The sequence below is a fragment of the Streptomyces sp. NPDC097981 genome, assembly GCF_040302565.1.
In the GTDB taxonomy this organism is placed as follows: Bacteria; Actinomycetota; Actinomycetes; order Streptomycetales; family Streptomycetaceae; genus Streptomyces.
Genome location: NZ_JBEORW010000001.1, coordinates 1 through 57,671 on the forward strand (window position 1 = coordinate 1; position 57,671 = coordinate 57,671).

The following is a 57,671-nucleotide window of genomic DNA, read 5'->3' on the forward strand; positions in this document are numbered from 1 at the left end:
CACGGACCCGGAGGCCGTGACGGCCCTGACGGACCACGCGGCGCTGATCGCGGACGAGGTCCTGGCCACCGACTACGCCTCCGGCGAGGCCGACGCCACGTACGGCGACCCCTTCACCGACGAGTCCCTGTCCCTGGAGTTCCGCCTCCGCAAGGCATAGCACCGCAACGGCCGAAACGGGCCGGCCCGGGTTCCTGAAGGAACCCGGGCCGGCCCGAACCGTTACTGCCCGGCGCCGCCGCTGTGGCAGACGGCGAGCGCCACGTGGATGTGCTGCGAGGAGAAGGAGACGAGCCGGGGGATGCGTCGGCCGGGCGGCTCCGGTGGTGTTCCGAACCCGTCCGGGAGCTGTCCCACCGTCCAGCGGCCGTCCACCGTCGACCTGGTCAGGGACCATTGCTCGGGGCGGAAGGAGATCCCGGTGCCCGGAGACAGTGCCTTGTACACCGCTTCGCGTGCGCTGTGGAGCTCCAGGACCGACGGGTCGCAGGGCCGGACGGGCTCCTCGATGTCGATCCCGCAGTGAGTGGCCACGTCCGCGGGTACGGCGATCGCCACCGCCCAGTGCGCCGAGTGGGAAATGCTGCCCACGACGCCCGGTGGCCAGACCGGGACTCCGCGAGGGGTCCTGGCGACCGGGTACCCGCCCAGTCCCAGTACGGCCAGCGCGTCTCGTGCCGCGGCGCGGCCGGCGAGGTATTCGCGACGGCGACGCGGTGAGACGCGGAACCCGCGTTCGAGGTCCGGCACGTACTCCGGCGGTCCGGTGCGGGCAGTCTTGTGGACGCCCACACCGGACCCCGGCAGACCGGCCTCCCGAGCCAGCATCAGCAGCCGGGAGTGCAGGTCGCGTACGGTCATCACGCCGACGGGATGAGCCGGCCTGCGATGACGCGTACCAAGGCGTCCACGTTCTGCTCCAGATAGAAGTGGCCGCCGGGGAAGCGGTGGAACTCGGTGTGCTGTGTCGAGTTCAGCCGCCATTGGTCGAGCTGGGAGCCGCTGAAGATGTCCTCGGTGCCGGAGCACACGACGATGCCGGCCTCCGTGACGGTCCGCCGCTGCTTGGAGAGGAACGACTCGGACACTGCGAAGTCGGCCCGCAGGAGGTCGGCGGTCCGGCTGCGCAGCTGAGGGTGTTCGAGGATCTGCGGGGAGAGCCCCCCGCCGGACTTCTCGGTGATCTCGAAGATCTCCTCGTCGGTCGTCAGCAGCGGTGATCCCTGGAAGGGAAGCGCGGCTCCCTGCGGCCCCGAGTTCGCCGAGGCGAACAGGGTCGAGCAGCGGCTGCGTCCCGTCGTCTCCTCCAGCCTGGCGGCCAGGGCCAGCCCGACGTAGGCGCCCAGGCTGTGACCGAAGATCGCGAACTCGCCCTCGACGGACGTGACCGAGTCCAGCAGCGAGTCCACGGCCTCGTCCGCGGAGGTGGCCGCGGTCTCCCGCCACCTGCGGCCACGTCCCGGCAGGTCGACCGCGATAGGCTCGATCTCCGGTGGGAGCGCCTTGACCAGAGGATCGAAGGACCTGGCCGAACCACCCGCATGGTGGAGCAGGATGAGTGGATAGGCCGTCACGAGCGCGTCAGCCCTGGTGGGGAACGAACTGGAAGCCGCGCTGGCTCTCCTTGGCCCTGCGGTTGTGTCCGTACTCGTCCTCACCGGCGACCAGCACGGCGCCGTAGTTGTCGAGGACGATGCCGCCACCGTACTCGCTCACTTCGTCGGTGCCGGGGTAGATCTGCACCTGGGTGGGGACGAAGCGCGCCGCGTAGCCCATCCGGTAGTCCTTCTTGGTCCCGGTGTGCGGGAGCGATGCGTGCATCAGCGTCGACCAGAAGATGACGCACTCACCCGGCTTCATCACGAGGGGGAACGCCTTGGACTCGTCCGGCTTCCAGTCGGGGTCCTTCTGGAGCTGCCGGTAGTCGTAGCCGAAGAAGCCGCGCTTGATGCCGTCCTTCTCCGACGCGTTGAACGCCTCGGCGTCGTAGTCCATGCCCTTCGACTCATCGTAGTTCATGTACGTGTGAGTGCCGGGCATCAGCTGCAGGCAGCCGTTCTCCTTGGTGGAGTGCGTGAAGGCGGTCCACACGGTGATGGTTCCGCCGAAGGCCGGCTCCCCGTCCTGCGACGGCCACACGATCTGAGGGGAACCGCTGGCGTGCGCGAAGTTCGCCGCCTGGTGCCAGTCGGTGCCCTCGTCACCCTGGAACTTCGGGAAGAACTCGCTGCGCCAGCACAGTACGTTCGGGCCCAGGATCGACGCGACGCGGTCGACGATCTCCTGCTTCATGATGTGCTCGGACAGCAGATCGATGTCCAGGTGACGGTCGTAGTTGGAGATGCTGCTCGCCTTGCCGGCACCCTCGGGGTAGATCGCGTGGGAGCGGTCACGCAGCTCTCGCTGAATGGTCTTCCAGCGCTCCTCCATCTCCTCCACCTCGTAGATCTTGATGGGGCCGAGGAAGCCGTCCCGCTCGAACTGTGCGAGTTCGGCCTCGGTCAGGGAGAAAGACGTCTGGTCGGGCGTGGTCATCGTGGTCATCCGATCTTTACGGAGGCGTCAGCGGTACGGACTACGGAGGCGGCCACCTCGCCGAGGCTGCGCTCGAAGAGGATCTGCATGTCGGCTTCGACGTGGAAGCGCTCCTTGATGCGATCGTTCAGCTCAAGGGCGAGAGCGGAGTGCCCGCCCAGGTCGAGGAAGTTGTCCTCCGAGGCCGTCGGCTCCTCGAGCAGCTCGGTGGACCATTCCAGGATCAGCCCGAGAGCTTCGTCCAGGGCCGTCCCGCCGTTTGTCGTCTCACTCATCTGTTCCATCCGTTTCGTTCCAGGACCGGGCGACAGCAGCCCGGTCCACTTTCCCGTTGACAGTGCTGGGCAGGCTCGCCAGGCGCAGGTATCGAGCCGGGTGCATGTACGTCGGCAGGAGTCCCTTGACGTGCCCGCGGAGTTCGGCCGTCGTCAGGGGAGCCGATTCGTCCCGCGGCACGTAGGCGCAGACCAGACGCTCGTCGCCGGCCTTGAACTGCCGTACCTGGACCACTGCGTCGAGCACGTTCTCGTGCCGGCGTACGGCGGCTTCGATGTCGCTCAGTTCGATGCGGTAGCCGCGGAGCTTGACCTGGAGGTCCGCGCGGCCCTCGTAGAGGAGGTTCCCGTCGGGAAGCCGGCTCACGAGGTCACCGGAACGGTAGTACCGCGTCGCGACGCCGGTGTCCGGGTCCGCGGCCATGGGGTACTTCGCACTGGTGAGGTCCGGGCGGTTGAGGTATCCCTCCGTCACCTGGGGTCCGGCCAGCCACAGTTCGCCCGTGGTGTTGTCGGGGACGTCGTTGCCCTCGTCATCGACCACGCGCATCGTGAACCCGGGCAACGCGGTGCCGATCACCGAGACGTCCGTGTCCAGGTCGCCCTCGCCGACCTCGTGGAAGGTCGTGAAGACGGTGGTCTCCGTGATCCCGTAACCGTTCACCAGGCGGGGGCTGCTCAGTCCGTGGTGCTTGGCCCACGGAACCAGCGCGGCCGGGGCCAGCTTCTCCCCGCCGAATATGACGTACCGCAGATCAGGAAGGTCCCGGCCGGAACGCAGGGCCACGTCGGCGAGCGTCGCGAAGGCGGTGGGCGTCTGGTTCAGGACGGTGATGGCCTGGTCGGCCACCACGCCCAGGTACTTCTCCGGGGATCGCGCCGCCCAGTGCGGCAGGACGACCAGCTCGGCGCCCGTGGTGAACGCTCCCCAGATCTCCCAGACCGAGAAGTCGAAGGCGATCGAGTGGAAGAGCAGCCACCGGTCCTGTGGGTTGAAGTCGAAGACCGCCGGCGCGGCTTCGAACAGGGCCACCGCGTGACCGTGACGCACCGGCACGCCCTTGGGCTTTCCGGTGGTGCCGGACGTGTAGATGACGTACGCGGTGTCCTGAGCAGTCGGTCCGCGACCCGCCGGCCGTTTCGCGGGGTGCCGGACCAGCTCGGCGATCTCCTCCGTCGTGACGACCGCGGAGAGCGTGCCGTCGGGGATGCCGTCCCCGGGCTCGCCGACGAGTACGGTCGCACCGCTGTCGGCGAGGATGAAGCTCTTCCTGGCCGGAGGATGCCGGACGTCCAACGGAACGTACGCGGCGCCGGCCTTCATGATGCCGAGCATCGAGGCCACCGCCTCGGCTCCCGGGGTCATCCGGAGGGCGACGCGGTCGCCGTGGCGGACGCCGTTTTCCTGGAGCAGCCACGCGATGGTGTCCGACCACTCGTGTAACTGGCGGTAAGAGAAACGCTGCTCCTCGGAAGACAGGGCAGTGCGTTCCGGATCGATGGCGATCGACCTTCGAAATAAGTCTATGAGACCGCCGTCGGCTAAGCCGAAAAATTCCAAGCCTGACAAAAAGGTACCCCCAACATTGCGCTGCAAGTGCCGTCCAACAGGTGAGATGGGTTGGTGTCCAGCACTTGTCACGAATCGGGACATTGGCATAGTTGATCAAGCTCTGGCAAGGGGGTTGTGATCTATGCCACGGAGGGTGGACGCGGTGTCGGCGTGTGAGGTTGGCTCGCGTCGCACCATCCGCAAAACTGCAGTTCAAGAAGGGTGTTGGCCAAAAATGCACAGACCGGAGGCTGCTCAGGACGGTACGCGCCGGAAGGCGTATACCGCTCTGCTTGTCACCGTCCTCTTACCCGTCGGCCTGGTTGTGGGGGTGGCGGTCTGGGTTAGGAATAAGCCATTCCGGGGCGGAATCGCATCATCCGATGCGCCATTTCTGGACACCGCAGGGCACTTCTTCCTGGGTGTTGCGGTGGTTCTCTCGGTGTCTCACATGATGGGATGGCTGGCGAGTAAGCTGGGCCAGCCGAGAGTCACGGGCGAGATAGCGGCCGGCATTCTCCTCGGCCCGTCTTTCCTTGTGAAGGTGGCCCCTGACGTGGCCGGGTGGGTGTTTCCCGCCACCGTTCTCCCGCTCTTCTCGGGGCTCGCTCAGCTCGGCCTCGTACTGTTCATGTTCGGCGTGGGGCAAGAGCTCGCGTCCATGCAGCTCCGTGGGGCGGCCCGCCGGGCAGTGATGATCAGCCAGGCGTCGTTGCTCGTGCCGTTCGCAGTCGGCACGCTGGCCGCGCTGCCCCTGATGGACCAGTACATGGCCGACGGCGTACGCCCCCTGGCCTTCGTCCTGTTCATCGGCTGCGCCCTCAGCATCACGGCCTTCCCGGTTCTCGCGCGCATCCTCCACGATCTGCGCCTGTCACGGACGCGGCCCGGCCAGCTCAGCCTGTTCGCCGCAGCCGTGGGCGACGGCGGCAGCTGGCTGGCCCTGTCGGTGATCCTGGCCCTGGCGCACGGAAACGCCCCGACGGCGGTGCTCGGCAGCGCGCTCGCGGCTCTGGCCGTCGCCGCCGTGTTCCTCGGCCCGCTGCGCCGGCTCATGGCCAGGTGGCCCGACCGCGGCAGCGCGCCCGGCAACGCGCCGACCATCACCTTGTTCCTCGTGGTGTTCATCGGCGTTTCCGCCACGCTCACCGCCTCACTGGGCATTCACCAGCTCATCGGAGCCCTGCTGGTCGGACTCGTCTGGCCGCGCCACCACAAGCGGGCCATGGCCGCGGCCGCCCCGCTGGCCGCCACGGCCAAGACCGTCCTGCTCCCGTTCTTCTTCCTGGGGTTCGGCCTCACCGTCGACCTGAGCTCCCTTCACCTCGACGGCAGCGCCGGTGTCGCCCTGCTCTGCCTGCTGGCCGCCGCCACGGCCGGAAAGGTCTTCGGACCGAGCCTGTGCGCGTGGCTCACGGGGCTGCCGCGGGGAGAGGCGCTCACCCTTGGAGTCCTGCTCAACGCGCGAGGCCTGACGGAACTGGTGGTGCTCCAGATCGGGTACGAAGCGCACATCATCAACGAGAAGATGCTCGGCCTGCTGACCGTCGTGGCGCTGGTCACCACCCTCATGACCACACCCATGCTGCAATTCACCGGGATCCGGCCCGATGCGCAGCTTCCCCCGCTTCCCGTGAAGGAGCCCGTCCCACCGGCATCGGCTGCGCCCGCGGAGAGCGTCGGCGCCGTCTCCTGACGCCACGCCAGGCCGTCTCAGAGCACGGCGCGTTGGAAGGTGCCCGGGGTCACACCGTACGTGCGCTTGAACCAGCGGTTGAAGTGTGCCTGGTCGGAGAACCCGGCGGATGCGGCCGCATCCGCCGACGGCACGCCGCACGTCAGCAGGCCCCGGGCCCGGCGGAGCCGCAGCATGCGCTGGTAGTCACTGGGGGGCATCCCGTACTCCTGACGGAAGGCGCGGTACAGGGCGAAGCGACTGCAACCCGCCGCCCTGGCCAGGTCGTCCGCCGATATCGGCTCGAGCGGTGCCTCGTTCAGCAGGGCGCGCGCCCGGCGGGCGGCCTGACGCTGCGCCTGACCGGTCAGCGTCCTGCGGCGGGGAGCCCGGGTCGCACCACGTTCCGCCATGGCCAGGACGGCCGCGGTCAGCAGTTCCCCCCTCGTCAGCTGACTTGCGCGGCCGACGAGGGCGGCGTGCAGGCGCGCCAGGGCCCCGGTGAGGACGGGATCGGTCAACACCGGCTTCATGAAGAGGGGCATCCCGCCGGTGCGCCCGTCGGAGGCGTCGGCGAGGATCTCGCTGACGACCGACGGACCGATGTGCACGATGCGGTACTGGTAGCCCAACTCGACCGCGGCGCGGCCGTCGTGGACCTCGTCCGGGTTGAACGCCATCACCATGCCGGCACCGCTCGTGTGGTCCGCCCCGCGGCAGCGAAAGCTCTGCGCACCGGCGTCCGTGACGCCGAAGGAATACGCGTCGTGACTGTGCAGGGAGTAGACGTGGTCAAAGAAGTGCGCCTGCATGGCCTCCAGCGGGCGACTGCCGTCCCGCCAGTACTCGACCCAGCCGTTCTCCGTTCCCATACGCCCATTGTGACCTGCGCACGAGCGTTCAAGTCAGGTGGGGCGGCTCCCTGAGAGAGTCCGGGGCGTGGAGACAAAGAAGAGCTTCAATAGCCCATATCTGCAACTGTTGGTGACCATGGTGCTCTGGGGGAGTGCCTTCTCGAGCTCCAAGGCGGTCGTGGAGCACGTTCCGCACTCCGTGGGCGCGTTTCTTCGCTTCGGCGGTGGTGCCATCGCCCTCCTGCTGGCCATGTGGATGTTCGCCGACCGCAAGAAGCCCGTCCCGGGCCGCGCCAAGTGGCGCGCGGCGGCTGCGGGCGTGGTGGGCGTCTTCGCCTACAACGGCTTCTTCTTCTGGGGCCTTTCCCTCGCCCCGTCGCTCGACGCCGGCATCCTCATTCCCGTCATGAGCCCGGTGCTGACCAGCGCGTTCCTGCTCGTGACCGGCAAGGAGCGAGCCGCGTGGGCGCGGGTGGCGGGCCTGGCCCTGGGGCTCACCGGAGCGGTGATCTTCTTCGTGGGCGCCGGCGGCGGCACCCACGGTGGTTCGTCCCGGCTCTGGGGCGATGCCCTGTTCCTCGTCAGCGCCGTCTGCTGGGCGGGATACACCCTGGTCGGATCCCGGGTCCTCACCGGTGTCGAACCGCTGCGCGCCACCACGTACGCGACCTGCGCGGGCGCCGTGCTGCTGGCCGTGTTCGCCGCCCCCGACCTCGCGGAGGTCCAGTGGAGCGAACTCCCCTCCGGCGTCTGGCTGAACACCGTGTACCTCGCCGTCGGCGCGGCGGCCGTCGCCAACCTGCTCTACTACCGGGGCGTGGGCTCCGTCGGGCCCGCGAACGCCTCCCTGATGATGTTCACCGTGCCCGTCGTGAACACCCTGTGCGCCACGCTGCTGCTCGGTGAGTCCTTCGGATGGGTGCAGGGCATGGGCGCACTGGTCCTCCTCAGCGGCGCCGCACTCGCCGTCACCCAGGGGAAGCTGCCCGGGCGCAGGGCCGCCGTAGCCGCTCCGCCGGCCCCCGCGGCCGAGGACGCCGACCACGCGAGCGAGCAGCCCAGGCACTTGGTCAAGGAGCGCTGACCCGGCCTTTCTGGGCCAGCCCCGGCGTGACCAAGGCCGAAGGCCCGGAGCAGTGCTCACGCACGGCCTCCACTACGGCGGCGGGGTCTTCGAGGGAGAGCGCGTCCACGACGGCCACGTCTTCAAGCTGACCGAGCGCTCGCAGCGGCTGCACGACTCGGCACGCGAACTGGGCTTCGGCCTTCCCTTATCCGTCGCAGAGCTGGACCGGGCGACGCGCGAACTCGTCGCCCGCGAGGGCATCGGCGACGGCTACGTCCGGCCGGTGGCATGGCGGGGCAGCGAGCGATCAGCGTGGCCGGTGCAGGCACCTCCGTCCACGTCGCGATCGTCGCGTGGGAGTGGCCGCACGTCTTCTCCGCCGACGCCGCGACGAGCGGCATCCGCCTGGGCGACCGTGATCGACCTGGCGCGCGAGCTCGGGATCCGCGTCGTCGAACGCGATGTCCGGCCCGAGGAGCTCGGCGGGTTCGACGAGTGCTTCCTCACGGGCACCGCGTACGAGGTGCAGCCCGTCCGGTCGATCGACGCGCACGCGTACGAGGCGGGCAGGACGACGACCGCGCTGCGGGAGGCGTACGCCGGGCCGGTCCGCTCGGCGCACCGGGCCGCCGCCGTGCGCTGAGCGCTGCCGGGGCCGCCCCCGCGTCGGGTGCCGCGCTCGCGCAGCGCGCGCGTACGACAGCACCTGATGCCGAGGCCCCCGGGGGAGCCGGAGGGGGCGTCAGAAGCCGTGGCGGAAGCCGCCGTCGACGGGGAGCATCACGCCCGTCAGGTACGAGGCCGCCGGCGAGAGGAGGAAGGCCGCGGCCCTGCCGAACTCCTCGGCGTTGCCGTAGCGCCCCAGCGGGATCTGGGCTTCGTTCGCCGCCCGCGCGGCGGCCGCGTCGCCGGTCAGCGCGTCCAGCTCCCGCACCCGGTCCGTGTCGATCCGCGCCGGCAGCAGCCCGACCACCCGGACACCGCGCGGACCCACCTCCACCGACAGGGACTTCGCGAAGCCCGCCAGCCCCGGGCGCAGGCTGTTGGATATGGTCAGCCCCGGGATCGGCTCGTACACCGAGGCCGACAGCACGAAGCCGATGACGCCGCCCTCCCCCAACTCGGCCGCAGCGGTCCTGGCGAGCCGCACGGCGCCGAGGAAGACCGACTCGATGGCCGCCGACCAGTCCTCGTCGGTGTTCTGCGCCGTCGTGCCCGCGGCCGGGCCGCCGACGCTGATGAGCATCCCGTCGAAGCGGCCGAAGTGCTCGCGGGCAGCGCAGACCAGCTTCCCGGCCACCGCCGGGTCGGAATTGTCGGCACCCAGAGCCACCGCGTTCGGGCCCAGGGAGGCCGCCGCCCGCGCGGCGCGCGCCGCGTCCCGTCCGGTGACGATCACCTTCGCGCCCTCGTCCACCAGCTCGCGCGCGGTGGCGTGCCCGAGCCCCCGCGTGGCTCCGGTGACGACGTAGACACGGTCCCTCAGTCCAAGATCCATAAGGACACGTTACGCCGGTCGAGGAGACGGGACGGCCCGCGCACTGCCCGCCGAATACATCGAGACCCGACGGGGGTATGACTACAGCCACCACAGCCACCACGACCTGACCGGATCCCCACCCGACCCGAAGGGGCGTGCGCACATGACGGACCACACGACCGGCCACACCGCGGACCGCGTGGAGCTCGCCCCCGCAGAGGTCCCCTCCGACGGCCGTTTCGCCAATCCCGACCTGCTGCCCGTACCGGTCGAGGCCAGGCGCTGGACGACGTACAACTTCACCGCCCTGTGGGTCGGCATGGCGCACAACATCCCCTCCTGGCTGCTCGCCTCCGGGCTGGTGGCCCTGGGGATGGACTGGAAACAGGCGGTGTTCACCATCGCCCTCGCCAACATCATCGTCCTGGTGCCGATGCTGCTCACCGGGCACGCCGGCCCCAAGTACGGGATCCCGTTCCCGGTGCTGGCCCGGGCCTCGTTCGGGGTTCGCGGGGCCAATCTGGCCGCGCTGATCCGGGCGGCCGTGGCCTGCTGCTGGTTCGGGATCCAGACCTGGATCGGCGGGTCCGGGATCTACGTCCTGCTCGGCGAGATCTTCGGCGGCTGGGCGGACGCGGAGAAGATCGCCGGCCAGCCCTGGCCGCTGTGGCTGTGCTTCATCCTCTTCTGGGCCCTCGAACTCGCCATCATCTACCGGGGCATGGAGGCCCTGCGGCGCTTCGAGAACTGGGCCGCGCCCTTCGTCATCGTCGGCGCCCTGGTGCTGCTGGTGTGGATCGGGGTGAAGGCGGGCGGCTTCGGCGAACTGCTCGACCAGCCGTCCAAGCTCGGCTGGGGCTCCGACTTCTGGCCGGTCTTCTTCCCGTCGCTCATGGGCATGATCGCCTTCTGGTCCACCCTCTCGCTCAACATCCCCGACTTCACCCGCTTCGGCGCCGGCCAGCGCTCCCAGATCCTCGGACAGACGCTGGGGCTGCCGACGACGATGACCCTCTTCGCCCTGCTGTCCGTGCTCGTCACCTCCGGCTCCGAAGCGGTGTACGGCACCCCGATCTGGGACCCGGTGGAGCTGGTCGCCAAGGCCGACAGCACCTTCGGACTGCTCTACGCCCTGGTCACGGTCCTCGTCGCGACGATCTCGGTCAACATCGCGGCCAACGTCGTCTCCCCGGCGTACGACCTGGCCAACCTGGCTCCCCGCCGGATCAACTTCCGCAGGGGTGCGCTGATCACGGGCGTGGTCGGCGTACTGATCATGCCGTGGAAGCTGACCTCGACCCCCGAGCTGTACATCTTCACCTGGCTCGGCCTGGTCGGCGGCCTGCTCGGCACGGTCGCCGGCATCCTCATCGCGGACTACTGGATCGTGCGGCGCACCCGGCTCTCGCTCCCCGAGCTGTACCGGGAGGGCGGGCCGTACTGGTACACCGGCGGCTGGAACATCCGCGCGGTGGCGGCCTTCCTGGTCGGCGGGGTGCTGGCCATCGGCGGATCGCACTCGGCCCCCGGCCAGGGCCCCTTCCCCGAGGAGGGAGTGATCCCCTTCCTGAAGCCGCTCGCGGACTACGGCTGGGCGGTGGGCCTGGCCTCGTCCATGCTGCTGTACACGGCGCTCATGGGCCGTCGCCGGCCCGGCGGCTGACGTCCGGGCCGCCCGCGTCCGGGTCGCCGGCCGGCCCGTCCTGCGCGTCCACCGGCTCGGCGAAGCGCGGGTCGAGCACGATCTCCTGCCACGTGCAGCAGTCGGCGGCCTCGACGGCCACCTCCGCGCCGCACCCGGCGCAGGCGAGGTTCGGCCCGTCGATGCCCATGGGTCCGCAGCAGCCGGTCCGGCGCCGCTCGATCGGCTCCACCCCGCGGATGTCGCCGGGACTCAGCACCACGCCCTGCTGCGGGCCGGCCGTGCCGCGAGGGGGCCGGAAGCCCTTCGGCGCCGCAGGCCAGGAGAACCGGGAGGGTTCCGGGTCCCGGGCGAACGTCCCGGGCGCCATCCGCGGCGGACAGGGCTCCACGGGCGCCTCGTACGGGGCCCACGTCTGGCTCTCCGGCGGCGGCGGGACCTCCCGCACCGCCGTGGTGAGCGCGGTCCGGCAGCGGCGGCAGCGGAATATGATCACCCCGCCATCGTGCCCCCTCGGGACCGCCCGCGGGAGCCCGCCCCCGGCCCGGTCCACTCCGGATCCACCCGCAGTACGGCGCACCGACATGATTGTCGGTGCGGTTGGTCAGGCCGGCGTGGTGTGATGGGGGCATGATCGAAGAGTTCCTGGCCCAAGACCTGTCAGCGGTGGAGGAAGCGGTCCGCAAGGCCGCGGCGGCCGAGATCATGCCGAGATTCCGGCAGCTCGCCGACCACGAGGTGGACCAGAAGAGCGGCCCGCACGATCTGGTCACCGTCGCCGACCGCAAGGCCGAAGAGCACCTGACGGCCTCCCTGACCAACCTGCTGCCCGGCTCCGCCGTGGTCGGCGAGGAGGCGGTGCACGACGACCCGGCCGCGTACGGCGCGCTGCGTGCCGACGCGCCGGTGTGGATCGTGGACCCGGTCGACGGCACCCGGCAGTTCGTCGCCGGCGACCCGGCCTTCTGCACCCTGGTGGCCCTCGCCCACCGCGGGGAGATCCTCGCCTCCTGGACCTTCGCACCGGCGCTGGACGAGCTGGCGACCGCCGTGCGCGGGCAGGGCGCGTACGTCAACGGTGAGCGGATCCACAGCGGCTCGCCGGAGCCCGGCGCCGAGCTGCGGGTCGCCATGGCCCACCCGCTGTACACCTCCGAGGAGGACAAGCGGACCCTGGCCCGCCTCGACGTCCCCGGGGTGGCGGCCCGGCCGTGCGGCTCCGCGGGCCTGGAGTACCTGAAGGTGGCGCGCGGCGAGATGGACGGCCTCGCCTTCACCTGGCCCTCGGCGTGGGACCACGCGGCCGGACTGCTGCTCGTCGCCGAAGCGGGCGGAGCGCAGAGCACCGTCGCCGGGGTTCCCTTCCGGGTGGACCGGGACAACGAGCTGCCCTTCGCCGTCGGGCGCGACGAGGCCACGGCCGCCCGGATCCGCGACCTGCTGCGCGGCGCGTAACCGGTTGAGGGCAGGGGCCCGTCTGGACGGGCCGAATATCCTGGGAACGAAGCCGCCGGACGAAGGAGTCGCAAAGGTGCCGTCGATTCTCGATGCGGTCGTAGTGGGGGCGGGGCCCAACGGGCTGACGGCCGCCGTCGAGCTGGCCCGGCGCGGCTTCTCGGTGGCCGTGTTCGAGGCCGCGGAGACGGTCGGCGGCGGGGCCCGCACCGAGGAGCTCACCCTCCCGGGCTTCCGGCACGACCCCTGTTCGGCCGTGCACCCGCTCGGCATCGGCTCGCCGGTGTTCGCCACCATGCCGCTGAAGCGGTACGGGCTGGAGTGGCTGCACGCCCCGCTGCCGATGGCACACCCCTTCGACGACGGCACGGCGGCCGTGCTCTCCCGCTCCGTCTCCGAGACGGCGGCCTCCCTCGGGCCGCGCGACGCGGGCACGTACCGGCGGCTGGTCGAGCCGTTCCTCGGCAACTGGGACACCCTGGTCCGGGACTTCATGTCCCTGCCGTCGACCGCCCTGCCCCGGGACCCCGTCACCCTGGCCCGCTTCGGGATCGCCGGACTGCCGCCCTCCACCTGGCTGCTGAGCCGTTTCCACGAGGAGCGGGCGCGGGCGCTGTTCGCCGGGCTCGTCGCGCACGTCATCGCCCCGCTGGGCGGGATCGCCACGAGCGCCGTCGGGCTGGTCTTCGCCCTGGCCGCGCACGCGAACGGCTGGCCCATGCCGCGCGGCGGCTCGCAGTCGATCTCGGACGCCCTCGCCGGGTACCTGCGCGACCTGGGCGGCACCATCCACACCGGCTTCGAGGTCAAACGCCTCGACGACCTGCCGCCGGCCCGGGCGTACGTCTTCGACACCTCGCCGACCGCCCTGGCCCGGATCGCCCGGCTGGGGCGCACGTACGACGGCTACCGGTACGGCGCCGCCGCCTTCAAGCTCGACTACGCCCTGTCCGGCCCCGTGCCCTGGACCGCTGAGGCGCCGCGCCGGGCCGGCACCGTCCAGATCGGCCCGCGCGCCCGCGACATCGACGCGGCGCTCCAACTCGCCACGAGCGGCCGGGCCCCGCGCAGCCCCTTCCTGATCACCGCCCAGCCCAGCCTGGTGGACCCCGGCCGGGCGCCCGAGGGCAAGCACGTGTTCTGGGCGTACGGGCACGTCCCCGCGGGCTGGCAGGGCAACCTCACCGACGCCGTCGAGCGCCAGCTGGAACGCTTCGCCCCCGGCTTCCGCGACCTGGTGCTGGCCCGCGTCACCGCCGGCCCGCCGGAACTGGCCGCCCGCAACCCGAACTACGTCGGCGGCGACATCGCGTGCGGCGCCGCCTCCGGGCTCCAGCTGCTGCTGCGCCCCAAACTGTCCCTGTTCCCGTACACGACGCCCCACCCGGCCGTCTTCATCTGCTCCTCGGCGACCCCGCCCGGCCCGGGCGTCCACGGCATGTCCGGCCACAACGCGGCCAAGGCCGTATGGCGCCACCTGCGAAAGGCAACCTGATGGTGCGCATCACCCTCGTCCGGGGCGACATCACCGCCGAGGAGGCGGACGCCGTCGTCAACGCGGCGAACTCCTCGCTGCTCGGCGGCGGGGGAGTGGACGGGGCCATCCACCGGCGCGGCGGCCCCGAGATCCTGGAGGCCTGCCGGGCGCTGCGCGCCTCCCACTACGGCAAGGGCCTCCCGACGGGCCAGGCCGTGGCCACGACGGCGGGCCGGCTCCCGGCCCGCTGGGTGATCCACACGGTGGGGCCGGTGTATCAGGCTTCCGGAAGCGACCCGTCGCTGTTGGCCTCCTGCTACCGCGAGTCCCTGAAGGTCGCCGACGAGCTGGGGGCGCACACCGTCGCCTTCCCGGCCATCTCGACCGGTGCCTACGGGTGGCCGATGGAGGAGGCCGCTCGCATCGCGGTCGAGGCGGTCAGGGGTGCTGGGACGGCCGTGGACGAGGTGAGGTTCGTCCTCTTCGACGAGCCCGCCTATGACACGTTCGCCCGCGAGCTCCGCTGACCGCACACGGTTGCGACGTACCCACTGAGCCCGAGTCCCCGGCCACCGACGCTCCGACGAGACGGCGTACACGGCCTTCGAGGCGGCCCTGGGTCAGGCGGGCTTCCGGCGGAACCGTCCGGGTGTGTCCGTGGAGGTCGCTAGGCTTCTGGGATGAGCCTTGTCGACGCCCCCACCGAGACCCCCGATGCCCTGGAGGTGCTGCACCGCGTCTTCGGATACGACTCCTTCCGCGGTGAGCAGCAGCAGATCATCGAGCACGTGGCCGGCGGCGGCGATGCGCTCGTACTGATGCCGACCGGTGGCGGCAAATCGCTCTGCTACCAGATCCCGGCGCTGGTCAGAGACGGTACGGGCGTGGTGATCTCGCCGCTGATCGCCCTCATGCAGGACCAGGTGGACGCGCTGACCGCGCTCGGGGTCCGGGCCGGCTTCCTCAACTCGACCCAGGACCCGTACGAGCGGCAGGCCGTCGAGCAGGCCTTCCTCGCCGGCGAGCTGGACCTGCTGTACCTGGCCCCGGAGCGGCTGCGCACCGAGGGCACGCAGCGGCTGCTCGACCGGGGCAGGGTGTCGCTGTTCGCGATCGACGAGGCGCACTGCGTCGCCCAGTGGGGCCACGACTTCCGGCCCGACTACCTCGCGCTGTCGATGCTGCACGAGCGCTGGCCCGAGGTGCCGCGGATCGCGCTGACCGCGACGGCCACGGAGGCGACGCACGCCGAGATCGCGGCCCGGCTGGGGCTGGCGGAGGGGGAGGCGCGGCACTTCGTCGCCAGCTTCGACCGGCCGAACATCCAGTACCGGATCGCCGCGAAGAACAACCCGACCAGGCAGCTACTGGAGCTGATCCGGACCGAGCACGAGGGCGACGCCGGGGTCGTCTACTGCCTTTCGCGGGCGTCCGTGGAGAAGACGGCGGCCTTCCTGGTGGAGCACGGCATCGACGCCGTGGCGTACCACGCAGGCATGGACGCCCGCACGCGCGCGGCGAACCAGGCGCGCTTCCTGCGGGAGGACGGGATCGTGGTGGTCGCCACGATCGCGTTCGGCATGGGTATCGACAAGCCGGACGTGCGCTTCGTGGCGCACCTGGACCTGCCGAAGTCGGTCGAGGGCTACTACCAGGAGACCGGCCGTGCCGGCCGCGACGGCGAACCCGCCACGGCGTGGCTCGCGTACGGCCTCCAGGACGTGGTGCAGCAGCGCAAGATGATCGAGGGCTCCGAGGGCGACGAGACGCACCGCCGCTCACTGGCCGGGCACCTCGACGCGATGCTCGCGCTGTGCGAGACGGTCGACTGCCGCCGGGTGCGGCTGCTGGCGTACTTCGGCGAGGCGGCCGGGCCGTGCGGGAACTGCGACACGTGCCTGACGCCGGCCGAGTCCTGGGACGGCACGGTCGCGGCGCAGAAGCTGATGTCCACGGTGTGGCGGCTGGCCAAGGAGCGGCGGCAGAAGTTCGGCGCCGGCCAGATCATCGACATCCTGCAGGGCAAGAAGACGGCCAAGGTCATCCAGTTCGACCACGACGCGCTGTCGGTCTTCGGGGTCGGGGCGGACCTGGGCACCGCGGAGTGGCGCGGGGTCGTACGGCAGCTGCTGGCCTCGGGGCTGCTCGCGGTCGAGGGCGAGTACGGGACGCTGGTGCTCACGGATGCCAGCGGCGAGGTGCTGGGCGGCCGCCGCACCGTCCCGATGCGCAAGGAGGCGGCGCCTGCCGCGGCGTCCCGCAAGGCGTCCGGCTCGGGCTCCGGGAAGGCCGGGCGCGTTCCCGTCGACCTGCCGGCGGCGGCCGTGCCGGTCTTCGAGGCGCTGCGCGCCTGGCGTGCCGCGACCGCACGCGAGCAGGGCGTTCCGGCGTACGTGGTGTTCCACGACGCGACACTGCGGGAGATCGCGACCCGGCTGCCCGCCACGGCCCCGGAGCTGGGCACGATCAGCGGTGTCGGCGAGGCGAAGCTCGCCAAGTACGCCGAGGGGATCCTCGCCACCCTGGCCGAGACGGGCCCGGGCACCCCAGAGCCCCCGTCCGTGCCGGCCCCGCCGGCCCGGGGGGTGCCGCCGGAGCCCATGGCCCCGCACGCCGACGAGGAACCGCCCTTCGACTTCGACGAGACGGACCCGCCCTGGGACGACTGGCAGTAGCCCGGGCCGCCCGCCGGGGAGAGGCACCGGAGGTCAGGCCGCGTCGGTGGTCCGGTCGTCGTCCGGGTCCCCCTCCTCGGCCTCGTCGGCGTGCGGGGCGCACGGTGTGCACGGGGGGCACAGGCGGGTGTACTCCGCCATCACCTCCTCGACCGTCTCCTTCTGCTTGCGCTCGCACGCCTTCGCGCGCGTCTCCTCCTTGCAGAGCAGCTCGGCGCGGGCGCCCTCCAGTACGGCGATCGCCTGCCAGCCCTTGAGGACGCACAGCAGGGCCTTGCACAGGCAGTCGACGAACTCGGAGACGCTTCCGAAGCCCCGCCAGGCCTCCGTGATGCGGCGGAGCAGCACCAGCAGGCGCGCGTAGAGGCGTACGACGTCCTTGCCCAGGACCGCGTCGCAGACGTCCGTCAGCAGCTGGGCCGCCTCCGTCTTGATCTTCGCCGCGCGTTCGGGCAGCGCCGTCAGCTCGCCGTCCAGGCCGGTGAAGCAGGCCGCGGCCTTGACGGTGTCCGCCGTGTACCGGGCGATGCGCGCCGCGAGGGTGGCGACCGTGTCGTCCCCGCCGACCGAGTCGTCGAACACGCACCCGCAGTCGTCCACGCAGCAGCCCCAGCCGCCCGTGCACCTGCGGATGTCGTCGAAGACCTTGTCGACGGCCTGCTGGAGACAGTGGCGCTGCTCGTGGGTGACACGGCAGCGGATCTGCTCGCGGACCTTGCCGAGCGTCGCCGCCGCCTCGTCCAGATCGGTCTTCGCGGCCAGCCGGGCCTTGGTGTACTCGGTCCGGGCGCTGTTGAACTTCTCCTGGAATTCCCGAAGTTGGGGAAGGTGTTCCTGGGTGACCTCGGCCCGGCGCTGGATGCCCGCGGCAACGCAGGCGAGTTCGTCGATCGCGCCGGGATCGCAGCCGCCGCCCGTACCGGTGCCGGCCGGGTGGTGGTGAGAGGTGCTGCTCATGATGGGCTCTCCTCGGTGAGGGGGCAGGCGCACCCGAGTGTGGGCCGGGCGGTGTCACCGGTTCGTCGCGGCCATCGCCGCCGCTCCCCGGCGCAACGCCCCCGTGACGCGGGGAGCCGCAGCATCGGCCCATGGCTGGATACCGGGCACTCGCCGCCGTGGGGCGCAGCGTCGTCGCGCTGCTCAACCGGCGGTTCGCCGAGGAGATCCCCGTGGGGCGCTGCCCGGAGGCCGTCCTCGCCGGGCCCGTCGACTTCGACAAGGTGGACACCCCGGGTTCCGTCATCCGCAATCCGGCGGTGTCCGTCTACTGCTACCGCCTGAGCATCGACCGCGAGACCCGGCCCGCGCTGGCGGCGATGGCGGCCCAGGACGGGCTGCCCCGGCTGCCGCTGCGGATGCACCTGATGATCGCCGCCTGGGACCAGTTCGTGGAGGCGGAGCTCGAATGGCTCGGCCTCGTCGCCCGGATCCTGGAGAGTGAGGGCCCGCTCACCGGGCCCCTGCTGCACCCGAGCGGGGGCTGGCTCGCCGGGGACTCGGTGCAGATCGTCCCCGACGAACTGGCGATGGACTCGATGAGCGAGGCCTTCCAGGCGATGACCACCGACTACCGGCTCTGCCTGCCCTACGTCGCCCGGGTCATCCGGATCGACGGGCCGGCCGGGCCCGCCGCGGGCGAGGTCACCGTCGTCACCGCCGGGGCGGCGCGGGAGCCGCTCCGATGACGCCGGCGGCGGACGGGCCCGGACCCGGCGGGCCGGACCGGCGGATCACGGTGGAGGCCGGCGTGGTCGACGTACTGCACCGGCTCGCGCTGGCCGTCCGGCCGCTCGACGCCAGGAGCCGCGCCGCGGCCGGGCCGGGGCTGCGCGTGGGCTTCGAGAACCGCCCCGTCCCCGGGCGCCGACAGGGCGGGGAAGACCTCGTCCGGTCGCTCGAAGGGCACGGCGCCACCGGATTCGTGCTGCGCCACGAAACCGCCGGCGGCCTGCCCGCCGCCGTCACCGTACGCGTCGACGACCCCGCCCGCCGCTGGATCCCGCGCCGCTTCTCCGTACCGCTGTGGACCCGCGCCGAAGTCTCCGGCTCCGATGACCGGCCGCCCACCGCACCCCATGTCCGCGCCGACGCCCGGCTGCTGGTCCCCTGGCTGCTGCCCGGGCCCGGCTACCCCGTACCGCAGGGCACGACCGGCCTCCGGTTCCGCGTCATCCGCCCGGACACCGCCGGCACCCCCGTGCGCTGGCCGCGGGTGGACGCCTTCGGCCCCGGCGGCGTCCCGCTCGGCTGGGCCCACGGCGACGAGCACGGCCAGGTGCTGCTGCTGATCGACGGGGTCGGGGTGCTCCCGTACCCGGCGCCGTCCCGGTTCGCCGTCGCGCTGCGCACGCACGCCCCCGACCCGCTCGCGGACCGGCAGGCCGATCCGCTGGCGGACCTCGTCGCCGAGCCGATCGTCCGCAGCGCCAACCCGCCCCGCCCACAGGACCTCGACAACGAGGTGCTGCGCGGCACCGCCCGCCCGGCCGGGTACCGCACCGCCGTCGCGGACACCGTCCGCACGCTCACCGTCGGCCAGGTGGTCCACGCCGCCGACCTGCCCCACAGCACCGCCTGACCCGTGACCGAGGAGACCCGTACATGCCCGAGTACCTGACCCCCGGCGTCTACGTCGAGGAGACCAGCTTCCGTTCACGGTCCATCGAGGGCGTGCCGACCAGCACGTTCGGCATGGCCGGGCGGACCGCGTACGGACCCGTGCCGTACATCCTGCCGGGCGGCCCCACCGTGCTGCCCGGACCGGCGCTCGTCACCAGCTTCACCGAGTACGAACGGGCCTTCGGCGGGCTGAAGATCGGCGAGGAGGCCTGCCAACTCGCCCTCGCCGCCCGCGCCTTCTTCGCCAACGGCGGGCGCCGGCTCTACGTGTCCCGGGTCTTCCCGTTCGTCCGTACGAGCGCCGCCGAGGACGCACCCCCCGCCGTCGACGCCAACTTCGCCTCCCTGCCCGTCCCCGCACAGGGCACCCCGCTGCTGTACTGGCGGGCCCGCTGGCCGGGCTCCGCGGGCGCCGGGATCGCCGTCGCGGTGACCTTCCGGCGCGGCAAGAACATCCTCGTCGCCGGCAGCGACGGAGTGCCCCGGCTCACCGGCGTGCAGCAGGGCGCCGCCGTGGAGGTCGTCCAACTGAGCGGCGGGGCGGTGCCGTCCCTCACCGACGACACACCGCCGGTGCGCGACCAGGTCAGGACCGTCATCCGCCGTGCCGACGGAGTCCTCGGGTATCTGAAGGGCGAGAGCGATTTCGAGCCCGTCGCGGCCGGAACCGCCGCCTTCCATCTGACGCTCGCAGTCACCGTACGCCTGGGCGACCGCGTCGACGTGTACAACGAGCTGGAGCTCGACGACCGGCACCCGCGCTCGGTGGGCAACGTACTCCAGGCCGCCGATCCGGCCGACGAGTTCTCCCTCGTCTGGCTGGACACCGTGAAGCCCGCGGCGGCAGCGCCGCCGCCGCCCCCCGGCGCCCGGCTCGACGCCCTCCTCTCCCTCGGGCAGCCCGGCACCCACCTGACCCGCGGAGGCGACGGGCTGGAGCTGGCGGCGAAGGACCTGGGTGGCAAGGAGGCCAATCCGGACAGCCTCACGGATCCCGCCCGCGGGCTCGGCGCGCTCGCCGAGATCGACGACATCGCCATCGTCGCCCTCCCGGACACCGTCACCCTGGGCACCGGCGAGCAGAAGACCGCCGTGGACCTCCTCATCGGGCACTGCGAGCGGCTGCGTTACCGGATGGCGATCGTCGACCCGCCCCGCGACAGCTCGCTCTCCGAAGTGCGCCGATTCCGCGCCCAGTTCGACACCAAGTACGCCGCCCTCTACTACCCGTGGGTCCGGATCACCGACCCGAGCCGCCGCCCCGACCCGGGCGCACCGCCGCCGGTCATCGACGTGCCGCCGTCCGGATACGTCGCCGGCGTCTACGCCCGAAGCGACGTCGAGCGCGGTGTGCACAAGGCCCCGGCCAACGAAGTCCTCCTCGGCATCAACGACTTCACCACCAACGTGACCTACGACCGGCAGGCCGTCCTCAACCCCGAAGGCGTCAACGCCCTGCGGTTCTTCGAGGGCCGGGCCCGGCGCGTATGGGGCGCCCGGACGATGAGCTCGGACCCGGAGTGGAAGTACGTCAACGTGCGCCGGCTCTTCATCTACCTGGAGCACTCGATCGAGAAGTCCACCCAGTGGGCGGTGTTCGAGCCGAACAACGAGCGGCTGTGGGCCTCCGTCCGCCAGACCGTCGAGGACTTCCTGATCGCCGTCTGGCGGACCGGTGCCCTGCTCGGCACCAAGCCCGAGGAGGCCTTCTTCGTCCGCTGCGACCGCACCACCATGACCCAGAACGACCTCGACAACGGGCGGCTGATCTGCCTGATCGGCGTGGCACCCACCTACCCCGCCGAGTTCGTCGTGTTCCGCATCGGACAGTTCACGGCTGACGCGCAGCGCAGCTGACACCCACGCCGGCGCCCACACCGACGCAGACACGCACGCCGACGCGCCCAGGAGAGCGGGAGACCACCCATGGCCACGCGCAACAACCCCTACGGAGCCTTCAACTTCCTCGTCAAGCTCGGCGACACCGGCGGCGAGGACCAGATCGCCGGCGGCTTCTCCGACTTCAGCGGAGCCGGGAACGAGGTGAAGTTCTCCGAGTACCGCAACGGCAACGACGCCGAGAACCACGTCCGCAAGATCGCCAACACCAATACGACGAACGACGTCACCCTCAAACGGGGCATCATCGGCGACCTGCGGCTCTTCAACTGGATCAAGGCCACCCGCGAGGGCGCGTACGACGCCCGCACCGTCACCGTCACCCTGCACGACGAGGGACGTCAACCGGTCTGCGCCTGGGTGCTGCGCGCCGCCCAGCCGAAGAAGTGGGTCGGCCCCACCCTCACGGGCAAGGGCGGCGGCGAGGTCGCGATGGAGGAACTCCACCTCGTCGCCGAGCGCATCGACTTCCAGTCGCTTTGAACCTCCCCGCTCTGCAGGCGGGGATTCCTAGCTCACTATGCCTGACCCCTGGCAGGGGGCGGGTCTTACAAGATCAGCACTAGCCGGGTTGAGACCAGCCCGGACGAGCATCACGCGGGCGGAGTTCTTGTCCCTGGGAGACGAGACTCCGCAAGCGGTGCACGTATACGTCCTTTCGGAAAGGGGGAGTGCGTGCTTGGTTCTCGCTCCGCACTGTGCGCAGTCCATGGTGGTGTGCGCGGGGTGCACAAGGTGCAGGTTCCGGCCGTGCTTGCGGGCCTGCTCGATCAGCGCCGTCTTGGTGGCGCCGATCGCGGCATCGGCCGCCTTGCGGGCCATCGTGGACTTCGCGAGGAAGCGCGGCCGGAAGTCTTCCACGGCGAGGTGGTCGAAGTCCCGGACGACCGTCTTGGCCCACTTGCGGCCAGTGTCCTGCCGCTGACGGGCGATCTTCTTCGACACCTTCGCCGCAGCCTTCCGGGCCTTGCGGTACCCGGCAGTGTCGGGCCGGTTCTTGGGCGTCGCACGGCGGGCCATCATCCGCTGATAGCGGGTCAGCTTCGAGGCCGCCGTCTTCCCGTGCTCGGTGTGCGGGAGATCGTGGGCGTCGGAGGTGGTGGTGGCGGTCTCTTTCACGCCCCAGTCCACACCGATCACCGCGCCGGTGTCCGGCAGTGGATGCGTCTCGACCGTCACGACGAACGACGCGTACCAGTGCCCGAGGCTGTCCCGGTACACACGCACGCTGGTGGGGTCGGACGGCAGGTCACGCGACCACACGACCGTCAGCACGATCCCGCCCGCCAGGTGCAGACGACCGTCCTTGATCGAGAACCCGCGCCGCGTGTAGTTCAGCGACGGCGCGGCCTCCCGCTTCCGCTTGATCCGGGGCATCCCGGCCCGCTGTCGCACCGGCAGCTTCGCCTTGATGTCCTTCACCGCCTTGGCACGGGACTTCGCGAAGTCCCGGATGGTCTGTTGCTGCGGTACCGAAGCACCCTCACGCAGCCAGGCCATCGACCGGCGGGCCTCGGTCAGCATCTTGTCGAGCTGCGCCGGACCGCACGTGATCTTCTGTTCGGCGTTTTTGTCGAGGGCGTGGACTTTGCGGGACACCGCCACGCACTCGTTCCACACCCACCGGCACCGCGCCCAGTCGGCTTCGAGGCCGACAACCGCGGTGGACGACACACGAAGCCGGTACGTGTACCGGGCGCGCCAGGTCACGTCGTCGGCCAGCGGTGTCGTCGTCATGACCGCAACCTAACAGCCCCCACTGACAACGGAAGAGAGTGCAGGTCAGAGCAGATTTGCAGAGAACTCCGCCGCTCCGCGGCTCCGCTCCAAGAACCCATTCTTCCCCGGCCTGAAGGCCGGAGCGTCCTGGGAGGAATCAGGTGAGCCCCGCCGGATCCACCGGACTGCGCCTCGGGGCGCCCGGGGTGTACCGGGACGCCCGCCGGCCGCCGCCCTCCTTCCGGCCGGTACGCCTGGACATCGCGGGATTCGTCGGCGTGGCACCGCGCGGGCCCGTCGACGAGCCCGTCGCCGTCGACCGCTGGACCGACTACCAGCGGTACTTCGGCGGCTTCGAGGGCCCCGGGCTGCTCCCGTACGCGGTGCGGGCCTTCTTCGCCCAGGGCGGGGTCCGGGCCCACGTGCTGCGGGTGGCGCCACTGCCGCGCGCCCCGCACCCCGCCGCCGAGGAGGCCTGCGCCCTGCACCGGATCACCCTGGCCCGCGCCGACGCGCCCGGCGCCGACCCCGGGAGCGGGGCGCCCTGCGAGATCGGGCTGCGCGCCCGGAACGAGGGGAGCTGGGGCGGGCGGCTCTCGGTGCGCTGGGAGTTCACCGCCGCCCCGCCGTTCGAGACCGCCGCGACCGGCCGGGACCTGGCCCTGCCCGAGGGGCGCATCCCGCCCCCCGGCTCCGTGCTGCGGGTACGGGGGCCCGGGCTGCCGGCCGCCGGGGGCTTCTTCCGCATCCTGGAACTGGCCGAGCGCCAGGACGCGTCCGGGGCGCGCAGCCGGGTCGCGGTGCTGGACAGGCCACCCGGCGGCGGCCGGTCCGGCGGTACCGGAGCCCGGCCGGTCACCGTCGAGGCCGAGCTCGTCACCGCCACCGTCACCGTGGCCGACGGCGACCCCGCGTATCCCCGCCAGGAGCGGTTCGCGGAGCTCGGCCTGGGCCCCGCGCACCCCCGGTACGCCGCCTCCGTCCTGGCCGCCGAATCCCTGCTGGTGGCCCCCGACGGGCCGTGGCCCGGGGCACTGCTGCCGCCCGACGTGTACCTCGGCTCCGCGCTCGCCCGCCCCGTCCGCCCCGGCGCGGACCGCTACGAGGGCATCGGCGCCGACAGCTTCCAGGGACCGGTCCCCGCCGAACTGCTGCCCGTCGGCGGCGTCGAGAGCGCCGATGACCCCGGATCCCCCGAGGCCGTCGGCATGGACCGGATGGCGCTGGTCCCCGAGGTCGCGCTGCTCTGCGTACCCGATCTGCTCTGGCAGTACGGCGAGTCCCTCCCCACCACCGAGACACTGCCCCGGGAGGTCGGCGCCCGCTTCGCGCCCTGCCCGCCGCCGCCCGCGCCCCTGACCCTGCACCCGGCCCGGCCCCGCGGCCTGCTCCTGGACAGCGCCGCCCAGCTGCCCGAGATCCTGCGGCGCCAGCAGCGGCTCGTCGCCCTGGCGGAGCGCCAGCGCCGGTTCGTGGCCCTCCTCGACGTGCCGCCCGGTCTCCCCGTCCGCGCCGTCGCCCGCTGGCGCGCCGCCTTCGACAGCACGTACGCCGCCGCGTACCACCCCTGGCTCGGCGTCGTCGGGCCCGAAGACCTCCCCCAGCCACCGCCGGGGGTGCCCCCGGACCGCCGGGCGGTCCAGGTCCCGCCCTCCGGATTCGCCGCCGGCATCATCGCCGGGCGCGAGCGGAGCCTCGGACTGCCCTGGGGCCCGGCCAACGCCCTGGCCGCCGACGCCGTGACCGCCGCGCAGCGTCTCGGCGACGCCGACTGCGACGAGCTGCACCTGCTCGGCATCGACGTGTTCCGCGCCGAGCCCGCCGGCTACCGGCTCGCCTCGGCCCGCACCCTCTCCCGGGACCCCGACTACGTCCAGCTCAGCGTGCGGCGGCTGATGACCATGCTGCGGCTCGTCCTGGACCGGCAGGCCCAGGGACTCGCCTTCGAGCCGCACACCCCGCAGCTGCGCGACGCACTGCGCGGAGCCGTCGTACAGCTGCTGCGCGGGCTGTACCGCAGCGGTGCGTTCGCGGGCGACAGTGAGGACGAGGCCTTCTTCGTACGCTGCGACGAGCGCCTCAACCCCGGCTGGTCACAAGGGCTCGGACGGCTCGTCGCGGAGATCGGCGTGGCCCCGGCCCAGCCCCTGGAGTACCTCGTCCTGCGGATCGCGCAGGACGCCGACGGCGCCGTGGCGGTGACGTGAGGTGAGCGTGCCCGAGCTCGTACAGACCTTCAGGTTCCGGGTGCGGCTCACCCGCAGCGCCGCGCCCGGCCGGACCGCCGAGCCCCCTCCTCCCATCCCCCGGCCGCCGTCCGAGGCCGGCGCGCCCGGTCCGGGCGCGGTGGACCCCGGCGCGGCGGACCGGGCCCCGGAACGGCTCGGCGACGGCGGGTTCCAGGAATGCGCCGGGCTGGCCCTGGAGGCCGATGTCCGCGAGTACCTGCAAGGCGGCGCGAACGACGAAGTGGTGCGCCGGGTGGGGCGGGTCAGGCTCCAGCCGATCGTCCTCAAACGGGGCATGCTCGTCGCCGCCGACGGCGGGAGCGCCGACACGAGCCTGTGGGACTGGCTGCACGGGATGGTCGCCGGCGGCGCTCCGGTACCCCGGTACGACGGCGACGTGGAGGTGCTCGACCCCGCGGGCCGACGCGTCGTCGCGCACTGGACGTTCGTCCGGGGACTGCCGCTGAAGATCACCGGGCCGACGCTCAACGCCAGGACGGGAGAGATCGCCGTGGAGGAACTGCACATCGCCCACGAGGGCCTGCGCCTGGAGCGGACCCCGTGACGGGCCTGGTCCACGCCACCCTGCAGCAGCTCACGGTGGTCGCCCAGCGGGGAAAGGACCAGCCGCCCCTCGCCCGGGAGGCCGAGGGCAGCCGGCCCTTCGCCGTGCAGTTCAACCCGGCCACGCTGCGGATCAGCCGCAACAACAACGTCGACCGGGGCGGGGCGACCACGAAGAGCCAGAAGGTCCAGCATCCCGCGCAGGAGGCCTCGACCCTCACCTTCGACCTGGAATTCGACACCGCCGAGCAGCGCTCCGGCGGACAGTACGTGGACGTGCGCCGCTGGACCGCCCTGGTACGGCAGTTCGTCGAACCTCCGGCGAAGACCTCCGACGCGCCGCCGGCCGTCCGCTTCGTCTGGGGCACGCTCCGCTACAACGGCATCGTCACGCAGGTCAACGAGGAGCTCGACCACTTCGCCCCCGACGGCACCCCGCTGCGGGCCAAGGTCGGGGTGACCCTCGTCGAGCAGAATTTCGCGTACCAGGGCCATGTCGAGGGCCCCGGCGCCCGCGACGCCCGCGCCGCCACCGAGGCCGGCGACCAGGGGGCAGGCGCCGCGCCGGGTTCGGCCGGCACGAACCGGCCCCAGAAGGTCGTCCAGGCCCGGGACGGGGAGTCCGCCCAGCAGCTGCTGTCCCGGCTCGGGCTCGACCCGGCGGCCTGGCGCGGCGCGATGAGCGGGCTCGACAGTCCGCTGACCCTGGCCGCGGGGGCCTCCGTACAGCTGGGCGCGGAGGTCTCGGCGGGGTTCGGCGCGGCCGCGGGGATCAGCCTCTCGGCCGGCTTCGCCGGGGACGCCGCGCCGACCTCTGTCGGGGGCCTGGCCGCTGCGCTGGGCCTTGGCGCTGCGCTGGGAACGGGCGGTGGGCCCGGGGGCCCGCAGTCCGGGAGCAGCCGCGGACCGGGGACGGCGGGCGGCGCCCCCGGGGCGGATCCGGCGCTCGCCGGATTCGTGCTCAGCGCCGGGGGCGGAATCGGCGCCTCGGCGGACACCGTGGTGGGCGCCGCAGTGGACTTCGCCACCGAGCGGGCCCGCCAGAGCTTCGAGGTGCCGGCCGCGGCACCGGCCGGAGCACGCGGACCGGGCCTGCCCGGACCGGCCCGGTACGCCCCGCCGCCGGTCCCCGACCGGCGCTCCCTCAGCTACGGCCAGGGCGTGCCGCTGCGTGCCCGCGCCGACCCCGCGACGCTGGCCGAGGTCCGGGCCGGCGGCGGCCGCAGCCTCGCCGACCGGGCCCGGCGCGAGGAGATCCCGGCGCCCGATCCCGGAGCGGCCCCCTGGGAGCGGCTGCCGCCCGCCGGGCCCGGCCGGGCCGCCGCCGACTGTGAGCAACGCGGCCGTGACGCGGGCCCGACCACCCTGAGGTGGACACCGCGAGGAGGCCCGCCATGAGCGTGTACATCGGAGAGCTGCACACCGAAGTCGTGCCCGCGGGCGGCGCCGCCCCGCCGGCCGCCGCCGCGGACGGGACCGGCGGGAGGTGGGCGGCCGCCGAACACCACCGCGAGGCCTGCGAACGGGCCGCCTGGCTCGCCGCCCGCGTGGCGGCGGAGGGCTTCGATGACTGAGGCGGCGGTCGCGACCGTATCGCCCGTCTTCGAGGTCGGCGGCGCACTCGTCAAGGACCTCGCACGGGACTGCGTACGCCTGGAGGTCACCGAAGGCGTCGAGGGACTGCGCACCCTGCGCGCGCACTTCCTCGCCGTCGGCGCCGGAGCCAAGGGCCCTCAGGACCGGCTGCGGCACCTCGACGGGTCCACGGTCGGCCTCGGCAGCGCCCTCAAGGTGGCGCTGGGCCCGCAGTCCCGCCAGCGGTTCGTCTTCGAAGGCGTGGTCTCCGGCCTGGAACTCGTCCTCGGCGACGGCGAACCGCCGCTCGTCCTCGTCCACGCCGAGGACGCGCTGATGCGGCTGCGGATGACCCGGCGGATGCGTACGTACCACGACACCACCGACGCGGGAGTCGCCGAGGAGGTGGCGCGCGAGCACGGCCTCGGCGCCGACGCCGACGTCCCCGGGCCCCGCTACGACGTCGTACAGCAGCTCAACCAGAGCGATCTCGCCTTCCTGCGGGAACGGGCCCGGCTGGTCCAGGCCGAGCTGTGGGCGACGGGCCGCACCCTGCACTTCCGCCCCCGGGGCAGCCGCGGCACGACCGCGCAGACCCTCGTCTACGGCAGCGAGCTGATGTCGGTCCGGCTCGCCGCCGACCTGGCCCACCAGCGCAGCGAGGTCGTCGTGACCGGGTACGACGCCGACCGGCGCGAGGTCGTCGACGAGCGGGCCGGCCCCGAGGTGGTCGAGGCGGAGACGGCCGGCGGCCGCACCGGGCCGCGACTCCTGGCCCGGATGCTGGGGCCGGGCACGAGCCTGCGTGTCCGGGAGGCCGCCCTGACCGCCGAGGAGGCCGAGAGCTGGGCGCGCGCCGAAATGCTGCGCCGCGGGCGCCGGTTCGTGACCGTCGCGGGCACCACCAACGGCAGCCCCGATCTCGTCGTCGGCGGGCGCCTCGTCCTGCGCTCGGTCGGCGCGCCCTTCGAGGGGGAGGGGTACCACGTCACCCGGATCCGGCACACCTTCGACGCGGACCACGGCTTCCGCACCCGCTTCGACGCCGAACGCTCCAGCCTGAACGAGGTGGTGTGATGTCCCTGCCCGCCCCCGTGGACGGCTCCGCTCCCGGATACTTCGGCGTCTACCCGGCGTTCGTCACCGACATCGTGGACGAGAAACGGCTCGGCCGCGTCGAGGTGCGCTTCCCCTGGCTCGGCAAGGACGGGGACCGCGACGTACGCGCCTGGGCCACGCTTTGTTCCCCGTACGCCGACGACGAGCAGGGCCTGCTGGTGCTGCCCGAGGTGGGCAGCCAGGTCGTCGTCGCCTTCGAGGCGGGCAACCCGCGCCGCCCGTACGTCCTCGGCGCGGCCTGGAACGGCCGCACCGCCCTGCCGTACGAGCCGCAGGACGCCAACAACCTGCGCGCCCTGCGGTCGAGGGCGGACAGCCGGCTGGAGTTCGACGACACCCGGGGCGCGGCCAAGGTGCGGATCACGATGGCGTCGGGCCACGAGGTGACCCTCGACGACGCCGGCCGGCAGGTGACGATCCGGCACAGCGGCGGCTGCGTGGTCCGGCTGACGCCGACGGCCGTGGAGGTCCAGGCGAACGTGTCCGTCGACGTCAAGGCGCCCGTGGTCGCGGTGAACGCCCCGCTGTCCACCTTCAGCGGCCTGGTGAAATGCGGAACGCTGGTCACCGAGCAAGTGGTGATCTCCCCGGCCTACACCCCCGGCGCAGGGAACATCTGGTGACCGCCGCCGAGCACGGCTTCAAGGTCCTCGCCCCCTGGTACGCCTGCGAGCGGGGGCACTTCGACCGCTTCGACCCCTCGGCGCACCCGCCCGCGCTGCAGAAGTACGCCTCCGCCGAGTTCGTACGGGCGCTCGTGGAGGACCCGCGCGACTCGCTGCGCTTCGATCCCGACGAGGACGTCTGGTCGTTCCCGGTGCCCGTCGCCCTCGCCGACCGCGGCCCGGGCCGGGCCCGGTTCGCCACCCACCAGCTGGTGCGCACCCGGCTGCGCAAGCTCTACCAGCCCAGCCACGAGCGGTTCTACGCGGTCGTCGTCGAGCTGTTCTGCGACCGGCCCGGGCTGCCCCGCCCGCAGTCCGCGGAAGGCCTCGACGTGGGGTTCGTGATGCGCCGGCGCCACGTGGAGACGGACGCGCCGCCGAAGGTGCTGCGCACGCTCACCCGCCGGCTGACGGCCGAGCTGCTCGCGGCCGGGAGGCAGACGGGCTCGGATACGGGCCCGTACGTGTCGGAGGCCCAGGACGTGCTGTGGGCCGACCTGGAGCACCGTACGGCCTTCGAGGACGGCAACCGCGCACTCCTCGGCCAGGTCAACCTGAAGAAGGAGACCCAGGCGTGGATGGCGGGCGCCGCGGGCGGACAGTGGCGCCGGCTCGGGGAACCGCCGGCGGCGGGCCGCCCCGAGGACCGGGAGCAGGAGCTGCCGATGTGGCGGCTGCCCGCCCGCTCGGGTGACTGCACGCACGGATCGCCCCCGCCGGAGCGGTCGCTGTGGTTCGGCGTGGTGCCGACTTCCTCTGCCGACCACGACGACCAGGGCGCCCCCAAGCTCGACGACCGCTCCGTGTACGAACTGCGCTGCTTCGTACGGCGCGCCCCGCGGCCGGGCCACGAGCACTGCCCGCCGCAGATCTCCTGGAGCAAGCCCACCGAGCCGTTCCGGCTCGCGTCGTTCTTCGACCCCGAGGGCACCAAGAACCGGAAGATCTCCATCACCATGCCCGACTTCCGGGCGGTGGCCGCCCGGGCCGCCGCACCGCCCGGCCCCGGCGGGGTCGCGATCACCAGCCCGCCCGGCTCGCAGATGTCCTTCGATCCGGGCGGCGGCACGCCGAGCGGTGGCTCGGTGGTCGGCACCTCCCCGCGGACCTGCATCTTCGCCCTCGAAATCTTCATGATCGTGGCGTTCTTCGTGTTCAGCATGTTCCTGCCGATCGTGGTGTTCCTCTTCCAGCTGTGGTGGCTGCTCGCCCTGCGCTTCTGCCTGCCGCCCTCGCTGGACGCGGCCGCCGCGCTGAAGGCCTTCTTCGACGGCACCAAAACCCTCGCCGACATGGGACAGGCGGAAACGGACGCCTTCGACGAACTCCTCGGGGCCAAGGGCGCTGGCGCCCGCCTCAGGGACGCGAGCGACTCCTTCGCGCAGGACGACCTCGACGACCTGGTGGACCTGGTCACCCCGCCCGCCACCGCCCCGGTCCCGGTGCCGCCGCAGCCGGAGCCGCCGGTGGACGACCCGCTGTGCGAGGGGGGATGAGATGGCCGCTCCGGCCCCCGCGGCCCGCGAACCGGCCCGCGCTCCCGTCCCGGCTCCCGCCGCACCCGCACCGGCCCCCGCGGCCCCCGCACCCGGCGCCGGCCCCGGAAAGCTCGCGGACGAGCTGTCCCGCGTGGTCGTGCCGCCCGACGTCCCCAAGGAGGAGCTGGCACTGCAGGGCGGGGCGGCGCTCGCCGTGCCCGCGCCGGTCGGGGAGTACCTGGACCGCAAGGGGGCCGCAGGCGGACCCGTACGCGTCCGCCTCGGCCAGATCGCGGCCGGCACCCTCCACCTCCGCAAGACCGACCAGGGAATCGTCACCGGACCCGGGAGCGGCTTCCAGGCGGTCCCGCTGCTGCACCTGCTGCTGCTGCCGCTGCGCACCGAGGGCATCGAGCCGGTGCTCGCCCTGCGCGTCCACGACGGCGTACTGGAGGGGCACGCCTCGGCGCGGGTGAAGGGCGTACTGCTGGACGGCCCGCTCGCCCTGCTCGGCCGGATGGAGGCCTCCGCCAAGGCGCTGGGCTGGCACGGCGTGGGCGGTCTGCGGCTGGCGGGCGTGGAGAACGAACTGCGCGGCGCGACCCTCGTCGTGAAAGCCGGCGGGATGTCCTTCACGCTCGGCGGCTTCCTCAGCGCCTCCGGGAGCCTCGGGCTTGCCAACGAGCTGGTCACCTTCGACGCCGTCGCGAAGGGCACGGTGGCCGGGCTCGGCGCGGTGGAGGTGCCGGTGGTCCGGGGTCCGGACGGGGCGCTGTCCGGGAAGGCGATCGTCGACGTGGCGCTGCGCGGGTTCACCGGGCAGGTGACGGCCGCCTTCGCGGCGGGGCTCGTCGACGTACGGGGCACCGTGCGGTACGCGAACGACAAGTTCGACGGCCAGGTGACGCTGGTCGCCACCGATGCCAGGACCGCAAAGGAATTGACGGACAGTCAAATACCGGAGCAGGTCAAGTCCTCGAAGGCGGTGACCGGGGAAGCTGCGGCTCCGGATGCCGCGGCGGCCCCGGCGGAGCCCGCGGGTCCGCGCCCCGGCCCCCGGGTGGTGGCCGGCTGGGGCACGGTCAGCGTGCAGCTGGCGGACTGGCTGCGCGGTGAGGCGCTGGTGATCGTCGACCATCGCGGCGATGTGACGGTGGTCGGCAAGATCCTGCCGAAGATGGACAAGCCGCTGTTCGAGCAGAAGGACTACCTCAAGCAGCTCGCGAAGTTCGAGGTCCGCGCGGCCTACGGAATCCCGTTGGTCGGCAATGTCTTCCTGTTCGCCAACATCGGCCTCGAAGCGGTCGCGAAGATCGGCCCGGCGACACTCGACCGGATGGAGCTGACCGGTACCTGGTCGACCAAGCCCGAGGTGCTCAAGAGCTTCGGCCTGACGGCGACGCTCAACATCTCCGCGTTCGCAGGCCTGCGGCTCAAGGCCGAGGGAGGCGCGGGCATCCAGCTCCTCGGCCACGACATCAAGGCGGGCATCGCACTCATCGCACTGGCCGGTGTCCGCGGCTACGTCGAAGCCACGCCCTCGATCGGCTTCCGGGAGGTCGCCGATCCGAAGGCGGGCAAGCACGGGGAGTTCTTCCTGGCCGGGCACATGGAGATCGCGGCCCAGCCCTTCCTGGGGCTCGGCGGCGAGCTCTTCGTCGAACTGGACAGCCCGTGGTGGTCCCCGGCGCCGGACAAACGCTGGAACTGGCCGCTGGCCCAGCTCGAATACCCGCTGCCCGGGGAGTTCGGCATCGGGGCGGACGTCGAACACGTCCTGGGTTCCGGGAAGGTCCCCGACATCACCTTCGGCGAGGTGGACTTCAGCCCGGACAAGTTCATGACGGACCTGGTCGACGACCACGTCCCGGCCAAGTCGGCCAAGGACGAGCAGAAGAAGGGCGCCTGGAAGGACCCCGGCGGCCCGGCAGCCCCGTCGAAGGCTCCCGCCAAGGCTCCCGCCAAGGCGCCCGCCAAAGCGCCCGCGAAGGCCCCCGCCGCGCCGGCCCCCGCCCCGGCCAAGGGCAAGCCGGACAAGGACGGGCACACGGTTCCGCCACCGGACAAGAAGGACCGCTGGCTGGCGGGCCTGCAAGCACTGGGTCAGCTCGCCGAGCGCTCGCACAAGGACCCGTACGACGAGACCGAGCTGCGGGACGCGCTGGCCGGGATCAGGAAGAAGCACGGCTTCGTCGTACTGGACGCCGAACTGGAGGCGGACAAGTGGCAGATCACGGCCGGGATGAGTCCCAAGGCGAAAGCTGTGAAGGTCGACGCCGCGCCGAAGAAGGCCGGGGCCGAGGGCGGCACGGAGGGCGTCGACCGCCGTGTGCTGAGCAAGAAACACCCCAAGTACCTGACCGACCATCTGCCCGCTTTCAAGGGAGGCCGGTACCAGGGCCTGAAGAAGGAGGACAACACGAACTTCGCCGGCACGGAGATCAACCACATTCCGCCGTTCAGCGTCTACAAACACCTCGGCAAGCCCACGTACGGCCAGGGTCCGGCAATCCAGATGGACAAGCAGGACCACCGGGGGCGGAAGGACAGTTCGGGCGAGTGGACCGACCATCCGCGGGCCGCGAGTACGGGGTCCTGGGCCGAGGCCGCCGCGCACCGCGCCAAGCAGCTGCGCCTGATGGAGGCCGAGCGGTTCAAGGCCGCCGTCCAGATGGACATCAAGGACATCCAGTCGAAGTTCGGCAACAAGTACGACAAGGCCATCAACATGATGACGCCGGAGCTCGAAAAGGAGGGCTGGTGGAAGTGACCCCCGCAGGGGAGACGCCCCGGTGACGGTCACTGCGGAGCATGGACGGCATGGCAGCATCTGACGCCCTGACATCCGCCCCCGGCCCGGGAGCCCCGTCCGCCGGCGAGGCCCGGCTCGGGACCGGGGTGCGGTTCCCGTTCCGGCCCGGAAGCGGAGGCGGGCTCGGGTGGGTCGCGGGGGCCGCCGCGATCCGGCAGTCCGTCGAGACGATCCTCGACACCGAGCCCGGGGAGCGCATCATGCGCCCCACCTTCGGCTGCGGACTGCGCCGCCACCTCATGGCCCCCAACACCCCCGCCACCCGCACCGCGATCGCCGCGGAGATCGGCGAGGCGCTCACCGCCTGGGAGCCCCGGATCCGGGTCACCGAAGTCTCCGTGACCCCGGGGGAGGAGCCGACCCTCGTGTGGATCGACATCGCCTACGTGCACCTGCTCGACCTGCGCCCGGACAATCTCGTCTACCCCTTCTACCTGCGGTAGAGGCCGGGTGACGACGATATGCCGCTGATCGGCCCCATCCTCGACGACCGCACCTTCGAACAGCTCCGGGACGAGCTGGTCAAGCGGATCCCGGTCTACGCACCCGAGTGGACCGACCACAACGCGGGCGACCCCGGCATCGCGCTGCTCGAACTCTTCGCGCACCTCGGCGAGTCACTGCTCTTCCGCTTCAACCAGATCCCCGACGCCACCAAGGTCGCCTTCCTGCGCCTGCTCGGCGTCCGCCCGCGCCCCGCCCTCACCGCCCGCACCCTCCTCGTCCTGGAGACCGAGCGCCCCGAGGGCGTCCACGTACCGCGCGGAGCCGAGGCCCGGGCCGGCGCGGTCGCCTTCGAGACCGACAACGAGGTCGTCGCCTGGCCCCTGGAGACCCTCGCCGTCGGCAAGACGCCCGCCCCCGAAGCCCCAGGATCCGCCGAGAGCCGGCGCCGGCAGAACGCGGTCGAGGCCCTGCCGAAGGACGAGCGCAAGCGGGTGGCCTCCGGGGCTCCCGTCTCCTTCTACGTCACCACCGCCGTCCCCGCCGACCCCCTGAACCCCGACCAGCCGCCCCTGGACGTCGCCGCCACACTCGACCGGTCCCTGTGGATCGCCCTGCTCGCGAAGAACACCACCGACCCCCGCCTGCTCGCCGGCCAGACCCTCTTCCTCGGCGTGGTCCCCGACGAGGAACTCCCGCGCCCCTACGACCTGCGCGCCCGCGACGGCGACGACCCCACCCGGCTGCGGGCGGGCGACCTCGTGAGCGCCCCGCCCGGCTTCCTCTGGGAGCTGTGGAACGGCCCCGAAGCCCCCACTGCCTTCACGCCCCTCGCCGTGCCCGGCGACACCAGCCGCGGGCTCACCACCGCCGGCGTGGTCTCCATCGCCCTGCCCGCCGCCTTCCCCACCCATTCCCCGGGCCGCACCGGCTCCGGCGGCCTGAACAGCCCGCCGCCGCTCGACGACGAGAAGACGGCCGCCCGCGTCCTGGGCTGGCTGCGCGTACGCCGCCCTGCCGACGAGAACGACGCCATCCACCGCATCCGCTGGGTCGGCGTCAACGCCGTGGGCGCCGTCCAGGCCCGCACCGCCGCACCCGAACTCCTCGGCACCGGCACCGCCGACGCCGGGCAGGTCCAGCGGCTCACCCAGCACCCCGTCCTCGCGGGCACCGTCCGCCTGGAGGTCGAGGAGGCCGACGGCTGGCAGCCCTGGACCGAAGTCGAGGACTTCGCCGCCAGCGGCCCCCTCGACCGGCACTACACCCTCGACGCCGAGGCCGGACTGGTCCGCTTCGGCACCCGCTGCCGACTGCCCCAGATCGGCGAACGCATCCGCGCCCTCTCGTACCGGTACGGCGGCGGCTCCGCCGGAAACGTCCCGGAGGGTGCGATCGGCGCGCTCACCGGGGTCGCCGGTGTCAAGGTCGCCAACCCGCTCCCGGCCGCCGGCGGCGCCGACGCGGCGTCCCTCGCCGACGCCCTGGAGGCCCTGCCTGCCGAGGTGCACCGCCGCGACCGGGCCGTCACCTGCGACGACTTCCGCGCCCTCGCCCTCGAAGTACCCGGCGTACGGCGCGCGGAGACCCTGCCCCTGCTGCACCCCGACACGCCCACCCAGCCCGCCGCCGGCGTCGTCAGCGTGCTGGTCCTCCCCGCCGAGGACCAGCGCGACCCCGGCGCCCCGCTGCCCGACCTCGCCATGCTGCGCCAGGTGGCCGCGTACCTCACCCCCAGGCGCCTGGCCACCACCGAGCTGTACGTCATCCCGCCCACCTACGTGGACATCGCCGTGTCCGTCGGCATCCGGACCCGGGACGGCTACCAGAGCGACGCCGTGCGCCGCTGGGTCGAGCTGATCCTGCGCCAGTACCTCGCCCCGGTGCCGCCGTACGGGCCCGAAGGCGCGGGCTGGCCACTGGGCCGGGCCGTGCGGCGCGCCGAACTGGAGGCCGTCGCCGTCCAGGTGGAGGGCCTGGAGTACCTGGAGGACGAACTGCTGCTGGCCCGGCGCGCCGGCACGGGCTGGACCCCGCTGCCGCTCGTCCCGCTGAACCCGTGGGAGCTGCCCCGGCTCGCCGAGATCACCGTGGTCACCGGCAGCCCGCTGCCCGCCGGCGCCGGCCCCGGCTCCCCGCCACCGCCCCCCGGCGACCCCGTCGTCGTACCGCTCCCCCCGGAGGTGTGCTGATGTACGGCGACCGCGCGATCGGCGTACTGGCCGACCCCGACCAGTGGGTGCGCTGCCGCCACGAGTCCACCGCCCTCCTCGACGAAGGCGGCGTCTCACTCGCCTGGGAACCCGAGCCCGAGTCGGGGCCGGACCCCGGTACGGCCGCGCACGGACCCGCCGGGCTGGCCTTCGACCGCTGGGGCCGCGCCTACCGCTCGTACCCGCGCGCCGGACGCGTGGAGGTCCTCCCGCCCGGCGCCGGCGGTGACGGCGCGCCGCACCGGCCCGGCACCCTCTGCGTCCCGCGCGGCCTCGCCGTGGACGCCGCACAGCGGCTCCACATCGCCGAATCCGGAGCCGGCGCCGTCCAGGTCGTCGACCTGTGGGGCGAGCGGCTGCTGCGCCGGGTCCCCGTCCGCAGCGCGGACCGGCCGCACCGCCGGCCCCTCGACGTCACCGCCCACTGCGGGGCCGTCGCCGTCCTCGTCACCCGGCCCGCCGGCATCGTGCTGCTCCAAGGCCGCCGCGGCCCGCTGCGCGGGCCCGTGCTGCGCCGCCCGCCCGGAAGCGACGGCCTGCGTCCCACCCGGATCGCCGACCACGCCGGGCAGCTCCACGTGCTGTGGACCGGCGCGGCCGGCGGGCCGGCCGTCATCGCCCGTGCCGACGGCACCCGGCCCCTCGTCGTGCCGGACGCCACCGACCTCGACCTGGCGGCCGACGGGGCGCTGGTGGTGGCCCGGGCCCCCGGACAGCCGTTCCGCCGCTTCCGGTACGCCGCGGCGGCGGAGCCGGCGGCGGAGGAGGCGGCCTGGGCGGAGATCGAACCCCTGCGCGCCCCCGGCTACGACGGCGGCGCCATGACCGTCGGCCCCGACGGCCGCGTCGCGTTCACCACCGCCGACGGCCTCGCCCGTACCGCCGGGCCCGCCGCCCGCTACACCTCCGCCGGGAGCGTCATCGGCTACCGTCTCGACGCCGGGGAGTACCGCACCCGCTGGGGCAGGCTGTTCCTCGACGCCTGCATCCCGCCCGGCACCGAGGTCCGCGTCACCTTCCTGACCACCGACGAGGACACGGTCCCCGACCCGATGCCGTGGGCGCCGCCCGTCCGGGGACCGCGCTCCGTACGCCATCCCGACAGCACCCCGCCGCTGCCCTCCCGCGCCCTGTACGCCGACCGGCTGCCGCCCTCCGCACCCCTGTTCCGGCGCCCGACCGGCCGTGAACTGCCCTGGGAGCAGATCGACCCCGACGACGGGTTCGAGACGTACGAGGCCCCCGTCCACGCCCCGCCCGGCCGCTACCTGTGGATCGTGCTCCGGCTCGCCGGCACCCCGCGCCTGACCCCCCGCGTCCGGGGCCTGCGCGTGGAGCGGCCCGGACACCGGCTGCCCGCGGCGCTCCCCGCGCCCTGGAGCCGGGACGAGGCCGACGCCGCGTTCCTCCAGCGCTTCCTCGCCCCTGCCGAAGGCCTGCTGCACGAGCTGGACTGCCGCGCCGCGCTGCGCACCCTGCTGCTCGACCCCCGGGCCACCCCGCAGGAGGCCCTCGGCTGGCTGGCCGGGCTGCTCGGCCTGGCCCTTGACCGGCGCTGGCCGGTGGCCGCGCGGCGCCGGCTGATCGCCCAGGCGTACGACCTGTTCCGCATCCGCGGCACCGTGGCCTGCCTCGAACGCATCCTGCGGCTCTACCTCCCGCTGCCCGTCAGCGTGGTCGAGCACTGGCGGCTGCGCGGACTCGGCGGAGCGGTGCTCGGCGCCGGGCCCGGCGGGGCCCCCGCACCGGCCGTGGGCGGCGCCGCGGGCACGTCCGGGGCGCTCGGCCGGTTCACGGTGGGCGGCACCCGGCCCGGAGAGGACGGATACACCGCCACCGCGCACCGGTTCAGCGTGCTCATCCCCGCCGATCCGAGCACAGTCCAGCTCGATGTCGTCCGCGCCATCGTGGACGCCCACAAACCGGCCCACACCCTCGTCGACATCTGCCCGCTCGGCGCGGGCATGCGGATCGGGCGGACCCTGCACCTCGGGCTCACCTCCGTCGTCGGCCCCGGCGCGGCCTGGGGTCCCGCGGTCGTCGGCCGGGTCCGGGTCGGCGAGGACGGCATCGTGGGCGTGCCCGCCGCCGGATCCCGCGTCGGCGAGAGCACCATCGCCGGGGCGGTGCGCGTCGGATGAGCGGCCCCACCGTGGTCATCGACCGGCTCTCGGCGACCCTGCGCCACGGCCCCGGCGAGCCGCCGCCCCCGGCGGACCGGCTGCGCGGACCGCTGCGGCACGCGGTCGCCGGCCCCCTCGAAACGGCCCTGAACCGACTGGCCCTGCCGCCCGGCCGCTGGTGCCTGGCCCGGCTCGACCTCACCCTGGACCTCGACCTGGCCCGCCCCGACCCGGCGCTCGCGCACGACTGGTCCGAGGCGGTCGCCGCCGCGATCGAACGGACCGTACGCGCGGGCCGCCCCGCCGCACCGGGCGGGCTCGTGCACTACCGGCACGACGTGGAACTGCTCGCCGACGCGGTCGCCGGCCTCGCCGCCGGCCGCCGCGAACGGCTGTGGGCCTGGCGGCAGACCGGCGTCCTGCGGCCCGGCGACCCCGCCCCGGACGCATCGCCCGGCCCCGCGCTGCTGGCCGCCCTGGAACGCCACCCGCGCCTCGCAGCGGCCGCCGTGCTCCGCGCGGCCGAACACTGCGGGCTCGCCGCGCTGGAGCGGGCCTGGGGGTGCCCCGGCTGGCAGCGCCTGGCCGCACTCGTGACCGGTGAGGACCGTCCGGCGCCCGAGGAGTGCGCCGGACCGCCGCCCGGCCCCGCCACCCGCGCACTCGCCCGCGACCTGCTCGCCGGATCGCGGCTCGCCGCGCTGGTCCGCGACTCCCGGCTGCGCCCCGCCGAGCCGACGCCGGCCGCATGGGCCGTACTGGTCCTCGCGGAGGCCGACCCGGCCGCGCTGCACCGGATCCCGGCCCGCCCCGGGCTGCGCGGGCTGCTGGCCGACGGCCTGCGGGCACTCGGCGGCGTCCCCGTACGGCCCGGACCCGGACGGGCCGCGCAGCCGCGGGAGTTGCCGGAGCCGCCGGACACCGCGCGGCCCGCCGGGCCCCCCGCCGGCCCCCCGCCCCCGGCCGATGCTCCCCGCGCCGATGCGGCCCGTCCCGGTGCGCCCGATCCCGATGCGCCCTGCGCCGATGCGGCCGGCCCCGGCCCGGCCCCGCACGCCCCCGCGGCGGGCGATCCCGCCGAGCCCGCCGTACGGGCGCCCCGGCACGACGGCGCGCAGGCCGGGGAACAGGCCCGGGAACAAGCCGGGGAACAGACCCGGGAACAGACCGGGGAACAGGCCGGGGAACGGCCCGCCGATGCGGCGGACGGCGCGGACACCGGCTGGGCCGGGCTGGTGTTCCTGCTCGCCACGGCGGCCGTGACCGGACTCCCGGACCGGGCCCTGGACGAACCCGCCCTCGCCGCACGGCCGTTGCCCTGGGTGCTGCACACCGCCGCCCGCGCCCTCGCCCCCGGCATCGCGCCCGGGGACCCCGCCGCCCTCGCCCTCGCCGGGCTCGGCCCCGACCGCGCCGCCGCGCTCCTGCGCGCCCGCCCGGCGACCCCGCGCGAGCAGGACGCCGTGAGCGCGCTCGCCGCGGACTGGGCACGGGCCACCGCCGCCCGCCTCGGCGACGAGCGGTACGCACACGACCCGTCGGGCGCCGTCCTGGCGGTCGCCCGCCGCCCCGGGCGGATCACCGCCGAGACCGGCTGGATCGAGGTCCGCCTCGCCGTCGCCGACACCGACCTGGCGGTCCGCCGCGCCGGGCTGGACCTCGACCCCGGCTGGGTGGGCTGGCTCGGCGCGGTCGTGAGGTACCGCTATGTCTGAGCGCATCAGCCGCGACCTCTCCGGACGGGCGGCCGCCGTCGCCGTCCGGGTGGCCGAACTGCTGGAGACCCTGTGCAGCGAGGAGGCGGGCGGCGAGTCCGCCGCGTTCCTGCGCGACTGGGCTGCGAGCGCCGCGCACCGTGCCGCGGCCGTCCCCGGCGGCCGGCCCCCGGCCGCCACGCCGCTCGACCGGCTGGTGCACCGGTTCGGGCTCGGCGCCCCGGAGACCGAGCTCGTCCTGTTCGCAGGGCTCCCCGAGGAACACGAGGGCCTGGCCCGGACGTTCCGCACCATGAACCCGGGCGGCGCCCCGCACCCCAGCGTGGGCCTCGCGGGCCTCCTCGCCGACGGCGCGGCCGGGGGCGGCGTACGGGGGCACGCGCCGGACCGGGTCGCGCTGCGCCGGCTGCTCCACGAAGGCCCGGCCGTACGGGCGGGCGTGCTCGCGCTCACCGGCGACGGCCCCTTCCACGAACGCTCCCTGACCCTCGCCGACGGGCTGTGGGAGGCCCTCCACGGGTACCCCGTCTGGCCGGACGCGCTGGAGGAGGCCGACCCCGGCCCGCCGGTCGCCGGGCTCGACGGCTGGCTCGAACTCCCAGAAAGCGTCCGGGCCGTCGCCGCCCTGCGCTCCCGCGAGCCCCGCATCCTGCTGGTCGGCGCCCGGGACGAGACCGTCGCCCTCAGCCGCTGCGCGGCGCTCGCCCGCGCCGCCGGACTCGGCCTGGTCGCCGCCCGGACCAGCCCCGAAGACCCCCGCGCCATGGGGCTGCTGGGCCTGCACGCCGCCGTACGGGACGCGGTGCCGCTGCTGGTGGTGCCGGCCCCGGCGGGCGGTGCGGGCCCGGTCACCCCCGCCGTCGCCCGGATCCCCGGCCCGCTGCTGGTCTGCGCGCCGCCGGGCGCCGTACGCCCCGGGCCGCAGCGGCCCGTACTCACCGTGCCGGTCGGGCCGATCGGCACGGCGGACCGGCGCACCGCCTGGCGAGCGGCGCTGCCCGGAGCACCGGAGCACGCCCCCGAACTGGCGGCGCGCCACCCGCTCGACCCGGCGCTCACCGCACAGGTGGCCCTGGACGTGCACAGCCGCGCCGGGTTGGCCCCCGACGCCGGCGGGGACGGCGCCGGCCCGGACGTCTCCGGCGCCATCCGGGCCCGCGCCGGGGCGCTGCTGCCCCCGGGCGTCGACCTGGTCGGCCCGGACGCATGCTGGTCCCGGCTCGTCCTGGGCGGGGAGGCGGACGGCCAGCTGCGGGACGCCGTGGCCCGACTGCGCCACCAGGCGCTGGTCCTGGACGACTGGCGGCTGCGGGAGGCCGCCCGGGCCGCCCGCGGCGTACGGCTGCTGCTCACCGGCCCGCCGGGGACCGGGAAATCGCTGGCCGCGGAGGTACTGGCGGCCGAGGCCGGCCGGGACCTGCTGGTCGTCGACGGGTCCGAGCTGGTCTCGAAGTACATCGGCGAGACGGAGAAGAACCTCGCCGCCTGCTTCGAAGTGGCCGAGCGCACGCAGGCGGTGTTCCTCCTCGACGAGGCCGACGCCCTGTTCGCCACCCGTACGGAGGTCTCCGAGGCCAACGACCGGTTCGCGAACATGGAAACCGCCTACCTGCTCCAGCGGCTCGACCGGTTCGACGGGCTGGCCGTGCTCACCACCAACCTGCGGCAGAACATCGATGCCGCCTTCATCCGCCGCATGGACTTCGTCGTGGAGTTCCCGCTCCCCGACGAGGCGGGCCGGCACCGGATGTGGGAGCTGCACCTGCCCCGCGCCCTGCTGCACGCCGACGCGGACCTCGCGGCGCTCGCGCAGCACTACCCGGTGCCCGGCGGCTGGATCCGCAACGCCGCGATCGGCGCGGCCTTCCGGGCGGCAGACGACGGGGGAGCGGTCCGTCAGGGCCACCTCGTCGACGCCATGCGGCGCGAGTACGGGAAGGCGGGCCGCCCCTTCCCCGGGGAGCCGGCCGGAGCCGGCGCCGCCGGAGCGGACCGGCGTGCCGCCCGCGCCCTCGAACCGGCACCCGACCCGGCTTCCGACCCGGCTTCCGACTCCCCGTTCCCCTGCGGCCCTTTCGCGATCGACAGGCGTACCCAGAAGGAGAGCTCATGACGGCGCTCGGCACCGGCGGCACCCCGTGCGGCTGCGGCGGCGGGTCCGCCCCGGACCTGCCCACCAGTCCCTCGCAGGGGTGCGGGCCGTGCGATCCCGGCCCGTGCGGCGGGGACGAGCTGCCCGTCAACCCGTTCCTCGCACTGCGCGTGGCCTTCGGGATGCTGCTCGGCGAGGACGACTTCCGGGTCCTGATGGGCAATCCGCGCGGCAAGCTCATGCTGCACAACGCCTGGCTGCACGGCCCCGGCGTCGTCTGGGGGCTCGGGGCGGCCCGGGACGGCGACGAGCTCAGGGTGCTCCCGGGGCTCGCCGTCGACGGGCTCGGCCGTGAACTCACCCTGGAGGCGGCCTGGTGCGTCTCCCTGACCGCCTGGGCGCGGGCCTGGATCGACGCGCATCCGTCCGGGGAGGGCGCACGGCCGGCGGCCGGCGACCTCGGCCCGGAGCCCGGACCGCTGCAGCGGCGTACCGTCGAGGCCTGGGTCCTGGCGGAGTTCGCGTCCTGCCCGGACCGGCCGGTGCCGGCCCTGGCCGACCCGTGCGACGTGACGCGCCGCCACGACGACTTCTCCCGGATCGTGGAGACGGCGCGGATCACGATCCGCTCCACCGCCCCCGAACCCTGGCGCCCGTACCACCGCGTACGGGTCCTCCTCGGCCTCGACGAAGCCGCCCCGGGGGACGCCGCCGGGCAGGAGGCGCTGCGGGAGGCCGCCGAGGTGGCCCGGGTCCCGGAGCACCTGCGGGCTCCGGCGCTGCTCGCCGCGTTCCGCAGGCTGGCCGCCGCGGACGCCACGGCACTGGCGCCCGAGCGGGAGGAGGGCGACATGTGCCCGCCGTGGGCGCCGGTGACGGAGGACCACGCCCCCGTGGTCCTCGCCCGCCTCACCGTCGAACTCACCGAGGACGACGGGTGCGTACGGATCGAGGAGGTGCGCGCCGACCCGTCCGTGCGGACCGCGGTCCTGCCCGCCACCACCGTCCAGGAGCTGGTGTGCGCACTGGCGCCCGGGATCATCGGCGCCGCCGCCGAGGCGGACGCCGGCGGCCCGCGCCTGATCCGCGGGTCCCTCGCCTGGAGCCGCGAGCACACCGTGCTGGGCTTCGAGGTCACCGCCCCGCTCACGCCGGGCTGCGCCGAACCGGATGGCATCGAGATCACCTCGCTCTCCGACTCCGGCCGGGGCTGGGCGACCGACGAGGTCGCCGGGATCCGGGTGTCGGCCGACGGCCGCCGGGTGAAGGTGGACCTCGACCAGCGGCCTGCGTACGAGACGGTCCGCATCCGCGTCCGCGGCACCGGGCCCAAGCCCCTGTACGGCAAGGACCCGCGGGTGCCCTTCGCGGGTCTGGAAGGCGGCCCGCCGGGCACCGCGGACGAGGGGAACGACGCCGTGGTCACCGTCCATCTGCCGCGCCAGACGGCCCCCGGGAGGACCGAGGAATGACGATCAGCGAATCCACCGCAGAGGCCGCCGGGGCTGCACCGACCGCCGACCCGCCGCCCACCCCGTCCGCGACCGCCGACGGCGGGATCGACCGGCTGAACGCCTTCGACGGGCTGTTCCTGCGCGCCGAACACCTCAACCGCATCCAGGACTACGCACGCGAACTCGCCCTGGCCGTCGGCGCGGCGGGCGGCCCCGGCGTGGTCGAGGGATACGAGGTCAGCGTGAAGGACGCCACCCTCCGCGTCGGCGGCGGTCTCGCCGTCTCCGCGGAGGGGCGCCCGCTGCGCTCGGAGCGGCTGGTGACGCTCCCGCTCTCCGGACTGAACCCCGGGCTCGACGGGTTCTGGTGGGTCGAAGTGGCGCCCGACTCCCGGCCCTACGGCGACGCCCCGGTGCAGGGCAGCTACTGCGACGACCCGTGCGCGGGCACGGGCACCACCCGGCACCCGTACGTCGCGGAAGGGGTGCGGATCCGGCTGGCGGAGGGCGCCGAGCGGGGCCTCGACAACCAACTCCCCGCCTCCCGGCGCAACTTCCTCGCCTCGCGGATCTTCGCAGCTGAGCGCACCGAGCACTCCCCGTGGCCGTACGGGACCGGCGCCGCGCACCTGCCGCCGTCCTGGGCCCCGCCGGCCGCGACCCCGGGGAAGCCCGGGACCGTCCGGCTGGCGGTGCTCCTGCGCGACCCGGGCAGGCCCGACGGATGGGAGGTCGACACCTGGGCCGCCCGCCGCGACCGGGCCGCCGCCCCGCCGCAGCGGTACTGGCAGTCACGGCTCGGCATGCGGCCCTGGGACGCGTACACGGCCCAGATCCTCCAGTTCCAGGAGCAGTTGGGGCAGGTGCTGGGCGCCGGGCCGGCGCCCGCGGCCGATCTGGGGCCGCTGCTGGAGCAGCTGGCCCTCATCGGCGAGCAGCAGTTCCTCAAGAGCCACACCAAGGACCAGCTGGGCCGGGAGGTGGCCCGGCTCGTCACGGGCATCGGCGCGGGCACCCTGATCAGGCCGGCGGCCGCCGACGCCGGCCCGCAGACGCTGGAGCAGCTGGGCATCGTGGAGCTGCCGCCCGCCGGGTACCTGCCGTTCGCACCCGAGGACGAGCGTTCCGCCGCCCTCGACGGGATCCGGGCGCTGCTGGGGCAGCAGGTGGACCTGAGGTACTGCTCGTGCGCGCTCGCGGATGTCGCGCGGGCCGTTGAGGAGGCCCGGCACCGGGACCGCATCCGGCTGGACGAACCGGCCTGCGTGGACGTCCTGCTGCCCCTCGACGGCCAGGGCCGGCCGGTCGGCGACTGGGTCGCGTTCGTCAGGAGGGAGCAGCGCCACTGCTACGACCCCGGGGACGGCAGTGACCGGCTGAGCAGCACGACGGGATGAGAACATAGCGCTCGGTGACTGATCGGTGACGGTGTGCGCATAGCATATGCGGTCGGACTTCTATGCAGGAGGACCGCCTATGAACCAGCAGTTCCTCGAGTCACCGGTCCGTGTTCCCGGGCAGGGGGAGGCGCCGGCGCTCCATCTCCTCGGCGGCCCGCGCGTCGTCCATCAGGGGAGATGGCTGGACGTGCCGGAAGGGGGCAAGCGCCTGCTGGCGTTCGTCGCGCTCAACGGCGGCCGGGTCGAACGCCGGCACGCTGCGGGGACTCTGTGGCCGTCCGGCGACGACCTGCGGGCGGCGGGGAACCTCCGCTCCGCGCTGTGGCGCCTCAAGGCCGCCGGCATCGACCTGCTCGACTCCGACAAGTGCTCGCTCGCCGTGCGCGAGCACACCGTGGTCGACCTGTACGTCCTGTACGGCTGGGCCGGGCGGCTCATCGGCGGCACCGCCACCCCCCAGGACCTGTCGTCGCTGAAATGGCGTACCGACGCGCTCGATCTGCTGCCCGGCTGGTACGACGACTGGGTGCTGCTGGAGCGCGAACGGGTCCGCCAGCGGCTGCTGCACGCACTGGAGGCGCTGAGCCGCGAGCTGGCCCGCGTCGGCCGGCACGCCGAGGCGGTGGAGTCGGCCCTGGTCGCGGTCAGTGCCGAACCGCTGCGCGAAAGCGCCCAGCGGGCGCTGATCGAGGCCCACTTGGCGGAGGCCAACCTCATCGAGGCCATGCGCGCCTACGACACGTACCGCGACCTCGTCACACGTGAACTCGGCGTCGAACCGGGGTGTGAACTGTCCGGCCTGATACGGAACTTCTGCCGCTCCGCGCCCCGCCCCCGCGAGGTGGTGGCCGCCCGGGTGCGCCACTGCTGATCCGGGGCCAAGCTGGAGGCATGAGCGACGACCGGCCGGGTCGGCGCAGTACGGAACTGCGCCTGGCCCTCGCGATGCGCGGCGGGGTCAGTCTCGCCGTATGGATGGGCGGGGCCTGTTGCGAGACGGCGGCGCTCCGGGCGGCGGCCGGGCAGCAGCCCGCCCCCGAAGCGGGCCTCTACACGGGGCTGCTGGACGCGTGCGGATACGAGGACGTCGACATCGACGTCCTCGTCGGGACCAGTGCCGGGGGGCTCAACGGCGTACTGCTCGCCTGCCACCTCGTGTACGGGATGCCCTTCGGCCGGGGCGTACGGGACGTGTGGCTGCGCCTGGGCGACCTCGAAGGGCTGCTGCGCCACTCCACCCCCTTCCACGTGCCCGCGTCGCTGATGCGCGGGGACGAGGTCTTCTACACGGAGCTGCGCGGCTCCCTGGGCCGGCTCATCGACGAGGCCCCGCCGGACTGGCGGCCCCCCGGCCCGCTGCGGCTGATCCTGACGGCCACCCGGCTGCGGCCCCGCCGGGACCGGCTGCGGCCCACCCTCGGACGGCCGCTTCCGGTCGGACGTTCGAACGCCTACTTCCGCTTCCGTCACCGCAGCGCCCTGACGGACTTCCCCGACGACGTCACCGGCGCGGCCCGGGAGGCGGCGCTGAACCGGCTGGCCTACGCGGCGCGGAGCTCCTCCTCGTACCCGGGGGCCTTCGAACCGGGCCGGGTGTACGTCGGCAACGGTGCGCAGCCCGTCGAGGACCCGCCCCGGGTGGACATGAGGGGCGTCAGCAGCGAGACCGGGTACCCCGACGAGAACCTGAACGGCTGCGCCGAACTCATGGACGGCGGGCTGCTGGACAACATCCCCGTCGCCTGGGCCGTACGGGCGGTCGCCGGGTCCCCGGTGGCCCGCAAGGCCGACCGCTGGCTGCTGTACCTCCAGCCCGTGCCCCCGTTCCCGCCGCCCTCCGAGCCGGGTACCAGCCGGCGCGTCACCCGGCTGGTGCGGATGGCCGTGAAGTCCCTGGCCGTGAAGACCGGCGCCGAGTCCCTGCGCGACGACGCCCTCGAACTGCGCGCCGCCGAGGCCGCCGCCCAGCAGAAGCGGGCCGCCGCCGGGGTGCTGCCCCTGACCCTCGCCGAGCTGTACGACGCGGCGATGGCCCGGCTGGGCGCGTACGCCCGCACGGCCGGCGGCGCCGAGGCGCTGCGGCTCATCCGGCTGCTGGAGGACCCGGCGGACGTCACCGGCCCGGACGCGCTGCCGCTGCCCGCGGGCCCGGGGCCGCTGGAGACGCTGGACGAGAGCGCCGCGGACGGCTCGGTGGCCCTCTTCACCCGGCTGCACCGGGCGTCGCAGGGCCTGGCGGTGGGGCCCGGCATGCTGCCCGGACCGGGGTACTCGCCGCTGGTCCTGGCCCGGACGGTACGGCTGCTCATGGACTGGCTGCGCGCGTACGAGTCCGGCGACGGGCCGGTGGACACGGAGCTGGTGGAGGAGTACAGGACACGGCTGTTCGCGTGCCGCTCCGCCGTTGCCGCCCTGAACGCCGCCCGCGACCGGCTGCTGCTCGGCCGCTACCGGGCCGCCCTGTCCCTGGGAATGGTCCCCACCGATGCCCTCGCCCCCTTCGGCGAGGCGACCCGCCTGCTGGGCGCCCTCATGCCGCCGGCGCCCCCGCCCGAGGCCGCTCCGGCCCAGTGGGACACCTGGTCGGCGAACCTCGCGACGGCGGTCACGGGCGGGTCCCTGCCCCAGGTGCCCGAGCCCGGCCCGGCCGCAGTGCCGGAGGGCTTCGGGCACCTGTGGGAGCGGCTTGCGGAACTGGGCCGGGAGATCGGCACGGACCTGAGCCCCGACGTCGACGGCTACGAGGCGCTCCACGCCGCCGCGCGCGGAGCCGGCCCGCCGATGGCCGAGGCGCTGGCGTACGCCGAGGTGCTCCTCGGCCCGCTGCGCCCGGACCCGCTGGCCGAGGCCCCGGACATCGACTTCCGCACCGTCTCGGCGGCCGACACCAGCTGGGCCACCCGCACCGTGCTGCCCGGGGTGGCCCAGAACTCCCCGAAGGACATGGTCAGGGCCAAGCTCAGCGGCAACCAGCTCAACAACTTCGCCGCCTTCCTCAGCGCCCGCTGGCGGATGAGCGACTGGACCTGGGGACGGCTCGACGGGGCCGCCTCCCTCGTGTCGGTCGTCGCCAGCGACGAGCGCCTGCACGACGCGTTCGGGGACACCGCCGACCTCACGGAGCTCGGCGAGGAGATCGCCGCGGAGACGGCACTCGGCCCGCTGTTCACGGAGCTCTGGGCGCAGGACGTCACCTCGCGGCCGGGCGTGGCGCGCTGGGACCGGGTACGGGACGTGCTCACCGCCGTGCGCCAGCACGAAATCCTCCACGAGGAGCTGCCCTTCCTCGCCGAGCTGCACCGCAAGGGCTCCAAGGGCGGCAACAGACCACCCGCGTCCCCGCCGAACCCGCCCGGCCTGGCCACCCGGGCCGAGTTCGACGCCGCGCTGGCCGCCTTCCGCGAGGTGGGCGCCGAGGAGGTCGGCCTGCTGCTGCGGGCACGGGACCCGCGCCGGGCGGCCTTGCGGACCGGGCTCCTCGCGTGGCCGGCGCTCCAGCCCACCGGCAAGGCCAAGGCCCGCCTGGTGCAGGGCTTCCTCGGAGTGCTGAAACCGCTGGTCTGCCTCCCGTTCCTGGTCGCGGTGGTGGCGCCGCTTCCGACCCTGTGCGCGGCCGTGCTGATGTGGACGGGCATCGCCTTCTCCACCGGCCGGTGGTCCTCGCTCCCCGGCCACGTCCCGGTCTGCCTGTACGCCATGGCCGCCCTGGTGGCGCTCGTCCGGCAGCGGGTGCGGCCGGGCGGGCTGCGCGTCCCCGCCTACCTGATCGCGGCCGGGCCGCCCGTCGCCCTCTGGCAGCTGCGCGGCCTGTCCACCCCGGACGTCGGCGACGGCGCCCGCACGCTGATCGTCGGGGCCTGCTTCGCCCTCGCCGCCGCGGCCGTGCTGTACGTCGGCACGGACCGGTGGTGGCTGCTGCCCGGCGCGGCCGCGGCCGGCGGAGCGATCGCCGCCCTCGTCCAGTTCGGCCGCCCCCCGCTCGGCGGATGGTGGGGCGTCCTCATCCTCTACGCCGTCCTCTTCTGGATCACCTTCGCCCTGCCCTGGCTGTACCCGAGGCCGCGGGCCGCACCGACCGACGCGGCGCCCGCCGACGCAGCGCCCCGTGCCGATGGCTCGGATAGGGTGAATCGGTAAGAATCAGACCCTCCGGGGTGAGGTCGGTGCGGTGGACACATACCAGTCGACGAGCGATGTCCCGGATCAGCCGGCCGCGGCTGTCGGGTACGCCGGTGTGCTCCGCGAGCTGCTCCCGATCGCCCTGTGGCGGGAGGACGCCGACGGGAAGATCGTCGAATGGTCGCTCGCCGCCCAGGACCTGCTCGGCCACCGCCCCGAGGACATCATCGGCCTGCCCGGCGCCGCCGTACTCGTCCCCGAGGCCAACCAGGCCCTCGCCGACGACCTCACCCGGCGCGTCCAGGCGGGTGAGACGGTGGTCGGCACCCTGCCGGTCCGCCACCGCGACGGGCACCGCGTCACCATGGAGATGTGGATCGTCCCCGCCGTCGACTCGCAGGGCCGCATGGGGGCCATGCTGATCGCGGTGGAGACCTCCGAGGTCCTGCGGATGCGGGACTCGCTCGCCGCCCTCCAGAGCCTCTTCACCCAGTCGCCCATCGGACTCGCCACCCTCGGCCCTGACCTGCGCTTCCTTCGGGTCAACGACGCGCTGGCCCGGATGAACGGGGTCCCGGCCGCCGAGCACCTCGGAAAAACGCTCACCGAGGTCGTGCCCGGCGTCAACGCCGCCGCTCTCGAAGCGACGATGCGGCAGGTCATGGACCGGGGAACCGCCGTCGTCGACGTCCGCCGCACCGGCCGGACCCCCGCCGACCCCGAGCACGACCGGACCTGGTCCTGCTCGTACGCCCCGCTCCTCGACGGCTCCGGCCGCCCGCTCGGCGTGATCGCCTCCCTCATCGACATCACCGAGAGCCAGCGGGCCCAGGCCGAGGCCGAACTGGCCCGCCGGCGCTTCGCCGTCCTCGCCGAAGCCGGGACCAGCATCGGCACCACCCTCGACCTGAGCCAGACCGCCCGGGAGATCGTGCAGGTCCTCGTACCCCGACTGGCCGACTCGGCCGACGTACAGCTGCTGGAGTCCGTCCTCGCGCCCGACGACGCGGCGGCCTCCCACCACGGCGTGCTCCGCCGCCTCGCGGTCCGGTTCCCCGACCCGGACGCGCCCACCGCCCGTCTGGCACCCGGCCAGACCTTCCAGATCCCGGCGGACTCGGTCTACGAGCGGGTCATCGCCGACGGGCGGCCCATGAACCTGTACGTGTCCGACGTCCACGCCCTGATCACCGACCCGCGCGCCGCGGAGCTGCGCGACTACCTCGCCACCCTCGGCTGCGCCCGGCTGATCCCGCTCGTCGCCCGCGGCACGGTGCTGGGCGCGGTCACCGTGACACGGCTGCGCAGCCGCGAGCCCTTCGACGACCAGGACTGCGTACTCCTCGACGAGGTGGTCGCCCGCGGGGCGCTCAACATCGACAACGCCCGGATGTACACCAACCAGCGGCGGGCCGCCCTGACCCTCCAGCGCAGCCTCAGCAACAGCGCCCTGCCCGAGGTCACCGGCCTCGAACTCACCGGCCGCTACCTGCCCGCCAGCGACCACGACGTCGGCGGCGACTGGTACGACGTCATCCAGCTGCCGGGCGGGCGCACCGGCCTGGTCATCGGGGACGTCATGGGCCACGGGATCCACGCCGCGGCCGTCATGGGACAGCTGCGCACGGCCGTACGCACCCTCGCCCGCCACGACGTCTCCCCGGCCCGGCTGCTCCGTTCGCTCGACGCCACGGTCGCCGACCTGGGCGAGGACGAGATGGCGACCTGCGTCTACGCCGTCCACGACCCGGCCACCGGCGGCTGCGTCATCGCCCGCGCCGGCCATCCGCCGCCGGCCGTGGCCACGGGCCGCGGGGAGGTCACCTTCCTCGACGGCCCGCCCGGCACCCCGCTGGGCACGGGCGGGCAGGAGTTCCGCACCGAAGAGGTCGCCCTGCCGCCCGGGAGCCTGCTCGTGCTGTACACCGACGGCCTCATCGAGGCCCGTGACCGCGACCTCGACCAGGGCATGGCCCAGCTCGGGTGGGCGCTGCGCGATCCCGGGCGGCCCCTGGACCGGTTGTGCGACGACATCCTGGCGCGCCTGCTGCCGGCGGCCCCACAGGACGACGTGGCGGTCCTGCTGGCCCGTAGGGCGGCCTCCCGGCCCGGCTGACCCTCCCCGGCCCCGCCCGCGCCCCGCGTACCCCTTCCGCCCCTCCCATGGCCCTGTGCCACGGTCGGACCGCCTCCCCGCGCCGGCGGCCCGGTCACCAGGCCAGGTCCTCCAGCGCCTCCAGGTCCAGCACCGGCTCCGGCCCCGGCTCCCCGGTCAGCGGCAGCTCGGCCCAGATGACCTTGCCGCGCTCGGCGTACCGGGTGCCCCAGCGCTCGGCGTACTGCGCGACCAGGAACAGCCCGCGGCCGCCCTCGTCGGTGGTGGCCGCGTACCGCAGGTGCGGCGACGTGCCGCTGGCGTCGGAGACCTCGCAGATCAGGGTGCGGTCGCGCAGCAGCCGCACCCGGATGGGCGCGGTCCCGTACCGGATGGCGTTGGTGATCAGCTCGCTGAGGATGAGCTCGGCCGTGAACGCGAGGTCCCCCAGGCCCCAGGCGGCGAGCTGCGCGGAGCCCGCGTTGCGCACCCGGGAGACGGCGGCCGGGTCGGGGGGCACGTCCCACTGCGCGATGCGGTCCGCCTCCAGCCGCCGGGTGTCGGCGACCAGCAGGGCGATGTCGTCGCTCGGCGCCGGGAACAGCAGCGCGGCCAGTACGTCCGAACAGGCCTGGTCGGGGCTGCGGCCGGGACGGGCGAGCGTCTGGGCCAGCAGGCCGAGCCCGGTGTCGAAGTCCCGGTCGCGGTCCTCCAGCAGGCCGTCCGTGAAGAGCACGAGCCGGCTCGACTCCGGCAGCGTCAGCTCGGCGGCCTCGAACGGCATGCCGCCCACGCCGAGCGGCAGACCGGCGGGCAGCTCCGGGAACTCCACGCCCCCGTCCGGCCGGACCAGGGCCGGTCCGGGGTGCCCGGCACTCGCCATCGTGCAGCGCCCGGAGACCGGGTCGTAGACCGCGTACAGGCAGGTGGCGCCGGTGATGCCGGCCGCCTCGCCCGGCCCCTGCCCGGCGTCCGCGGCTTCCCCGGCCTCCCCGGCGTCCCTCGACTCGTTCTGGTCGATCCGGTGGATCAGTTCGTCCAGGTGCCCCAGCAGCTCGTCGGGCGGCATGTCCAGGGACGAGAAGTTGTGCACGGCGGTCCGCAGCCGGCCCATCGTGGCCGCCGCGTGCACCCCGTGCCCCACGACGTCGCCGACGACCAGTGCCACGCGGGCGCCGGCGAGGGGGATCACGTCGAACCAGTCGCCGCTCACCCCGGCCTTCGCGGGCAGGTAACGGAAGGCCACGTCCACGGCGTTCTGGTCCGGCAGCACCCGGGGCAGCAGGCTCCGCTGCAGGGCCACGGCGGTGGCGTGCTCCCGGGTGAAGCGGCGGGCGTTGTCGATGGAGACGGCCGCCCGCGCCCCCAGCTCCTCCGCGAACGACAGGTCCTCATCGTCGAAGGCCTCCGGGGTGTCGGCGGCCCGCCAGAAGTTGGCCATGCCGAGGACCACGCCGCGGGCCTGGAGCGGCACCGAGATCAGCGAGTGCAGCCCGTACCCCAGGGCCTGGCGGGTGCCGGCCTCGTCCTGGGCCCGCCAGCCCATCGCCTTCTTCAGGTCCGGCGCGAGCACGGCGTGCCCGGCGTCCAGGGCCGCCGCCATCGGCGCCGTCGGCACCTCGAACCGGATGACGTCGCCAACCGGCTGCAGCGGCTGGTCGGTGCGCACCCCGCTCATCGCAGCCCGGCGCATCCGCGTGTACACGCCGCTGGCCGGCGTGGGCTCCTCGCCCTTCAGCACCGGTTCCAGCAGCTCCACCGTGACGAAGTCGGCGAACCGCGGGACGGCCACCTCCGACAGCTCCTCCGCCGTCCGCACCACGTCCAGCGTGGTCCCGATCCGCACCCCCGCGTCGTACAACTGCTGGAGCCGCTCCCGGGCCACCTCTGCGCGGCCCGAGAGCGCGGCGAGCTCGGTGGTGTCGCGCAGGGTCATCACACACCCGGACGGGTGTCCTCCGTACGGTTTGGTGGGGCGGACGTTGACGGCCAGGAGCCGGTCGCCCGCCAGGTGCACCTCGTCCGTCGCCACCCGCCCGGACAGCAGCAGCGCCGTGGTGCGCGGGTCGAGGCCGAGCTCGCTCACATGGCGCTGCTCGGCGTCGGGCGGCAGGTTCAGCAGGCGCCGGGCCTCGTCGTTGGCCAGCAGCAGCCGCTGATCGGGACTGATGATCATGACACCCTCGCGCACCGCGTGCAGGACCGCCTCGTGGTGCTCGTTGATCCGGGCCATCTCGGCCTCGCCCAGGCCCCGCGTCTGCCGCCGCAGCCGCCGGCTGACCAGTGCGGCGCCGCCCGTGCCGAGCAGCAGCGCAGCGGCCGTGGCGCCCAGCAGGAGGGGGAGCTGGCCCTCGACCACGTCGGCGACGTTGGTGATCTCGATGCCGGTGCCGACCAGGCCGACGACCTTCCCGTCCGCGTCCCGTACGGGGACCACGGCGCGCACCGCGTCGCTCGGGGCGCCCTTGAACACCTCGGTGAAGGGCTGTCCGGCGACGGCGCGCGAGAGGTCGCCGGTGGCCCGTTTGCCGATCAGGTCCGGCCGCGAGTCCGTGTAGCGGATCCCGTCGGTGGTCATCACGGCGATGAAGTCGACGCCAGAGGCCTGGCGGGCGCCGTCGGCCAGGGGTTGCAGCCGGGCGGTGGGGTCCGGCGATCTCAGGGCCTCCGGGAGGCCGGGGGCGTGCGCGAAGGCCTCGGCGGCCGCGAGGGAGCGGTCGCGCGCATCGCGCTCGGTGTTGTAGCGCTCCTGGAACACGAGGGCCAGCGAGGCGGCGGCGATCAGCAGCACCACGATCACCGCCTGGAGCGCGAAGACCTGACCGGCGACGCTGCCCGTACGCAGGGAGAGGCGCGGGTGCAGGCCCGGGTGCAGGCCCGGGCCCGGCCCGGGCTGCTGCCGGGCCGGCGATCCCCTGGGTCGACCCAGACGTCCGGCCATGAGCCATTTCTAACACTGTCACCGGGATTTGGGCGGGCCTGCGGGCGCGACGGAGGCCGCAGCGCGGTACGCGCGGGGGCTGAGGCCGACGTACGAGGCGAAGTGCTGGCGGAAGGTGACCTCGCTGGCGAAGCCCGCGCGCCGGGCCACCTCCGGAACCGGGTGGTCGGTCCGTTCCAGGAGCTTGCGGGCCTCGTCGAGGCGGTGGCCGAGGAGCCAGCGGTGCGGGGTGGTGCCGGTCGCGGCGACGAAATGGCGGGCGAACGAGCGCGGCGACATCCCTGCCCAGCGGGCCAGCGTGGCCACGGACAGCGGCTCGTGCAGATGGCGCAGGGCCCGCTCCCGTACGGCCGCCAGGGCCTCGGCGGTCCGGTCGGCCGCCGGGGTCGGCCGGTCCAGGTACTGCGCGTGGTCGCCGGTACGGAACGGGCCCGTCACCATGGACCGGGCGATGGCGGCGGCGGCCTCCGCGCCGTGGGCCTCCCGTACGAGGTGCAGGCAGAGGTCGATCCCGGAAGCAACCCCGGCGGAGGTCCACAGACCACCGTCCTCCACGTAGAGCGGGGCGTCCTCGACCAGCACGGAAGGGTGGCGCGCGGCGAGCTGCGGAGCCAGCCACCAGTGGGTCACGGCCCGGCGGCCCGCCAGCAGGCCGGCCTCCGCGAGGATGAACGCGCCCGCGCACAGCGCGGCGACCGGCACGCCCCTGGCGTGCGCGTCCCGCAGGGCGGCGAGGACCGGCTCGGGCGTGGGGTCGGCGGGCTCGGCCAGCGCGGGCACGACGACGAGATCGGCCCCGGCGAGCCAGTCGAGCCGCCGGTCGGGGGCCAGGGTGAGCCCGCCGGGCAGCGCGATCGGATCCGTGCCGAGGGCGCACCGGCGGAGCTCGAAGCGGGGGACGCCCATACGGCTGCGGTCGGGGCCCCAGACCTCGGTGATGACGGCGAGGTCGAAGCTGCGGATGCCGGGCTGGACGACGACGGCGACACGATGCATGCTGCCATTCTGGCAGGATCTCATCGGTTCGGGTCCCCGCTGCCGCTGTCGGCCGGGCGGCCGCGGCGGAGAGCATGAGGACATGACGACGAACGAGAACACGAACGAGAACACGAACGGGATCGAGCTCGCCCCGAACGCCGCCCTCCTGGTCATCGACGTGCAGAAGGGCTTCGACGACGCTTCCTACTGGGGCCCGCGCAACAACCCGGCCGCCGAGGCCAACATCTCCGCCCTCATGGACGCCTGGCAGGAGTCGGGCCGCCCGGTGGTGCTCGTCCAGCACGCATCGCGACCCGGCTCGGTCCTGGCGGCCGACCAGCCCGGGTACGCCTTCAAGGACTTCGTGGCGGACCGGGTGGGACAGGAGTCCCTGCTGGTCACCAAGACCGTGAACTCCTCCTTCTACGGCACCCCGGACCTGGCCGCATGGCTCACCGCCCAGGGCATCGGCCAGCTGGTGGTGTCCGGGATCCAGACCAACATGTGCGTCGAGACCACCGCGCGGATGGCCGGGAACCTGGGATACGACGTCCTCGTCCCGCTCGACGCCACCCACACCTTCGACCTCGCGGGCCCGGACGGACTCGGCCTGACGGCCGACCAGCTCGCCGCCGCGACCGCAGTCAACCTCCATGGCGGCCACTTCGCCCGCGTGGTGACCACGGCTCGGCTGCTCGCCGCCTCGGGGGCGCCGGCCCGGGTCACGGCGTAGGACCGCAGCCACCGCAGACGTGTCTCCCGCCGCCGGCCGCAAACGCGGCGGGCCCGGTACCCCGAATCGGGTTACCGGGCCCGCCGGACAAGCGGCAGCGCAGCGTCAGAGCACGTCGGCGGCAATGGCGGCCGCCACCCGCTCCAGCAGCGGTCCTGCGTTCGGGATGGACTTGGCGGGGTCGGGCTCCAGGTCCGTCAGCGGGTACGCCTTGCGGATCCCCGCGGCCTCCAGGGCCTCCTGGGTCAGCAGCAGCCGCCCGCAGACCGCCACCACCGGCTTGCCCGCCGCGCGGGCCGCCGCCGCGACACCGGCCGGAGCCTTGCCGTGCAGGGTCTGCTCGTCCAGGGAGCCCTCACCGGTGATCACCAGCGTCGCCCGCTCCAGCGCGGGGGCGAAGCCCAGCACCTCCAGCATCAGCTCGATGCCGGGCCGGAAGCTCGCGCCGAGCAGCAGTGCCCCGTACCCGATGCCGCCCGCGCCGCCCGCACCCGGGGCGGCCGCCAGGCGGCCGGCCTTCTCGCCGATCGACTTCTCCAGCACCACCGCGAAGTGCGCCAGCGCCGCGTCCAGCGTCGCCACGTCCTGCGGCGACGCCCCCTTCTGCGGGCCGTACACCGCAGCGCAGCCCTTCGGGCCCGTCAGCGGGTTGTCCACGTCGCTCGCCAGGACGAAGTCGACCTCCGCGAAGCGCGGGTCGATCCCGGACAGGTCGGCGGAGGCCAGCTCCGCGAGCGCGCCGCCGCCCGGACCGACCGGTTCGCCGTTCGCGTCCAGGAACACGGCGCCCAGCGCGGCCAGCATTCCCGCACCGCCGTCGGTGGTGGCGCTGCCGCCCACACCGAAGACGATCGAGCGCGCCCCCGCGTCCAAAGCGGCTTTCAGCACCTCGCCCGAGCCGTACGTGGTCGCCGTCAGCGGGGCGAACACACCCGCCGGCAGCAGCTGGAGCCCGGAGGCCTCCGCCATCTCGACCACGGCGGTACCGCCGCGCAGCGCGAAAGCGGCCGTGACCTGCTCGCCGAGCGGTCCGGTGACCCGTACCTCCCGGCGTTCGAACCCGGCCGCCACGGCGGCCGCGACCGTGCCGTCGCCGCCGTCCGCGACGGGGAGGGTCTCGACCTCCACGCCGGGTACGGCCGTGCGAAGGCCCGCCGTCACCCGCTCCGCGACCTGCACGGCCGTGAGCGAGCCCTTGAATTTGTCCGCGGCGATGAGCACGCGCGCGGTCTCAGTTACTGCTCCGTCCGTCACCTTGCTAATCCCTTGCTATCGAACAGTGCAGTCGCGCCCCCATGAGCGTATCCGGAGGATCCTCCTATGCCCATGGGTGGCCTGGGTCACACCTGGCGTGCCATGCCCGTGAATGCGGGCATACGCCTGCATAGTGTGGCCGCATAAGAGCGGATTCCCTGGAAGACGCACGTCGGGATTCCCCGGGTGGGGGCCCACCGGAGGGCTGATCCCGGGCGCGTGGGGCGGCTGGGTAGGGTTGCGGCGTGACCACCACGGATGACTACGCCACGTACATCGCGAGCCTGCCCCGGGTGCTGGCCGGCGCCGCCGCGCTCTACCGGGACGCCGGGGGCCGGGTGCTGCTCGTCGAGCCCAACTACCGTGAGGGCTGGGCCCTGCCGGGCGGCACCATCGAGTCGGACCGGGGCGAGTCCCCGCGGGCGGCCGCCCGTCGCGAGAGCGCCGAGGAGATCGGCCTCGACCTGCCGCTCGGCCGCCTGCTCGCCGTCGACTGGACGCTCGGCGAGGGCCGCCCGCCGCTGGTCGGCTACCTCTTCGACGGCGGCGTGCTCGACGAGGCCCAGCTGGCCTCGATCAAGCTCCAGGAGGAGGAGCTGCTCTCCTGGCGGCTGGTCGAGCCGGCCGAACTCGCCACGTACCTCCCCGGATCGCTCGGCCGGCGCACCCAAGAGGCGTACCGGGTCCTGGAGTCCGGCGAGGGCGCCGCGGAACTGGAGAACGGCAGCCGCCCGGTCTCCCCGTGA

45 protein-coding genes are annotated in these 57,671 nt (G+C 73.8%); 32 read left to right on the forward strand and 13 right to left on the reverse strand.

Annotation, left to right across the window (positions count from 1 at the left end; translation table 11 throughout):
- Positions 1–222 precede the first annotated feature (222 nt).
- The 5 genes from ABTY04_RS00005 to ABTY04_RS00025 are packed head-to-tail and all read right to left on the reverse strand — an operon-like array spanning position 223 to position 4,470.
- Positions 223–861 (reverse strand): 4'-phosphopantetheinyl transferase family protein, encoded by a 639-nt coding sequence (locus ABTY04_RS00005; RefSeq protein ID WP_352210987.1) that lies wholly within the window; start codon positions 859–861, stop codon positions 223–225.
- The gene (locus ABTY04_RS00010; RefSeq protein WP_352210988.1) at positions 861–1,574 is read right to left on the reverse strand and encodes a thioesterase II family protein; all 714 of its coding nucleotides are present in this window, start codon (positions 1,572–1,574) and stop codon (positions 861–863) included. Before ABTY04_RS00010 ends, ABTY04_RS00005 begins: the two co-directional genes overlap by 1 nt.
- A gap of 7 nt (positions 1,575–1,581) precedes the next feature.
- On the reverse strand, positions 1,582–2,535 hold the full coding sequence (locus tag ABTY04_RS00015) for a chlorinating enzyme (protein WP_352210989.1): 954 nt from the start codon (positions 2,533–2,535) through the stop codon (positions 1,582–1,584).
- 5 nt (positions 2,536–2,540) lie between these two features.
- On the reverse strand, positions 2,541–2,810 hold the full coding sequence (locus ABTY04_RS00020) for a phosphopantetheine-binding protein (RefSeq protein WP_352210990.1): 270 nt from the start codon (positions 2,808–2,810) through the stop codon (positions 2,541–2,543).
- Positions 2,803–4,470, reverse strand: coding sequence for an amino acid adenylation domain-containing protein (locus ABTY04_RS00025; RefSeq protein WP_352210991.1), 1,668 nt, complete (start codon positions 4,468–4,470; stop codon positions 2,803–2,805). Before ABTY04_RS00025 ends, ABTY04_RS00020 begins: the two co-directional genes overlap by 8 nt.
- Positions 4,471–4,816: 346 nt before the next feature.
- Here ABTY04_RS00025 and ABTY04_RS00030 point away from each other — a divergent pair, with 346 nt between their 5' ends.
- Positions 4,817–6,058, forward strand: a complete 1,242-nt coding sequence (locus tag ABTY04_RS00030) for a cation:proton antiporter (RefSeq protein ID WP_502996528.1) — start codon at positions 4,817–4,819, stop codon at positions 6,056–6,058.
- A 17-nt stretch (positions 6,059–6,075) separates the two neighbouring features.
- On the opposite strand, the gene ABTY04_RS00035 is transcribed toward ABTY04_RS00030, so the two are convergent.
- Positions 6,076–6,909, reverse strand: a complete 834-nt coding sequence (locus ABTY04_RS00035; protein ID WP_352210993.1) for an AraC family transcriptional regulator — start codon at positions 6,907–6,909, stop codon at positions 6,076–6,078.
- A gap of 67 nt (positions 6,910–6,976) precedes the next feature.
- On the opposite strand from ABTY04_RS00035, the gene ABTY04_RS00040 reads away from it, so the two are divergent.
- Together ABTY04_RS00040 and ABTY04_RS00045 are read left to right on the forward strand one after the other, a co-directional pair.
- Positions 6,977–7,975 carry a DMT family transporter gene (locus tag ABTY04_RS00040; RefSeq protein ID WP_352210994.1) on the forward strand — a complete coding sequence of 333 codons (999 nt, stop codon included), beginning with the start codon at positions 6,977–6,979 and terminating at the stop codon, positions 7,973–7,975.
- A gap of 52 nt (positions 7,976–8,027) precedes the next feature.
- Positions 8,028–8,600, forward strand: a complete 573-nt coding sequence (locus ABTY04_RS00045; RefSeq protein WP_352210995.1) for an aminotransferase class IV — start codon at positions 8,028–8,030, stop codon at positions 8,598–8,600.
- Between the two features lie 99 nt (positions 8,601–8,699).
- Here ABTY04_RS00045 and ABTY04_RS00050 read toward each other — a convergent pair whose 3' ends face one another.
- Positions 8,700–9,455 carry an SDR family oxidoreductase gene (locus tag ABTY04_RS00050; protein ID WP_352210996.1) on the reverse strand — a complete coding sequence of 252 codons (756 nt, stop codon included), beginning with the start codon at positions 9,453–9,455 and terminating at the stop codon, positions 8,700–8,702.
- 145 nt (positions 9,456–9,600) lie between these two features.
- On the opposite strand from ABTY04_RS00050, the gene ABTY04_RS00055 reads away from it, so the two are divergent.
- Positions 9,601–11,100: an NCS1 family nucleobase:cation symporter-1 gene (locus ABTY04_RS00055; protein ID WP_352210997.1), complete on the forward strand. Its 1,500-nt coding sequence runs from the start codon at positions 9,601–9,603 to the stop codon at positions 11,098–11,100.
- On the opposite strand, the gene ABTY04_RS00060 is transcribed toward ABTY04_RS00055, so the two are convergent.
- The gene (locus ABTY04_RS00060) at positions 11,072–11,575 is read right to left on the reverse strand and encodes a hypothetical protein (RefSeq protein ID WP_352210998.1); all 504 of its coding nucleotides are present in this window, start codon (positions 11,573–11,575) and stop codon (positions 11,072–11,074) included. The two genes, ABTY04_RS00055 and ABTY04_RS00060, sit on opposite strands and share 29 nt — an antisense overlap.
- Positions 11,576–11,709: 134 nt before the next feature.
- Between ABTY04_RS00060 and ABTY04_RS00065 the strand changes: the two genes are divergently transcribed.
- The 4 genes from ABTY04_RS00065 to recQ all read left to right on the forward strand — a co-directional run bounded on the left by ABTY04_RS00065 (position 11,710) and on the right by recQ (position 16,686).
- On the forward strand, positions 11,710–12,534 hold the full coding sequence (locus ABTY04_RS00065; protein WP_352210999.1) for an inositol monophosphatase family protein: 825 nt from the start codon (positions 11,710–11,712) through the stop codon (positions 12,532–12,534).
- A gap of 76 nt (positions 12,535–12,610) precedes the next feature.
- On the forward strand, positions 12,611–14,029 hold the full coding sequence (locus ABTY04_RS00070; RefSeq protein ID WP_352211000.1) for a phytoene desaturase family protein: 1,419 nt from the start codon (positions 12,611–12,613) through the stop codon (positions 14,027–14,029).
- Entirely contained in the window at positions 14,029–14,538 is a 510-nt protein-coding gene (locus tag ABTY04_RS00075; protein ID WP_352211001.1) for an O-acetyl-ADP-ribose deacetylase, read from the forward strand. Before ABTY04_RS00070 ends, ABTY04_RS00075 begins: the two co-directional genes overlap by 1 nt.
- 153 nt (positions 14,539–14,691) lie before the next feature.
- On the forward strand, positions 14,692–16,686 hold the full coding sequence (gene recQ / locus ABTY04_RS00080) for a DNA helicase RecQ (protein ID WP_352211002.1): 1,995 nt from the start codon (positions 14,692–14,694) through the stop codon (positions 16,684–16,686).
- A gap of 33 nt (positions 16,687–16,719) precedes the next feature.
- Here the strand turns inward: recQ and ABTY04_RS00085 are convergent, their stop codons facing one another.
- On the reverse strand, positions 16,720–17,643 hold the full coding sequence (locus ABTY04_RS00085; protein ID WP_352211003.1) for a hypothetical protein: 924 nt from the start codon (positions 17,641–17,643) through the stop codon (positions 16,720–16,722).
- Between the two features lie 131 nt (positions 17,644–17,774).
- On the opposite strand from ABTY04_RS00085, the gene ABTY04_RS00090 reads away from it, so the two are divergent.
- From ABTY04_RS00090 to ABTY04_RS00105, 4 genes are all read left to right on the forward strand, one after another.
- Complete coding sequence (locus tag ABTY04_RS00090; RefSeq protein WP_352211004.1) at positions 17,775–18,371, forward strand: Pvc16 family protein; 597 nt, start codon at positions 17,775–17,777, stop codon at positions 18,369–18,371.
- On the forward strand, positions 18,368–19,264 hold the full coding sequence (locus ABTY04_RS00095; RefSeq protein WP_352211005.1) for a hypothetical protein: 897 nt from the start codon (positions 18,368–18,370) through the stop codon (positions 19,262–19,264). Before ABTY04_RS00090 ends, ABTY04_RS00095 begins: the two co-directional genes overlap by 4 nt.
- 23 nt (positions 19,265–19,287) lie before the next feature.
- Entirely contained in the window at positions 19,288–21,162 is a 1,875-nt protein-coding gene (locus tag ABTY04_RS00100) for a phage tail sheath family protein (RefSeq protein ID WP_352211006.1), read from the forward strand.
- A gap of 69 nt (positions 21,163–21,231) precedes the next feature.
- Complete coding sequence (locus ABTY04_RS00105) at positions 21,232–21,687, forward strand: phage tail protein (protein WP_352211007.1); 456 nt, start codon at positions 21,232–21,234, stop codon at positions 21,685–21,687.
- A 27-nt stretch (positions 21,688–21,714) separates the two neighbouring features.
- On the opposite strand, the gene ABTY04_RS00110 is transcribed toward ABTY04_RS00105, so the two are convergent.
- Positions 21,715–22,941, reverse strand: a complete 1,227-nt coding sequence (locus ABTY04_RS00110; RefSeq protein WP_352211008.1) for an RNA-guided endonuclease InsQ/TnpB family protein — start codon at positions 22,939–22,941, stop codon at positions 21,715–21,717.
- 143 nt (positions 22,942–23,084) lie between these two features.
- On the opposite strand from ABTY04_RS00110, the gene ABTY04_RS00115 reads away from it, so the two are divergent.
- The 18 genes from ABTY04_RS00115 to ABTY04_RS00200 all read left to right on the forward strand — a co-directional run bounded on the left by ABTY04_RS00115 (position 23,085) and on the right by ABTY04_RS00200 (position 51,040).
- Positions 23,085–25,130 (forward strand): hypothetical protein, encoded by a 2,046-nt coding sequence (locus ABTY04_RS00115; protein WP_352211009.1) that lies wholly within the window; start codon positions 23,085–23,087, stop codon positions 25,128–25,130.
- A gap of 1 nt (position 25,131) precedes the next feature.
- The gene (locus tag ABTY04_RS00120; RefSeq protein WP_352211010.1) at positions 25,132–25,716 is read left to right on the forward strand and encodes a phage tail protein; all 585 of its coding nucleotides are present in this window, start codon (positions 25,132–25,134) and stop codon (positions 25,714–25,716) included.
- Positions 25,713–27,113, forward strand: a complete 1,401-nt coding sequence (locus ABTY04_RS00125) for a CIS tube protein (protein WP_352211011.1) — start codon at positions 25,713–25,715, stop codon at positions 27,111–27,113. The genes ABTY04_RS00120 and ABTY04_RS00125 overlap by 4 nt, the downstream gene beginning before the upstream one ends.
- Positions 27,110–27,289, forward strand: a complete 180-nt coding sequence (locus ABTY04_RS00130) for a hypothetical protein (protein ID WP_352211012.1) — start codon at positions 27,110–27,112, stop codon at positions 27,287–27,289. Before ABTY04_RS00125 ends, ABTY04_RS00130 begins: the two co-directional genes overlap by 4 nt.
- Complete coding sequence (locus tag ABTY04_RS00135) at positions 27,282–28,367, forward strand: phage late control D family protein (RefSeq protein WP_352211013.1); 1,086 nt, start codon at positions 27,282–27,284, stop codon at positions 28,365–28,367. The genes ABTY04_RS00130 and ABTY04_RS00135 overlap by 8 nt, the downstream gene beginning before the upstream one ends.
- Positions 28,367–29,032, forward strand: a complete 666-nt coding sequence (locus ABTY04_RS00140; protein WP_352211014.1) for a phage baseplate assembly protein V — start codon at positions 28,367–28,369, stop codon at positions 29,030–29,032. The genes ABTY04_RS00135 and ABTY04_RS00140 overlap by 1 nt, the downstream gene beginning before the upstream one ends.
- Positions 29,029–30,570, forward strand: a complete 1,542-nt coding sequence (locus ABTY04_RS00145; RefSeq protein WP_352211015.1) for a hypothetical protein — start codon at positions 29,029–29,031, stop codon at positions 30,568–30,570. Before ABTY04_RS00140 ends, ABTY04_RS00145 begins: the two co-directional genes overlap by 4 nt.
- Position 30,571: 1 nt before the next feature.
- The gene (locus ABTY04_RS00150) at positions 30,572–33,322 is read left to right on the forward strand and encodes a hypothetical protein (protein ID WP_352211016.1); all 2,751 of its coding nucleotides are present in this window, start codon (positions 30,572–30,574) and stop codon (positions 33,320–33,322) included.
- A 50-nt stretch (positions 33,323–33,372) separates the two neighbouring features.
- Positions 33,373–33,807 (forward strand): GPW/gp25 family protein, encoded by a 435-nt coding sequence (locus ABTY04_RS00155; protein WP_352211017.1) that lies wholly within the window; start codon positions 33,373–33,375, stop codon positions 33,805–33,807.
- An 18-nt stretch (positions 33,808–33,825) separates the two neighbouring features.
- Positions 33,826–36,000 (forward strand): putative baseplate assembly protein, encoded by a 2,175-nt coding sequence (locus ABTY04_RS00160; RefSeq protein ID WP_352211018.1) that lies wholly within the window; start codon positions 33,826–33,828, stop codon positions 35,998–36,000.
- Complete coding sequence (locus ABTY04_RS00165; RefSeq protein WP_352211019.1) at positions 36,000–38,162, forward strand: phage tail protein; 2,163 nt, start codon at positions 36,000–36,002, stop codon at positions 38,160–38,162. Before ABTY04_RS00160 ends, ABTY04_RS00165 begins: the two co-directional genes overlap by 1 nt.
- Positions 38,159–39,859 carry a hypothetical protein gene (locus ABTY04_RS00170; RefSeq protein ID WP_352211020.1) on the forward strand — a complete coding sequence of 567 codons (1,701 nt, stop codon included), beginning with the start codon at positions 38,159–38,161 and terminating at the stop codon, positions 39,857–39,859. Before ABTY04_RS00165 ends, ABTY04_RS00170 begins: the two co-directional genes overlap by 4 nt.
- On the forward strand, positions 39,852–41,972 hold the full coding sequence (locus ABTY04_RS00175; protein ID WP_352211021.1) for an ATP-binding protein: 2,121 nt from the start codon (positions 39,852–39,854) through the stop codon (positions 41,970–41,972). Before ABTY04_RS00170 ends, ABTY04_RS00175 begins: the two co-directional genes overlap by 8 nt.
- The gene (locus ABTY04_RS00180) at positions 41,969–43,423 is read left to right on the forward strand and encodes a hypothetical protein (RefSeq protein ID WP_352211022.1); all 1,455 of its coding nucleotides are present in this window, start codon (positions 41,969–41,971) and stop codon (positions 43,421–43,423) included. Before ABTY04_RS00175 ends, ABTY04_RS00180 begins: the two co-directional genes overlap by 4 nt.
- The gene (locus ABTY04_RS00185) at positions 43,420–44,802 is read left to right on the forward strand and encodes a hypothetical protein (RefSeq protein ID WP_352211023.1); all 1,383 of its coding nucleotides are present in this window, start codon (positions 43,420–43,422) and stop codon (positions 44,800–44,802) included. Before ABTY04_RS00180 ends, ABTY04_RS00185 begins: the two co-directional genes overlap by 4 nt.
- Before the next feature lie 79 nt (positions 44,803–44,881).
- The gene (locus ABTY04_RS00190) at positions 44,882–45,676 is read left to right on the forward strand and encodes an AfsR/SARP family transcriptional regulator (protein WP_352211024.1); all 795 of its coding nucleotides are present in this window, start codon (positions 44,882–44,884) and stop codon (positions 45,674–45,676) included.
- Between the two features lie 20 nt (positions 45,677–45,696).
- Positions 45,697–48,942 (forward strand): DUF3376 domain-containing protein, encoded by a 3,246-nt coding sequence (locus tag ABTY04_RS00195; protein ID WP_352211025.1) that lies wholly within the window; start codon positions 45,697–45,699, stop codon positions 48,940–48,942.
- 31 nt (positions 48,943–48,973) lie between these two features.
- Positions 48,974–51,040 carry a SpoIIE family protein phosphatase gene (locus tag ABTY04_RS00200; protein ID WP_352211026.1) on the forward strand — a complete coding sequence of 689 codons (2,067 nt, stop codon included), beginning with the start codon at positions 48,974–48,976 and terminating at the stop codon, positions 51,038–51,040.
- A gap of 94 nt (positions 51,041–51,134) precedes the next feature.
- Here ABTY04_RS00200 and ABTY04_RS00205 read toward each other — a convergent pair whose 3' ends face one another.
- Positions 51,135–53,960, reverse strand: a complete 2,826-nt coding sequence (locus tag ABTY04_RS00205) for a SpoIIE family protein phosphatase (protein WP_352211027.1) — start codon at positions 53,958–53,960, stop codon at positions 51,135–51,137.
- Positions 53,961–53,978: 18 nt separating this feature from the next.
- A complete protein-coding gene (locus ABTY04_RS00210) occupies positions 53,979–54,956 on the reverse strand; it encodes a GlxA family transcriptional regulator (protein ID WP_352211028.1) in 978 nt (325 codons plus the stop codon).
- A gap of 82 nt (positions 54,957–55,038) precedes the next feature.
- Between ABTY04_RS00210 and ABTY04_RS00215 the strand changes: the two genes are divergently transcribed.
- The gene (locus ABTY04_RS00215) at positions 55,039–55,671 is read left to right on the forward strand and encodes a cysteine hydrolase family protein (RefSeq protein WP_352211029.1); all 633 of its coding nucleotides are present in this window, start codon (positions 55,039–55,041) and stop codon (positions 55,669–55,671) included.
- Positions 55,672–55,776: 105 nt separating this feature from the next.
- On the opposite strand, the gene ABTY04_RS00220 is transcribed toward ABTY04_RS00215, so the two are convergent.
- Complete coding sequence (locus ABTY04_RS00220) at positions 55,777–56,925, reverse strand: glycerate kinase (RefSeq protein ID WP_352211030.1); 1,149 nt, start codon at positions 56,923–56,925, stop codon at positions 55,777–55,779.
- 245 nt (positions 56,926–57,170) lie between these two features.
- Here ABTY04_RS00220 and ABTY04_RS00225 point away from each other — a divergent pair, with 245 nt between their 5' ends.
- A complete protein-coding gene (locus ABTY04_RS00225; protein ID WP_352211031.1) occupies positions 57,171–57,671 on the forward strand; it encodes an NUDIX domain-containing protein in 501 nt (166 codons plus the stop codon).

Bases quoted from the DNA above. Each gene is read 5' to 3' on its own strand.
- ABTY04_RS00005 (WP_352210987.1), bottom strand. From the start codon at position 861: ATGACCGTACGCGACCTGCACTCCCGGCTGCTGATGCTGGCTCGGGAG.
- ABTY04_RS00015 (WP_352210989.1), bottom strand. From the start codon at position 2,535: ATGACCACGCCCGACCAGACGTCTTTCTCCCTGACCGAGGCCGAACTC.
- ABTY04_RS00020 (WP_352210990.1), bottom strand. From the start codon at position 2,810: ATGAGTGAGACGACAAACGGCGGGACGGCCCTGGACGAAGCTCTCGGG.
- ABTY04_RS00025 (WP_352210991.1), bottom strand. From the start codon at position 4,470: ATGCCAATGTCCCGATTCGTGACAAGTGCTGGACACCAACCCATCTCA.
- ABTY04_RS00030 (WP_502996528.1), top strand. From the start codon at position 4,817: ATGGGATGGCTGGCGAGTAAGCTGGGCCAGCCGAGAGTCACGGGCGAG.
- ABTY04_RS00035 (WP_352210993.1), bottom strand. From the start codon at position 6,909: ATGGGAACGGAGAACGGCTGGGTCGAGTACTGGCGGGACGGCAGTCGC.
- ABTY04_RS00050 (WP_352210996.1), bottom strand. From the start codon at position 9,455: ATGGATCTTGGACTGAGGGACCGTGTCTACGTCGTCACCGGAGCCACG.
- ABTY04_RS00055 (WP_352210997.1), top strand. From the start codon at position 9,601: ATGACGGACCACACGACCGGCCACACCGCGGACCGCGTGGAGCTCGCC.
- ABTY04_RS00065 (WP_352210999.1), top strand. From the start codon at position 11,710: ATGATCGAAGAGTTCCTGGCCCAAGACCTGTCAGCGGTGGAGGAAGCG.
- ABTY04_RS00075 (WP_352211001.1), top strand. From the start codon at position 14,029: ATGGTGCGCATCACCCTCGTCCGGGGCGACATCACCGCCGAGGAGGCG.
- recQ (WP_352211002.1), top strand. From the start codon at position 14,692: ATGAGCCTTGTCGACGCCCCCACCGAGACCCCCGATGCCCTGGAGGTG.
- ABTY04_RS00085 (WP_352211003.1), bottom strand. From the start codon at position 17,643: ATGAGCAGCACCTCTCACCACCACCCGGCCGGCACCGGTACGGGCGGC.
- ABTY04_RS00090 (WP_352211004.1), top strand. From the start codon at position 17,775: ATGGCTGGATACCGGGCACTCGCCGCCGTGGGGCGCAGCGTCGTCGCG.
- ABTY04_RS00095 (WP_352211005.1), top strand. From the start codon at position 18,368: ATGACGCCGGCGGCGGACGGGCCCGGACCCGGCGGGCCGGACCGGCGG.
- ABTY04_RS00100 (WP_352211006.1), top strand. From the start codon at position 19,288: ATGCCCGAGTACCTGACCCCCGGCGTCTACGTCGAGGAGACCAGCTTC.
- ABTY04_RS00105 (WP_352211007.1), top strand. From the start codon at position 21,232: ATGGCCACGCGCAACAACCCCTACGGAGCCTTCAACTTCCTCGTCAAG.
- ABTY04_RS00110 (WP_352211008.1), bottom strand. From the start codon at position 22,941: ATGACGACGACACCGCTGGCCGACGACGTGACCTGGCGCGCCCGGTAC.
- ABTY04_RS00130 (WP_352211012.1), top strand. From the start codon at position 27,110: ATGAGCGTGTACATCGGAGAGCTGCACACCGAAGTCGTGCCCGCGGGC.
- ABTY04_RS00135 (WP_352211013.1), top strand. From the start codon at position 27,282: ATGACTGAGGCGGCGGTCGCGACCGTATCGCCCGTCTTCGAGGTCGGC.
- ABTY04_RS00140 (WP_352211014.1), top strand. From the start codon at position 28,367: ATGTCCCTGCCCGCCCCCGTGGACGGCTCCGCTCCCGGATACTTCGGC.
- ABTY04_RS00150 (WP_352211016.1), top strand. From the start codon at position 30,572: ATGGCCGCTCCGGCCCCCGCGGCCCGCGAACCGGCCCGCGCTCCCGTC.
- ABTY04_RS00155 (WP_352211017.1), top strand. From the start codon at position 33,373: ATGGCAGCATCTGACGCCCTGACATCCGCCCCCGGCCCGGGAGCCCCG.
- ABTY04_RS00160 (WP_352211018.1), top strand. From the start codon at position 33,826: ATGCCGCTGATCGGCCCCATCCTCGACGACCGCACCTTCGAACAGCTC.
- ABTY04_RS00165 (WP_352211019.1), top strand. From the start codon at position 36,000: ATGTACGGCGACCGCGCGATCGGCGTACTGGCCGACCCCGACCAGTGG.
- ABTY04_RS00170 (WP_352211020.1), top strand. From the start codon at position 38,159: ATGAGCGGCCCCACCGTGGTCATCGACCGGCTCTCGGCGACCCTGCGC.
- ABTY04_RS00175 (WP_352211021.1), top strand. From the start codon at position 39,852: ATGTCTGAGCGCATCAGCCGCGACCTCTCCGGACGGGCGGCCGCCGTC.
- ABTY04_RS00180 (WP_352211022.1), top strand. From the start codon at position 41,969: ATGACGGCGCTCGGCACCGGCGGCACCCCGTGCGGCTGCGGCGGCGGG.
- ABTY04_RS00185 (WP_352211023.1), top strand. From the start codon at position 43,420: ATGACGATCAGCGAATCCACCGCAGAGGCCGCCGGGGCTGCACCGACC.
- ABTY04_RS00190 (WP_352211024.1), top strand. From the start codon at position 44,882: ATGAACCAGCAGTTCCTCGAGTCACCGGTCCGTGTTCCCGGGCAGGGG.
- ABTY04_RS00195 (WP_352211025.1), top strand. From the start codon at position 45,697: ATGAGCGACGACCGGCCGGGTCGGCGCAGTACGGAACTGCGCCTGGCC.
- ABTY04_RS00205 (WP_352211027.1), bottom strand. From the start codon at position 53,960: ATGGCCGGACGTCTGGGTCGACCCAGGGGATCGCCGGCCCGGCAGCAG.
- ABTY04_RS00210 (WP_352211028.1), bottom strand. From the start codon at position 54,956: ATGCATCGTGTCGCCGTCGTCGTCCAGCCCGGCATCCGCAGCTTCGAC.
- ABTY04_RS00215 (WP_352211029.1), top strand. From the start codon at position 55,039: ATGACGACGAACGAGAACACGAACGAGAACACGAACGGGATCGAGCTC.